This is a genomic window from Arthrobacter rhombi, assembly GCF_039526245.1.
Classification (GTDB): Bacteria; Actinomycetota; Actinomycetes; order Actinomycetales; family Micrococcaceae; genus Arthrobacter_H; species Arthrobacter_H rhombi.
In genome coordinates, this window is sequence record NZ_BAAAIV010000016.1 from 17848 (window position 1) to 60560 (window position 42713).

General features: G+C 67.3%; 37 protein-coding genes and 1 tRNA gene. 10 read left to right on the forward strand and 28 right to left on the reverse strand.

Going from position 1 to position 42713, the window contains the following annotated elements; genetic code table 11:
* Window positions 1-357: 357 nt before the first annotated feature.
* Window positions 358-1338 (reverse strand): ROK family glucokinase, encoded by a 981-nt coding sequence (locus ABD088_RS13940; RefSeq protein ID WP_372711301.1) that lies wholly within the window; start codon window positions 1336-1338, stop codon window positions 358-360.
* A 140-nt stretch (window positions 1339-1478) separates the two neighbouring features.
* On the opposite strand from ABD088_RS13940, the gene ABD088_RS13945 reads away from it, so the two are divergent.
* Window positions 1479-3290: an AMP-dependent synthetase/ligase gene (locus ABD088_RS13945; protein WP_343902562.1), complete on the forward strand. Its 1812-nt coding sequence runs from the start codon at window positions 1479-1481 to the stop codon at window positions 3288-3290.
* Window positions 3291-3345: 55 nt separating this feature from the next.
* Window positions 3346-3708 carry a cupin domain-containing protein gene (locus ABD088_RS13950; RefSeq protein ID WP_343902563.1) on the forward strand — a complete coding sequence of 121 codons (363 nt, stop codon included), beginning with the start codon at window positions 3346-3348 and terminating at the stop codon, window positions 3706-3708.
* Window positions 3709-3729: 21 nt separating this feature from the next.
* On the opposite strand, the gene ABD088_RS13955 is transcribed toward ABD088_RS13950, so the two are convergent.
* The 3 genes from ABD088_RS13955 to ABD088_RS13965 form a co-directional block, all read right to left on the reverse strand.
* A complete protein-coding gene (locus ABD088_RS13955) occupies window positions 3730-5151 on the reverse strand; it encodes a mycothione reductase (protein ID WP_343902564.1) in 1422 nt (473 codons plus the stop codon).
* A gap of 4 nt (window positions 5152-5155) precedes the next feature.
* Window positions 5156-6415 (reverse strand): MinD/ParA family ATP-binding protein, encoded by a 1260-nt coding sequence (locus ABD088_RS13960; protein ID WP_343902565.1) that lies wholly within the window; start codon window positions 6413-6415, stop codon window positions 5156-5158.
* A 117-nt stretch (window positions 6416-6532) separates the two neighbouring features.
* Window positions 6533-9979: a pyruvate carboxylase gene (locus ABD088_RS13965; RefSeq protein WP_343902566.1), complete on the reverse strand. Its 3447-nt coding sequence runs from the start codon at window positions 9977-9979 to the stop codon at window positions 6533-6535.
* Window positions 9980-10248: 269 nt separating this feature from the next.
* Here ABD088_RS13965 and ABD088_RS13970 point away from each other — a divergent pair, with 269 nt between their 5' ends.
* Window positions 10249-11064, forward strand: coding sequence for a ParA family protein (locus tag ABD088_RS13970; RefSeq protein ID WP_372711298.1), 816 nt, complete (start codon window positions 10249-10251; stop codon window positions 11062-11064).
* A gap of 96 nt (window positions 11065-11160) precedes the next feature.
* Here ABD088_RS13970 and ABD088_RS13975 read toward each other — a convergent pair whose 3' ends face one another.
* The 13 genes from ABD088_RS13975 to ABD088_RS14035 all read right to left on the reverse strand — a co-directional run bounded on the left by ABD088_RS13975 (window position 11161) and on the right by ABD088_RS14035 (window position 22497).
* The gene (locus ABD088_RS13975) at window positions 11161-11760 is read right to left on the reverse strand and encodes a MerR family transcriptional regulator (RefSeq protein WP_343902567.1); all 600 of its coding nucleotides are present in this window, start codon (window positions 11758-11760) and stop codon (window positions 11161-11163) included.
* A 188-nt stretch (window positions 11761-11948) separates the two neighbouring features.
* On the reverse strand, window positions 11949-12431 hold the full coding sequence (locus ABD088_RS13980; RefSeq protein ID WP_343902568.1) for a bifunctional nuclease family protein: 483 nt from the start codon (window positions 12429-12431) through the stop codon (window positions 11949-11951).
* Between the two features lie 16 nt (window positions 12432-12447).
* Entirely contained in the window at window positions 12448-13134 is a 687-nt protein-coding gene (gene ftsR / locus ABD088_RS13985) for a transcriptional regulator FtsR (RefSeq protein WP_343902569.1), read from the reverse strand.
* A 74-nt stretch (window positions 13135-13208) separates the two neighbouring features.
* Complete coding sequence (locus ABD088_RS13990; protein WP_343902570.1) at window positions 13209-13685, reverse strand: FHA domain-containing protein; 477 nt, start codon at window positions 13683-13685, stop codon at window positions 13209-13211.
* A 223-nt stretch (window positions 13686-13908) separates the two neighbouring features.
* Window positions 13909-13982, reverse strand: a tRNA-Pro gene (locus ABD088_RS13995).
* An 83-nt stretch (window positions 13983-14065) separates the two neighbouring features.
* Window positions 14066-15604, reverse strand: coding sequence for a ribosome biogenesis GTPase Der (gene der, locus ABD088_RS14000; RefSeq protein ID WP_343902571.1), 1539 nt, complete (start codon window positions 15602-15604; stop codon window positions 14066-14068).
* A gap of 80 nt (window positions 15605-15684) precedes the next feature.
* Window positions 15685-16356: a (d)CMP kinase gene (cmk, locus tag ABD088_RS14005; RefSeq protein ID WP_343902572.1), complete on the reverse strand. Its 672-nt coding sequence runs from the start codon at window positions 16354-16356 to the stop codon at window positions 15685-15687.
* Window positions 16357-17460: a prephenate dehydrogenase gene (locus ABD088_RS14010; protein ID WP_343902573.1), complete on the reverse strand. Its 1104-nt coding sequence runs from the start codon at window positions 17458-17460 to the stop codon at window positions 16357-16359.
* Between the two features lie 3 nt (window positions 17461-17463).
* Complete coding sequence (locus tag ABD088_RS14015; protein WP_343902574.1) at window positions 17464-18495, reverse strand: pseudouridine synthase; 1032 nt, start codon at window positions 18493-18495, stop codon at window positions 17464-17466.
* Between the two features lie 33 nt (window positions 18496-18528).
* Window positions 18529-19116 (reverse strand): SMC-Scp complex subunit ScpB, encoded by a 588-nt coding sequence (gene scpB / locus ABD088_RS14020; protein ID WP_343902575.1) that lies wholly within the window; start codon window positions 19114-19116, stop codon window positions 18529-18531.
* Window positions 19113-20015, reverse strand: a complete 903-nt coding sequence (locus tag ABD088_RS14025) for a segregation and condensation protein A (protein WP_343902576.1) — start codon at window positions 20013-20015, stop codon at window positions 19113-19115. The genes scpB and ABD088_RS14025 overlap by 4 nt, the downstream gene beginning before the upstream one ends.
* Window positions 20015-20911, reverse strand: a complete 897-nt coding sequence (locus tag ABD088_RS14030; protein WP_343902577.1) for a ParA family protein — start codon at window positions 20909-20911, stop codon at window positions 20015-20017. The genes ABD088_RS14025 and ABD088_RS14030 overlap by 1 nt, the downstream gene beginning before the upstream one ends.
* 221 nt (window positions 20912-21132) lie before the next feature.
* Window positions 21133-22497: a cation:dicarboxylate symporter family transporter gene (locus tag ABD088_RS14035; protein WP_343902578.1), complete on the reverse strand. Its 1365-nt coding sequence runs from the start codon at window positions 22495-22497 to the stop codon at window positions 21133-21135.
* 138 nt (window positions 22498-22635) lie between these two features.
* On the opposite strand from ABD088_RS14035, the gene ABD088_RS14040 reads away from it, so the two are divergent.
* Both ABD088_RS14040 and ABD088_RS14045 read left to right on the forward strand, forming a co-directional pair.
* Complete coding sequence (locus ABD088_RS14040; protein ID WP_343902579.1) at window positions 22636-24369, forward strand: ATP-binding protein; 1734 nt, start codon at window positions 22636-22638, stop codon at window positions 24367-24369.
* Window positions 24359-25060: a response regulator gene (locus ABD088_RS14045; protein WP_343902580.1), complete on the forward strand. Its 702-nt coding sequence runs from the start codon at window positions 24359-24361 to the stop codon at window positions 25058-25060. The genes ABD088_RS14040 and ABD088_RS14045 overlap by 11 nt, the downstream gene beginning before the upstream one ends.
* A 12-nt stretch (window positions 25061-25072) precedes the next feature.
* Here ABD088_RS14045 and ABD088_RS14050 read toward each other — a convergent pair whose 3' ends face one another.
* Entirely contained in the window at window positions 25073-26971 is a 1899-nt protein-coding gene (locus ABD088_RS14050) for an AMP-binding protein (RefSeq protein WP_343902581.1), read from the reverse strand.
* Window positions 26972-27130: 159 nt separating this feature from the next.
* Here ABD088_RS14050 and ABD088_RS14055 point away from each other — a divergent pair, with 159 nt between their 5' ends.
* From ABD088_RS14055 to ABD088_RS14070, 4 genes are read left to right on the forward strand one after another with little or no spacing between them, the layout of a single operon-like run.
* Window positions 27131-27781 carry a GntR family transcriptional regulator gene (locus tag ABD088_RS14055; protein WP_343902582.1) on the forward strand — a complete coding sequence of 217 codons (651 nt, stop codon included), beginning with the start codon at window positions 27131-27133 and terminating at the stop codon, window positions 27779-27781.
* The gene (locus ABD088_RS14060) at window positions 27778-29295 is read left to right on the forward strand and encodes an MmgE/PrpD family protein (protein WP_343902583.1); all 1518 of its coding nucleotides are present in this window, start codon (window positions 27778-27780) and stop codon (window positions 29293-29295) included. The genes ABD088_RS14055 and ABD088_RS14060 overlap by 4 nt, the downstream gene beginning before the upstream one ends.
* Window positions 29296-30252 carry a methylisocitrate lyase gene (gene prpB / locus ABD088_RS14065; RefSeq protein ID WP_343902584.1) on the forward strand — a complete coding sequence of 319 codons (957 nt, stop codon included), beginning with the start codon at window positions 29296-29298 and terminating at the stop codon, window positions 30250-30252. It begins immediately after the preceding gene.
* Window positions 30249-31391, forward strand: a complete 1143-nt coding sequence (locus tag ABD088_RS14070; RefSeq protein ID WP_343902585.1) for a bifunctional 2-methylcitrate synthase/citrate synthase — start codon at window positions 30249-30251, stop codon at window positions 31389-31391. The genes prpB and ABD088_RS14070 overlap by 4 nt, the downstream gene beginning before the upstream one ends.
* Before the next feature lie 70 nt (window positions 31392-31461).
* Here ABD088_RS14070 and ABD088_RS14075 read toward each other — a convergent pair whose 3' ends face one another.
* The 10 genes from ABD088_RS14075 to ABD088_RS14120 form a co-directional block, all read right to left on the reverse strand.
* A complete protein-coding gene (locus tag ABD088_RS14075) occupies window positions 31462-31971 on the reverse strand; it encodes an NUDIX domain-containing protein (RefSeq protein ID WP_343902586.1) in 510 nt (169 codons plus the stop codon).
* Window positions 31964-32953 (reverse strand): site-specific tyrosine recombinase XerD, encoded by a 990-nt coding sequence (gene xerD, locus ABD088_RS14080; protein ID WP_343902587.1) that lies wholly within the window; start codon window positions 32951-32953, stop codon window positions 31964-31966. Before xerD ends, ABD088_RS14075 begins: the two co-directional genes overlap by 8 nt.
* 15 nt (window positions 32954-32968) lie before the next feature.
* Window positions 32969-33634 carry an NUDIX domain-containing protein gene (locus tag ABD088_RS14085; RefSeq protein ID WP_343902588.1) on the reverse strand — a complete coding sequence of 222 codons (666 nt, stop codon included), beginning with the start codon at window positions 33632-33634 and terminating at the stop codon, window positions 32969-32971.
* Window positions 33635-33637: 3 nt separating this feature from the next.
* On the reverse strand, window positions 33638-35326 hold the full coding sequence (gene pyrG / locus ABD088_RS14090; RefSeq protein ID WP_343902589.1) for a CTP synthase: 1689 nt from the start codon (window positions 35324-35326) through the stop codon (window positions 33638-33640).
* Window positions 35327-35413: 87 nt separating this feature from the next.
* Window positions 35414-37153, reverse strand: a complete 1740-nt coding sequence (gene recN / locus ABD088_RS14095) for a DNA repair protein RecN (RefSeq protein WP_343902590.1) — start codon at window positions 37151-37153, stop codon at window positions 35414-35416.
* On the reverse strand, window positions 37150-38160 hold the full coding sequence (locus ABD088_RS14100; protein WP_343902591.1) for an NAD kinase: 1011 nt from the start codon (window positions 38158-38160) through the stop codon (window positions 37150-37152). The genes recN and ABD088_RS14100 overlap by 4 nt, the downstream gene beginning before the upstream one ends.
* A 93-nt stretch (window positions 38161-38253) precedes the next feature.
* Complete coding sequence (locus tag ABD088_RS14105) at window positions 38254-39051, reverse strand: TlyA family RNA methyltransferase (protein ID WP_343902592.1); 798 nt, start codon at window positions 39049-39051, stop codon at window positions 38254-38256.
* Entirely contained in the window at window positions 39048-39224 is a 177-nt protein-coding gene (locus tag ABD088_RS14110) for a hypothetical protein (RefSeq protein WP_343902593.1), read from the reverse strand. The genes ABD088_RS14105 and ABD088_RS14110 overlap by 4 nt, the downstream gene beginning before the upstream one ends.
* Before the next feature lie 48 nt (window positions 39225-39272).
* On the reverse strand, window positions 39273-40247 hold the full coding sequence (locus tag ABD088_RS14115) for an HAD-IIA family hydrolase (protein ID WP_343902594.1): 975 nt from the start codon (window positions 40245-40247) through the stop codon (window positions 39273-39275).
* Window positions 40248-40262: 15 nt separating this feature from the next.
* A complete protein-coding gene (locus ABD088_RS14120; RefSeq protein WP_343902595.1) occupies window positions 40263-41165 on the reverse strand; it encodes a tetratricopeptide repeat protein in 903 nt (300 codons plus the stop codon).
* On the opposite strand from ABD088_RS14120, the gene ABD088_RS14125 reads away from it, so the two are divergent.
* Window positions 41118-42611 carry a hypothetical protein gene (locus ABD088_RS14125; RefSeq protein WP_343902596.1) on the forward strand — a complete coding sequence of 498 codons (1494 nt, stop codon included), beginning with the start codon at window positions 41118-41120 and terminating at the stop codon, window positions 42609-42611. The genes ABD088_RS14120 and ABD088_RS14125 overlap by 48 nt on opposite strands.
* The last annotated feature ends 102 nt before the right edge of the window (window positions 42612-42713 follow it).

A 42713-nucleotide genomic window follows, 5' to 3' on the forward strand; every position in this document is an offset into this window, starting at 1 on the left:
GCCGCACCACCCGATGGGCCTGCGCCCGACCCAGCCCCCCTGATGCCTGCCGGCGGGCCCAGGGACTACTCGATCATCGAGGAGCCCGAGGAGGACTGGGCGCCGGAGGATCCACCGGCCTTGGGGTCCGGCAATCCGGTCACGGTGCTCGCCTGGGCCTGTGCCGCCGGGGCACCTGTGGTCCTGTTGCTCGTGGCGATCCTCTGGCGCTCGGCACCGATGACGGTGTGGGTCGGGTTGTGCGTGGTCTTTGTTGCCGCCGCTGGATATCTGGCCTTCCGCCTGCCCCGGCATCGGACCGACGGCGACGACGGTGCCCGGGTCTGAACCCCCGGGTTCCCCTGCCGCCCGAGACGGCTACGCCGGCGTGCCCGCTGCTGCGCGGCGGGCCAGATCTGCGGCGCCGATCAACCCGGCGTCGGCTCCGAGCCCCGCCCGGCTGATCCGCGCAAAGGGCCGGTATCCGCGGCCCGTGAGGTGGCGCCGGTACGACGCCTCCGCTTCCACCAACAGCTGGTCCGACGCCGAACCCAGCCCCCCGCCGATGACAAAGGTCCCCGGGTCCAACGCCGCCGCCAGATTGGCCAGACCGAGCCCCAGCCAGTAGCCGGCCTCGGCCACGATCTCCCGGCAGGCAGGATCTCCCGCCGCCGCCAGTTCGGTCACCAGGGCGCCATCGATCCCCTCGACGTCCCCCCGGGAAGCCTCGAGGAGGGTGTGGGCGACCGGGGAATTGGCACGGGCCACCTCCCGGCCCTCGCGCCCCAAGGCGTTGCCGGAGGCATATTGTTCCCAGCATCCGCGATTACCGCATTCGCACCGATGTCCGCCCGGAACAATGACCTGATGCCCGAATTCCCCGGCCAGGCCGAACCGGCCGCGCCGCAGTTGGCCGTCGGCAACCAACGCTCCGCCGATGCCGGTGCCCAGGGTCAGGCACACCAGGTTCGCCTCTCCCCGGCCCGCGCCGAAACGGTATTCGGCCCAACCGGCCGCGTCGGCATCGTTCACCACGCCCACCGGCTGCCCGAGCACCGCAACCAGGCGGTCGCGCAAGGGTTCGTTCCGCCAGGCCAGATGCGGGCTGAACAGCACGGTTCCGGTCTCGGGATCCATCCAGCCTGCGGCTCCAACGCCCACGGGTGCCCCAGGAGCCCACCGGCGCAGGCCCTGCACCAGGTCAGCAACCGTCCGCTCGACCAGTTCCGGGCTGGAACCGGGCGTTGCGGCCTGCGCACGGTGCAGGATCCTGCCGGCGGAATCGACCAGTCCCGCGGCAATCTTCGTGCCACCGATGTCCAGTCCCACGGCCCATCCATCGTTCGCAGACATGGCCATGGCAGCTGCCTTTCGTCGATTCCATTTGGACCCTAAGTTACTAGCGAGTAAGTTAGTGATGTAACCCACTATGCTGGAAGGAGCGATCCCGATCGCCAGCCATCCACAGGTGAATATTTAGTGAAGCAGAGGAGCACACCGTGCGAGAGTTCAGCGTACCCCCGCTCGTGGTCAGCCCGGAGACGTCAAATACGACGGATTTCGTCCTCGAGCAGGCAGCCGGGGCCAACCCCATGCTGTTCTCCCGGCCGAATGGGAACGGCGGTTGGATCGACGTCTCGGCGCGCGAGTTCGCCGCCGATGTCTCGTCCCTGGCCAAGGGCCTGATCGCCTCCGGCTTGGAGGCCGGTTCCCGGATCGGCATCATGTCCCGCACCCGCTACGAATGGGCACTGGTCGACTTTGCCGTCTGGTTCGCCGGATGCATCTCCGTTCCCGTCTACGAGACCTCCTCCCCCAGCCAGGTTGCCTGGATCCTGGGTGATTCCGGGGCCGTCGCCGTCATCGTCGAGTCGCCGGAGCACGAGAACGTCGTCCGCCAGGCGGCCATCCAGGAGGGTCTGGACGAGGTCCGCTCGGTGTGGCAGATGGATGGCGAGGGCCTCGATGCGCTGCGCGAAGCCGGCGCAGGCATCAGTGACGAACAGCTCGAGGAGCGCCGCGCGTCGCTGCATCTGGACAGTGTCGCCACCATCATTTACACCTCCGGCACCACCGGCCGTCCGAAGGGCTGCGAACTGACGCACCTGAACTTCGTGGAGCTCAGCCGCAACGCCCAGGCCGCCCTGCCCGAGTGCGTCCACGAGGGCGCCGCCACGATCATGTTCCTCCCCCTGGCCCACGTCTTTGCCCGTTTCATCTCGGTGCTCTGCGTCGCCGGTGGTGCCAAGGTTGCCCACACCCCGGACATCAAGAACCTGTTGGGTGACCTGCAGGGCTTCAAGCCCACGTTCATCCTGGCCGTGCCGCGGGTCTTCGAAAAGGTCTACAACTCCTCGATGCTCAAGGCCGAGGACGGCGGCAACCTCAAGGCCAAGATCTTCCACGCTGCAGCGCGCACTGCCGTGGCCTGGTCCCGTGCGGAGCAGGCCGGCAGCGTCCCGCTGTCCCTGAAGCTGCGCTACAACCTGTTCGAGAAGCTCGTCTACGGCAAGATCCGCGAGGCCATGGGCGGGCGGATCAAGTACGCCGTCTCCGGTGGCGGCCCCCTGGGTGAACGCCTGGGCCACTTCTTCCACGGTGCGGGACTGACGATTCTCGAGGGCTACGGCCTGACCGAGACCACGGCGCCGATCACGGTCAACACCCCGAAGCGGATCAAAATCGGTTCGGTGGGCACCCCCCTGCCGGGCAACGCGGTCAAGATCGCCGACGACGGCGAAATCCTCACCCAGGGTGTCTGCGTGATGCGCGGATACCACAATCGTCCCGAGCTGCGCGATGAGGCCTTCGACGGGGACTGGTTCCGCACCGGCGACATCGGTGAACTCGATGCTGATGGGTTCCTGCGGATCACGGGACGCAAGAAGGAAATCATCGTCACGGCCGGCGGCAAGAACGTGGTCCCGGGCCTGCTCGAGGACCAGATCCGTGCCGACGTGCTGGTGTCGCAATGCCTGGTCATCGGCGACAACCGCCCATTCATTGCCGCACTGGTGACCCTCGATGCCGAGGCGCTGCCCGGCTGGTTGGAGCGCAAGCACCTGGGCTCCCTGTCCGCCGAAGAGGCCGCCGCACACCCGCAGGTCCGCAACGCCATCCAGGCGGTCATCGACAAGGCCAACCAGTCGGTATCCCACGCCGAATCGATCAAGGCGTTCCGCATCGTCCCCACGGACTTCTCCGAGTCCTCGGGCCACCTCACACCGTCCCTGAAGGTCAAGCGCGGCCAGGTCCTGAAGGACTTCGAAGCAGTCGTCGAGGAAATCTACTCGGCCAAGAAACCCGCCTGATCCCCGGTACACGAATCGTCTGGTTTCCCCACAGGTCCCGGCGTATCCTCGGTGCATGGTCACCGAGGATCCGGTCGAGAGCAACCCCGGGCACTACCGGGTCCTGTGGGAGAACGAGTTCGTCCGTGTCCTGGAGTACACCGACCTGCCCGGGGCCAGCACCACGCCACACGGGCACCCCAATAGCGTCATGGTCACGCTCTCGGGGTTCCGCCGGCGCCTGACCGTGGGAGAGCGTTCCTTCGAGACCGAACTTGCAGCGGGCCAGGCCCTGTGGCTGGCCGCGCAGCGGCATGCCGGAGAGAACATCGGCGACACCCCGACCCACACCCTTTTCATCGAGTTGAAGGGTGCAGCCGCGGGGTTCCCGGACGGTTCCGCCCTCGGGCCCCAGGGGCCGGGATCCGCCAACCGCTGAGCTCCAGCGCCCAGGCACTGCCTACAGCGGGGCGTCCTCGCCCGCTGGCAGGTCCAGGCCCAACAAGGCGTTCTCCACGACCTCGGTCAGTGCCGGGTGGATCCAGTACTGCCCCCGGGCCATCTCGACGACCCCGAGCCCGGTGGCCATCGCCTGGATCAGCGGCTGGATCAGCATCGACGCCTCATGCCCCATGATGTGTGCACCGAGCAACCTGCCGGTGGAGCGCGAGGCAACGAGTTTCACCACGCCCTCGCCGTCCTCCATCGCCCACCCATAGGCGGTCGAGCCGAAGTCCTGCACCACGGCGACGACATCGTCGGGATCCGATGCCTGCTCCCGGGCTTCGGCCTCGGTGAGTCCGACGGCGGCGATCTGCGGGTCCGAGAACACTGCAGCGGGAACCGCCGAACGGTCGGTGGCCCGCAGCGCCCCGGGGTGTTCCAGGTTGTGCGCCACGACGCGCGCCTCCCGGTTCGCCACATGCTTGAGCTGGTACTCGTTGGAGGCATCCCCCAGCGCGTAGCAGCCCTCGAGGGGAACACCGGAGGAGAGGACGCGCTGGTACTCGTCCACCGCCAGCCGGCCGTCCTCCTCCAGGTCGAGCCCGGCGGCCGCCGCTTCGAGCCGATCCGAATTCGGTTCCCGTCCAGTGGCCATGAGCACGACGTCGGCGCGCACCTCGAGTGCCTCGCCTTCCTGCTCGAAGTGGCCGGTGACGGTCCCGTCGTCGTTCTGCGTGATGGAGGTCAACGCATGGTCCAGGACCACCGTCCAGCGCCGGCTGGCCGCTGCCGTGAACCGGCGGGAGATCTCCTCGTCGTGGTGGCGCAGCAAGGCCCCCGAACGGTTGACCTGCGTGACCTGGGAACCCAACCCGTGGAAGACATGGGCAAATTCCGCGGCGATGAAGCCCCCACCGACGATGAGCACCCGCTCCGGCAAGGATTCCAGCCGCATGATCGTGTCCGAGGTGTGCACCTGCGGCGCATCGACGCCGGGCACGTCGGGCAGCACGGCGCGCGAACCGGAGGCCAGGACGATCCGGTCGGCGGTGATGACCTGGCCGGAGGCGGTGATGAGCGTCCGCGGATCCCGCAGCGTCACCGTTTCCTGGTAGACGTCCACGTGGTCCAGCTCCTGGTCGCGGTAGCGCAGGCCGCTGGCCGAAATGTCATCGATGCGCCCGAAGACCCGGTCGCGGATCCCCGCCCAATCGGTGCCCTTCAGCTCCAGGTCGACGCCGAGACGGCCGGCCTGACCGGTCGAAGCGGCCAGGGTGGCCGGATAGACGAACATCTTGGTGGGGATGCAGCCCACGTTCAGGCAGGTCCCCCCGAAGGTGCCGGAGTCGATCAGCGCGACCTTCTTGTCGTCCCAGTAGGGCGTGATCAGCGAGTTGCCGGAACCGGAGCCGACGATGGCCAGATCATAGTGGGTCATGTGTTCAGCCCTTCAGCTCATCGACGACCAGCGCGGCCAGCTCCCTGACAGCGTCCCGCGTGGCCGGCTTGAGGCGGTCCAGCTCCACGCGGGATCCCTCGGCCAGATGCGGGTCATGCGGCAAACGCACGACGGTGGCCACCCGGGACTGGAAGTGAGCTTCGATTTCCTCCACGTTCACGCCACGCCCCTGTCCGGAGGACTGGTTGATGACCACGATCGCGCGGGAAGCCAGATCGGATCGCCCATGGGCCTCGAGCCACGAGAGCGTTTCCGAGGCCAGACGTGCCTCGTCGACGCTGGCCCCGGAAACCAGGACAACGGCGTCGGCTTTTTCGAGGGTGCCCTTCATGACGCTGTGGACCATGCCGGTCCCGGAGTCGGTCAGCACGATCGAGTAGTACTTCGAGAGCAGGTCGGTCACCGCACGGTAGTCGGCGTCGTCGAAGGCCTCGGCCACCCGGGGGTCGGTATCCGAGGCGAGGACGTGCAGGCGCGAGCCTTCGCGTGCTGCATAGCTGGAGAGCTTGGAGAAGGTGTCGACCATGAAACGGTTCTGCACCAGGTGCCGGGCGGTGAAGGCCGATGTGCCGGGGGAACGGTCGCTCAAGGTCCCGCGGTCCGGATTGGCGTCCAGGGCAATGATGCGGTCCTCACGCAATTGGGCCAGCGACATGCCCAGCAACGTCGTGACGGTCGTCTTGCCGACCCCGCCCTTGCGTGAGAGCACGGGGACGTAGCGGGTGGATCCGTCCAACGGGGCCGCAATGCGCCGCTCGGTCTGCCGGCGGATGCGTTCGGTATCCGAATCTCCAACATTCACCCGGCCGAAGGTGGCCCGGAACAGCAACCGGCGCCAGCCACTGGCCGGCTCGCGATCGTGCGGCTCCAGCAGGCGGTCGGCGGTGAGCTGCGCGGCGCTTTCGGGCACGACCGGTTCCGGACGGGGGTTTTGGGCCTCCTGCGCCGGGGCAGGGGCAACCGGATGCGCCGGGTGGGCCGTCGGGGCAGGAATGACCTGCCCATCGCCCACCGGGCGTGGAGCGGTCTCCTGGACGGCTTCCTCGTTGCCTGCTGGCTGCCAGTCCGACAGTGGGGGGACGTCCGCAGCTCCCAGTCCGGCAGTTCCCCGGACCGGATCGCCGTCGTGCTCTCCGGCGGGGGTACCCGTTTCGGGCCCCACCGGCTCAGCAGCCTCATCCGGGCCAGCCTCCGGCCGCGTCCCTGCGGTCTCGTCGTCGTGGTTCTGGTGGGGCTGCGTCATGGATTCCTCTGCGCACAAGTGCTGTCGTCCGGCTGGTCAGCAATCACCCTAGCGCACGGAGGGGACGGTCACATGCTGGATGTGACCGCCCCCTCGATGGCCTGGGGCCTGCTGGTGTCAGGCCTCGAGAACGACCAGCAGGTCGCCGCCCTGGACCTGGGTCGTACCGTCGATGGCCAGGCGGGCCACTTTTCCGCCAGAGGGCGAGGTGATGGCCGCCTCCATCTTCATGGCCTCAATGGTGGCCACCGTTCCCCCGGGCTCCACGGTGTCCCCGACCTCCACGACGGCGGTCACCGCACCGGCAAAGGGCGCAGCGACGTGGCCGGAGTTCGCGGTGTCTGCCTTTTCGGCTGACTTGACGGTCGACTCCACGTTGCGGTCCCTCACGATGATCTGGCGCATCTGGCCATTGAGCGTGCACATCAGCGTGCGCATGCCCTTGTCATCGGGGTCAGAGACGGCCTGCAAGGTCACCAGCAGGCGCACTCCCTTGCCCAGGGAAATGACGTGCTCGGCATGCTGGACCAACCCGTAGAGGTAGTCGCGGGTGTGCAGGACGGACACATCGCCGTATTCGGCGCGCGATGCGGCGAAATCACGGGTCGGGCCGGGGAACAACAGCCGGTTCAGGGTCTCCCGGCGGGTGGCAGAGTCACCCTTCAGCGCCTGGGAGTCCTCGGAGGCAAGTTCCTCAACGCGGACCTTGATGGTGCGTCCCTCCAGCGCCTTGGAGCGGAACGGCTCGGGCCAGCCTCCCGGCGGGTCCCCGAGTTCGCCGGAGAGGAAGCCGATGACCGATTCGGGGATGTCGAAAGCCTGGGGGTTGGCTTCGAATTCCTTCGGGTCCACGTTCATCCCGACCAGTTGCAGGGCCAGATCCCCCACCACCTTCGACGACGGGGTGACCTTGACCAGACGGCCCAGGATCGCGTTGGCCGCCGTGTACATGTCCTCGACGTCCTCGAACCGTTCGGCCAGGCCCAGGGCCTTGGCCTGCTGGCGCAGGTTGGACAGCTGGCCACCGGGGATCTCATGGCGGTAGACGCGGCCCGTCGGCCCCGGAAGCCCGGACTCGAACGGCGCGTACATCGATCGCACGGCTTCCCAGTACGGTTCCAGCGAGGCCGCCGCCTCCAGCGCGATGCCGGTATCGCGTTCGGTGTTCGCCAGCGCGGCGATCAGTGCCGACTCCGAGGGCTGCGAGGTGGTCCCTGACATGGAGGCCACAGCGACGTCCACGGCATCCACGCCGGCGTCGGCGGCTGCCATCAGCGTGGCCAACTGCCCGCCGGCGGTGTCGTGGGTGTGCAGGTGCACGGGCAGGTCGAACCGCTCCCGCAGTGCGGTGACCAGCTTCGCCGCAGCTGCCGGGCGCAGCAGCCCTGCCATGTCCTTGATCGCCAGGATGTGTGCTCCAGCATCAACAATCTGCTGGGCCAGCTCCAGGTAGTAGTCCAGCGTGTAGAGATCTTCGGCCGGATCCAACAAGTTGCCGGTGTAGCACAGGGCCACTTCGGCGACGGCCGTCCCCGTCGCCCGGACCGCTTGGATGGCCGGAGCCATCTGCGAGACGTCGTTGAGCGCATCGAAGATCCGGAAGATATCGATGCCCGCCGAGGCGGCCTCCTGGACGAACGCGTCGGTGACCTCTGTCGGGTACGGGGTGTAGCCGACGGTGTTGCGCCCGCGCAGCAGCATCTGCAAGGGGATGTTCGGCATCTCGGCGCGCAGCAGCTCCAGTCGCTGCCAGGGGTCTTCGCCCAGGAAGCGCAGGGAGACGTCGTAGGTGGCCCCGCCCCAGACCTCCATGGAGAACAACTGCGGAAGCGTATGTGCGTAGGCAGGTGCAGCTGCGAGCAGGTCACGGGTGCGGACCCGGGTGGCCAACAGCGACTGGTGGGCATCACGGAAGGTCGTATCGGTCACCGCCAGCTCGGTCCGGGAACGCAGCTCTGCAGCAAAGCCCTCCGGCCCGCGATCGAGCAGGACCTGCCGCCACCCGGCAGCCGGTTCGTGCTCCGAGGGCCCATCGAAGGGGCTGCGCATCGGCTGGTCGGTCTTGTCCCCGGGGTAGTACGGGAGCTTCTGTCGCGGGTCGATCCCCTCCACGCGCGGACCGTTGGGCTGGTTGACGGTCACGTCGGCCAGGTAGGTCAGGGCCTTCGTACCGCGATCCTGGCTCCGGTTTCCTTCCAAGAGGTCCGGGCGGGAATCGATGAAGTCGGTGGCCACGTCCCCGGCAATGAACTGTGGATCGTCCAGCACGTTCATCAGGAACGGGATGTTCGTGGCCACGCCGCGAACACGGAATTCCGCCAAGGCGCGGCGGGCCCGGCGGACGGCCGCCTCGTAGTCGCGACCCCGGCAGGTCAGCTTGACCAACATCGAGTCGAAGTGTGGGGAGACTTCTGCACCTGCATAGATGGTTCCGCCGTCGAGACGCACACCGGAACCACCGGCAGAACGGTAGACAGTGATGGTTCCGACGTCTGGCCGGAAACCATTGGACGGGTCCTCCGTGGTGATGCGGCACTGCAGAGCCGCCCCGCGGATGCGCAACTGGTCCTGGTGGATGTCCAGATCGTCCAGGGTCTCCCCCGCAGCGATGCGCATCTGTGCCGAGACCAGGTCGATGTCGGTGATTTCCTCGGTGACCGTGTGCTCGACCTGGATGCGCGGGTTCATTTCAATGAAGACATGTTCACCGGCCCGCTCACCCACGGTGTCGACCAGGAACTCAACGGTTCCGGCATTCTGGTACTTCAGCGCCTTGGCGAACTTCACCGCATCGGCATACAGGGCCTGGCGGATGTTCTCGTCGAGGTTCGGTGCCGGGGCGATCTCCACCACCTTCTGGTGGCGACGCTGCAGCGAGCAGTCCCGCTCGAAGAGGTGGACGACATTGCCCTCGCCATCGGCAAGGATCTGGACCTCGATGTGCCGGGGCCGCAGCACAGCCATCTCCAGGAAGACCGTCGGGTCGCCAAAGGCGGTGCCGGCCTCGCGCATTGCTGCGTTCAATGACTCCGGCAGGTCCTCGCGCTTGTCAACGCGGCGCATGCCGCGTCCACCGCCACCGGCGACGGCCTTGACGAAGATCGGGAACCCGATCTTGTCTGCTTCGGAAATCAGCCATTCGGGGTCATCGCTGGGCTCCGAGGAGGCCAACGTGGGAATGCCCGCTGCCTTGGCGGCCTTCAGGGCCTGGACCTTGTTGCCAGCGAGTTCGAGCACGTCGGCCGGCGGGCCGATGAAGGTGATGCCAGCCTCCTGCGCGGCCCGGGCCAGGTCCGGATTCTCGGAGAGGAAACCGTACCCGGGGTAGATGGCATCCGCGCCGGCGTCCTTGGCAACACGGATGACTTCCTCAACGTCGAGGTAGGCGCGGACCGGGTGTCCCTCTTCGCCGATCTGGTAGGCCTCGTCGGCCTTCTGGCGGTGGATGGAGCCACGGTCCTCGTAGGGGAAGACGGCAACCGTCTTGGCTCCCAATTCGTAGCCTGCGCGGAATGCGCGGATGGCGATCTCGCCTCGGTTGGCTACCAAAACCTTTGAAAACATGGTGCTCCTGCAGGGTGTCTGTTGGTCAGGACGAACGCGACGGTCAGCCCGGGATTCGAGCAGTGCTGCTTCCGTGCGCCAGGCGCGATGTGAAGATCCAAGCCTGCCGATACCCTACAGTGGCGCACCACACACACGTAACTCTATGTCGTCATGACCTGCGCCACACGGCGGGCACTGGAGTGGCGGGGTGCGCCGCCGCCTTATGATGGGTAGGAGCCGAAACAGCGAAACAACACAGTAAGGTCGTGGTCCGTTCCGTGCAGGTCGTGAGCATCAGCAGTCTCAAGGGTGGGGTCGGGAAGACTTCCGTTACCCTCGGTTTGGCGTCAGCGGCGTTGGCCGCTGGCATCCCTACCCTGGTGGTGGATCTGGATCCGCATGCCGATGCCAGCACCGGTCTGGGCGTTGAGCCCAATGGGGAGAACGACATCGGCCACCTGCTCAAGAACGCGCGGAGGGCAGATATCATCGCGGCCGCGGTTCCAAGCCCCTGGACGACGCGCGCTACCCAGAGCAGGAGAAGCAAGCAGGCCCCCGTGCTCGACGTCGCGGTGGGCGGCGCCTTCAGCGGCATCTACGACCGGCCTGACCTGAGGCTACGGACTTTGCGTCGCCTGCAGAACATCCTGTCGCGCCAGGACAAATACGAGCTCGTCCTCATTGATTGCCCCCCGTCGTTGAACGGGCTGACGCGCATGGCGTGGACAGCAAGCCAACGAGTCCTGTTGGTGGCCGAACCCAGCCTGTTCTCCGTGGCCGGAACCGAACGGACGCTCCGTGCGCTGGAGCTTTTCCGCAAGGAGTTCGTCCCAGGGCTGCAAACCGCCGGTGTGGTAGCCAACCGGTTCCGGGATTCCTCGGCGGAACAGCGCTTCCGCTTGGATGAGATGCGCACGATGTTCGGCGACTCGCTGCTCTCGCCAGTCCTGCCGGATCAGCCGAACTGGCAGCAGATCCAGGGTGCGGCATACGCGGTGCACCAGTGGCCCGGCGAGGCGGCGCGCCATTCGGCGGCACGGTTCGACGACCTGCTCCAGGGTCTTTCCCCGTCGCGTGCCGAGGGAACCCCGACGCCCCGCTAACTGCGTCCAAACCAAGAGCGCGTGTCCCCCGCTGGGGGCACGCGCTCTTGGTCTCTACAGGGGCCGTGTTTCTCAGTGGCCCGTGGCACTAGGTGGTTAGCTGGCCGACTTCTTGGCAGCTCGTCGGCGGCCCAGTTCGTCACCGGGGAAAATGGCTTCTTCTTCGACGGCATGTTCGCTCGGCAACTCAGCCAAGCTTCCCTCGACCTCGCGCCAGACGCGGCCCACGGCAATGCCGAAGACTCCCTGGCCACCCTGCACGAGGTCAATGACCTCATCGGCGGAGGTGCATTCGTAGACGGATGCACCATCGCTCATCAGGGTGATCTGTGCCAGGTCTTCGACGCCACGCTCGCGCAGATGGACCACGGCGGTCCGAATCTGCTGCAGGGAAACACCGGTGTCCAGCAGTCGTTTGACGACCTTGAGCACGAGGATGTCCCGGAAGCTGTACAGGCGTTGGCTTCCGGACCCGGCAGCTCCGCGGACGGCAGGTTCGACCAAGCCGGTGCGGGCCCAGTAATCGAGCTGGCGGTAGGTAATCCCCGCTGCCTTGCAGACGACGGTACCGCGGTAGCCCGCCCCCTCGTCGAGGACGGGCAGGTCCTCGGTGAAGAGCAGTCCCTGCGCATTCGCAGCGGTGCCCGTGCGGCCAGCGCCGGACGACGCCCCGCTATGCTCACCTATCGGACTCACGTGGACCCTCCTAGTCAAAAAACTCCCCCCACAGGGAGTTTGCCGGCTGCCGGGAACCGTGGAGGCATCGTATGCCGTCCACTGTGCCGAGTGATGGGACAGCGAAGCAATGGGATTCTTATGCTTTGACGGTACGGCCGAACGGGTCCCACGTCAAAGACCTTCAAGCTTAACTTGAGGGCGTGTCGCTATTCGCCAAAGTCCTCGGGTTCGACATCGGCAAGGAACTCGCGGAATTGGCGTACCTGGTCCTCGGCCCCGTCGGCCGTGTTGCCATCTTCGCTGACCAACACACCGGCTTCCGCGAGCACTTCCTCGGCGCAGGTGATCGGGCACCCAGCGCGCAGGGCAAAGGCGATGGCGTCGGATGCCCGGGAGTCAACGCTGGCCCCGCCGTCGAACTCCAGTTCCGCATAGAAGACCGTTTCCTTCACGGCAACCAATCTCGCCTCCACGAGGGGGTGCCCCAAGGCAGAGACGACGGACTCCAACAGGTCGTGGGTCATGGGCCGTGGCGTGGACATGCCCTGCTGGCTCATGGCGATGGCGGATGCTTCGGGAGCGCCGATCCAGATGGGCAGATGACGGGGACCGTCAATCTCCTTGAGCAGGACCAGGGGTTGGTTGGACGGCAGCTCAATGCGGACTCCAACGACCATGAGCTCTCGCATGGCTTCCTCCTGCTGTTTAGTGATCCATCCGGGCGATGGACCCGTTGACCATCGCACTGTGCAGCGCCAGGCAGGCGTCGCTGATCTCCCGTGCCGTCTCGGCGGCGCGGGCGCGCGAGGAAACGTCGCGGCGGCTGGACAACGGCGCCACGGCGCGCTCGACCAGCCCCAGTTCGCGGTCCGCGGCAGCACGGAAGCCGCGCAGATGCCGTGGCTCGATGCCGTGCGCCGCGAGTTTGGCACTGGCCGTGGTGATGCGCACCGCATGCTCATCGAACCTCTGGTCTTCTTCGGCGATGATGCCGTAGGCCAGCAACTCGGCCACCAGCTCGTCCGATGCGCCGGTGGCTCCCTGGAGCTCTGCGCGGGTCAGCGGACGGGTGTGGCCGGCGATTTCCTGCGCCAGTTGGTCGGTGACGCTACGCGGGGCCAGCGTCAAACCCCCAGCCAGTTGTTCGGGGCGTTCACCGCGGTCAACGGCATCCAGGTAGTCCTTGATGACTTTCAAGGGCAGGTACTGGTCGCGTTGGAGCGACAAGATGAAGCGCAACCGGTCGATGTCCCCGGGAGTGTATTTCCGGTATCCGGCGGCCGTGCGCTGCGGGGTGATCAGCCCCTTTTCCTCGAGGAACCTGATCTTCGAAGCGGTCGTCTGCGGAAAGTCTTCCGAGAGTTCGGTGAGGACCTCTCCAATATTGAGCACGCTCGCCCGGGGGACGTCGGCGCCCACCCCGACGCCGCGTCGGGAATGCGCGGATGAAACCACAGGAATTACCGTCAGTCCTGCCGTGAGGCGGTCGTGGGAACGGTGCCGGCGTAGAAGGTCAACCGGAACTTGCCGATGCGCACTTCAGACCCGGAACGCAGGCGTACCGCGTCCACGCGATCGCCGTTGACGTATGTTCCGTTGAGGCTGCCGGAGTCAACGATCTGGAATCCGTTGCCTTCGCGGCGGAATTCGGCGTGCTTGCGCGAGACCGTCACATCGTCGAGGAAGATGTCTGCCTCGGGATGACGCCCTGCGGTGGACACCTCACCATCGAGCAGGAAACGGGCTCCACGGTTGGGGCCGGAGTGGGCAATGAGCAGCGCCGATCCCTCGGGCAATGCATTGACCGAGGAGCGTTCCTCGGCCGACAGCGATGCCTCGGGGACGATATCTTCATGGGCCGGAGGCAGGCTGATGTTGGTGGTCTCCCCTGCGGTTTGCTGACGCTCCGCAGTGTCGTCCTCCCAACGATGATCGCCACTCATATGCTTCCTCCCTGGAATGGTGCATGGCCGGTACCGGCGGCCTGGACTCTCGTCTAAATGGCACGCCGACTTTGTGTTTTATCCAGCCTAGCCTACCGGTTATCCCTGCATGCAAGCCGGTCCTCCAACTCCCCCGCAACCGGTACCCAGATGACGGCCCGGAGCATGGAGAAGGGGCCCTGCCTGAACGGTATTCCGTTCTGGCAGGACCCCTTGTCGCCGGTCGGGCTAGCGGGATTCGAACCCACGGCCTCCTGACCCCCAGTCAGGCGCGCTACCAAGCTGCGCCATAGCCCGGCGGTTCCGCAGACGTTATCCCCTCCGTGAGGAAGGGTGCCGTCTGCGAAAAGCTCCTCAGCTACTCTACCGCATTTTTGGAGCTACCTTGACCGCCCACGCTTCTCACGGACGCGCATGCTGACCTCGAGGGGCGTCCCGGTGAAGCTGAAGGTCTCCCGCAGGCGTCGGGTGATGAAACGGCGGTATCCGGGGTCCAGGAAACCCGTGGTGAAGAGCACGAAACGCGGAGGACGCGAAGACGCCTGGGTGCCGAACAGGATGCGCGGCTGCTTACCACCACGGACCGGGTGCGGGTGGGCCGCGACCAGCTCGCCCAGGAAGGCGTTGAGCTTGCCCGTGGGGATGCGCCGGTCCCAGGATTCCAGGGCCAGGTCCAGTGCGGGTACCAGCTTCTCCTTGTGCCAACCGGTGGCCGCCGACATGTTCACGCGCGGCGCCCACGCCACGTGGGCCAGGTCCTGGTCGATTTCACGTTCCAGGTAGCGACGGCGTTCGTCGTCGAGCAGATCCCACTTGTTGAAGGCCAGCACGAGTGCCCGGCCCGAGTCGATGCTCGTCTGCAGGATGCGCACATCCTGTTCGCTGAGCACCTCGTCCACCGCCAGGAGCACGACGGCGACCTCTGCCTTTTCGAGAGCGGACTGCGTGCGCAGGGAGGCGTAGTAGTCGGACCCCTGCGCCATGTGCTGACGACGGCGAATGCCTGCGGTGTCGACGAAACGCCAAGTACGGCCGCCGAGCTCCACGAGCTCGTCCACGGGATCGCGGGTTGTGCCGGCGGTGTTGTCCACGACAACTCGTTCACTACCGGCCAACTTGTTCAACAGGGAGGACTTTCCGACGTTCGGACGACCGATGAGGGCGACGCGACGCGGACCGCCACGGGGAATCAGCCCGCCGAAAGCCGAGTAGGCCGGCAGTTTATCCAACAGGTCATCCAGCAGGTCGGCGGTGCCGCGGCCGTGGAGTGCGGAAACCGGGTACGGCTGCCCGAACCCCAGGCTCCACAGGGAGGCAGCGTCAGCTTCCTGGGCTTCGCCGTCGACCTTGTTGGCCACGAGGAATACCGGTTTCTTCTGCCGGCGGAGCATCTTCACGACGAGCTCGTCGGTGGCCGTGGCCCCGACAGCCGAATCGACGACGAAGATGACGGCGTCAGCCAGGTCAGCGGCAATTTCGGCCTGCTCGGCCACACGTGCGTGGATGCCCTTGGCGTCGTGTTCCCAGCCACCGGTATCCACGAGCGTGAAGTCGCGCCCGCTCCACTCGGCGCTGTAGGTCACGCGGTCCCGGGTAACCCCGGGGACGTCCTCGACGACGGCCTCGCGGCGGCCGATGATGCGGTTCACCAAGGTCGACTTGCCGACATTGGGCCGTCCGATGATGGCGACGACGGGCGGGACCCGGTCATCTTCGTCCTCGAAATCGTCATCGTCGACATGCGAGAGGAGCCGGGTGTCCTCATCGTCGAGTTCGTATTCGGCCAGGCCCTCGCGCAGGGAAGCCGCGCGTTGGTCGGCCTCCTCATCGGTGATCTGGCTCAGTCTTTCGGCGACGTGGTCCTCTCCCGAGGGGACGTATTCGTCTCCGTCGCCGGGGACGGCGGCGTGATCGGTCATGTTCAGGGATTCCTTTGTTCGCCGCTCCCGCCGTACGCGGGAGCACTTACCATTTTTGCATGCCGTCGAACGGCTGGCTCTCAGGCCGGTTTTCCGGCGGCCTCCACCACGGAGAGAACGGCCTGGACCGTCTGCTCGAAGTCCAGGTCCGAGGAATCAACGGTGACCACGCCGTCCGCGGCAGTCGTGAAGCTGGTGACCGTCGAGTCCTTGGCATCCCGGGCGACGACCTGGCGCTGCAGGTCCTCGCTCGTCTGGGTTCCCCCAAGCTGCAGACCACGGCGGGCCATGCGGACCTCCTCACGGGCCGTGAGCAGAATCCGTGCCGGGGCCTCCGGGGCGACGACGGTGGTGATGTCGCGGCCCTCGGCGACGATGCCCGCCGGGTGGTCGGCGATGATCTCCTGTTGACGACGGATCAGTTCGGCGCGCACGTCGAGGATGACCGCCACCGCGGACACTGCCTCGGAGACGGAGGGCTTGCGGATCTCCGCGGTGACGTCGGCGCCGTTGACCATGACCTTTTCGTGGTCGGGGTCGGTGCCGATCTCCACGCGGGCTTCCTTCACGGCGGCCGTCACGGCCGCCGTGTCGGTGAGATCGAGCTGCGCGTCAACGCAGGCAAAGGTCAGCGCCCGGTACATGGCACCGGTGTCGAGATAGGCGACGCCGAGTCGGCGGGCTACTTCCTTCGATACCGAGGACTTGCCGCTACCGGACGGGCCGTCGATGGCCACCACAAGATTCTCCACTTACTGCACTACCTTCCATGAGCGTTCTGTCAGGGCTTCCATCAATTCCTGGCTGCGCCCCGGCAATACTGACAATTCGACCATCCCGACCTTGTGGCCCGATGAATGTTCCATCCGCAGGTCCTCGAGGTTCACCCCGGCAGTCGCGACGTCCACGAGCAGCTGGGCAATCTGTCCGGGCTTGTCGTCCACGATGACCGTGACCACGGCGAAGGCCTGCGGCGGGGCACCGTGCTTTCCCGGAATGCGCGCCTGCCCTGCATTTCCCTCGCCCATGAGTTCGGCGAGGTCCAACAGGGCCCCGGGGCCGGAGGGATTCTCCAACGTGGCGATCAACCGGTTCAGGTCCTCGCGCAGACCGTGCAGGATGCCCACCAGTTCGGGGGCATTGTGACTGAGGATCTGGATCCAGAGCCGGGGGTCCGAGGCGGCGATGCGTGTGGTGTCCCGGAGGCCATTACCCGCCAGGCCCAGGGCGTGGGCGGGCGCATTGAGCAACCGCGAGGCCAGCAACGACGAGGCGATCTGGGGGAAGTGCGACACGAGGGCGACCGCGGCGTCGTGCTCGCCGGCGTCCAACCGGTGCACCGTGGCTCCGAGGTCGATGGCCAGCGACCCGGCAAGACGCACGCTGTCCTCGGCGGAACCGGGGTGGGCGCAGATGACCCAGGGCATGGCGGTGAACAGTTCCCCGCGGGCTGCCGCCGGCCCGGATTTCTCGCGTCCGGCCATCGGGTGAGTGCCCACGTAGCGGGACAGTTCGGCAGGTCCCAGTTCGGGGTCGGCCTGCAGGCCCCGCAGGATCGAGGTCTTCACGCTGGCGATGTCCACGACAGTTGCCAAGGGGTGGTCGCGCAGGGCGCGCGACACCACTGCGGCGGTGACATCCGGCGGCGAGGCGACCACGACGAGGGCCGGTTCCGGTGAGGTCCCCTCCGCGTAGATGGTGCCGGCGCCGATGTCCTGGGCGACCTGTTGCGCTGTCGGCGAGGTGTCGGACAACCACACCGGCAGTCCGAGCCGGCTCAGGCCCAATCCGACGCTGGCGCCGAGCAGCCCGGTGCCGATGACCAGCACCGGGCCGGTGAGATGAGTGGCTGCCACCGGCTACATGCCCACGTTGGACAGCAGGTGGCCGATCTCGTGGTGGCCCAGCTGGCGGATGGTGCCCTGCTTCTGGTCGCCGAGCTTGATGGGGCCCATCTGCACGCGGACGAGTCGCTTGACCGGGTGGCCCACGGCGTCGAAGAGCCGGCGGACGATGCGATTGCGGCCGGAGTGCAGGATGACCTCGACCAGGACCTTGCCGGGGGTCGAATCGACGAGCTTGAACGAGTCGACCTTGGCCATGCCGTCCTCGAGGGCGATGCCCTCTTTCATCTGGGCGCCGACGCCATGTGCCATCGGCCCGGGGACCTGGACCAGGTAGGTCTTGGGGACCTCATAGGAGGGGTGGGTCAAGCGGTTGGCCAGTTCACCGTCATTGGTGAGCAGCAGCAGGCCCTCGGTGTTCACGTCGAGTCGCCCGACGTGGAAGAGGCGTTCGTTCTTCTTGCGCAGGTAATCCGAAATGCACGGACGGCCCTCGGGGTCCTCCATGGTGGAGACCACACCGCGGGGCTTGTTGAAGACGTAGTAGCGCATCGTCTCGTTGAGCTGGATGCGCATGCCGTCCACGTGGATGCTCGAGGTGGCCGGGTCCACGCGGATGCCGAGTTCGGTGACGATCTCGCCGTTGACCTCGACACGGCCAGCGGTGATCATCTCCTCGCTGACGCGACGGGAGGCCACACCGGCATTGGCGAGCACCTTCTGCAGGCGCACCCCGTCCTGGTCCTGGTCGGCATCGGGACGCGGCGCAGGTCGCTTCGAGGCGGTCGGACGGTTCTTCTTCACCGGCCCGAGGTTGCGGCCAAAGCGCTCCCCGCCGAAGGCCTGCGGTCCGCGCGGTGCGCCGCCCTGCTGGGCGTTCTTGCCCGAGCCCTGCTTCTTGGCACCGAAGCTGCCCCCCGACTTGCCACCTTGCTGGCGGCCACCGGTACCGGGTTTGCCCCCGGCGGCGCCGCGTCCGGCACCCTGGCCGGGCGTTGACCGGCGCTGGTTGCCGCGGCCTGCGCCTGAATTGGATCCCTGGGTCATGTCGATTCCTTCGTTACTGCTGGGTGTGGTGGCCTAGAACGGGACGTCGTCGTATTGGTCGAGGTCGTCCAGCCCGGGCAGGTGGGGAGCGAGCTGCGGAAGGTCCGCCACGCTGTCTATCCCCAATCTTTCCAGAAAATATGGGGTGGTCCGATACAGCATCGCCCCCGACTGCGGATCCGTGCCCTCTTCGGCGACGAGCCCGCGCATTGTCAAGGTGCGCACCACGGAGTCTACGTTGACCCCGCGGATCGCCGCGATCCGGGCGCGGGAGACGGGTTGGCGGTAGGCAATGACGGCCAGGGTCTCCAGTGCCGCCTGGGACAGCCGGGCCGTCGCGCCGTCCAGGACAAAGCGGGAGACAACGGGAGCAAAGTCACGTTTGGAGTAGACCCGCCAGCCTCCGGCCAGCTCCCGCAGCTCGAAACCGTGGTTCGTCGCGTAGTCCCCTTGCAGGTCCTCCAACAGTTCGCGGACCACCACCGGATCGAGTTCGAGGACCTCGGCCAAGCGGCCGATGGTGACGGGTTCATCCGCGACCATCAGCACCGCTTCGATGGCTGCCCGGGGGCCACCGGGCCATTCGTCCTGCCCGGCGGTGGCATCGTCGTCGTGGCTCATGCGCTCTCCTCCTGGCGTTCGATTCCGTCGGCAGCCGGTTCGATGGATCCGGTGTATTCCCCGGCAACCTGTCCACTCTGCCAGGGGCCGGCGTCGTCGTTCCATGCCACCAGCAGCTCGCCGAGCGGCCCGTCCTGCTCGAATCCAATGTATTTGTCCCGGAACATCTCCAGCAAGGCCAGGAACCGGGCGATCACGACCATTGTCTGGCCCGCGTCGGCGACGAGCTCGGAAAAGGTGATGGGCCCCTCGGTGACGAGGCGTTCGGCCATGACGTCGGCCTGCTCCCGCACGCTGACGGCCGGGGCATGCAGGTGCGCGACACCGACCTCGGTGGGTTCGGCCGGTCGCGGTTCCATGGCCTTGCGGGCCAGGGCCGCCAATTGCCCGGGCGTCGTGGTGAACACCAGCTCGGGCAGCAGCGCCGCGAATCCAGGTTCCAGCGCAACCTGCCGCGGGTGGCTGTCCGCTTCCTCGGCCAGCCGCTCGGAGAGCTGACCGGCCATGGCCTTGAACGCCCGGTACTGCAGCAGCCGGGCGAAGAGCAGGTCCCGCGCCTCCAGCAAGGCGATGTCCTCGTCGGATTCGACTTCTCCGGTGGGCAGCAGCCGTGCCGCTTTCAGGTCCAGGAGGGTGGAGGCCACCACCAGGAACGACGTCGTCTCCTCCAGGGCGCGCTCGCCACCCCGCTCACGCAACCCCCGCAGGTAGGCGATGAACTCGTCGGTCACGCGGGCCAGCGCGACCTCGGTGATGTCCAGCTGGTGCTTGCCGATGAGGTTCAGCAGCACGTCGAACGGCCCGGAGAAGTTCTCCAGGGCCACGGCGAACCCCGGTGCCGTCTCCGCTTCCGGTGCGGCGGACGGCGACACGGTGTCCGCCCGGCCCGCCGCTGTCATTACGGGGCGCCGCCGCGGCTGATGAGTTCGCGGGCCAGCATCCTGTAGGACTCGGCTCCCGGGTGGTTGCTCGCATAGCTGGTGATCGGCTCGGCGGCCACGTTCGCGTCGGCGAACTTGATGGTGCGCTTGATGACGGTTTCGAAGACCTGGTCCCCGAACGCCTCGATGAGCCGTCCGATGACCTCGCGGGAGTGCAGGGTGCGGGCGTCGTACATGGTGGCCAGCACGCCGTCGACCTGCAGGGAGGGGTTCAGGCGGTCCTGGACCTTGTCGATGGTCTCCACCAGCAGGGCCACGGCCCGCAGCGCGAAGAACTCGGCGGTCAGCGGGATGATGACGCCGTGGGCGGCAGTCAGCGCGTTGACGGTCAGCAGCCCCAGGGACGGCTGGCAGTCGATGAGAATGACGTCGTAGTCGTCGGAGACCTTGCGCAGGGCCCGCTCGAGCACCTGTTCGCGGGCCACCTCGTTGACCAGCTGCACCTCGGCAGCGGACAGGTCGATGTTGGCCGGCAGCAGGTCGATGTTCTCGATCTCGGTCTGCAGGATCGCATCGTGGATGCTCGTCTTGCGTTCCATCAGCACGTTGTAGACGGTGATGTCCAGTTCATGCGGGTTGGTTCCGAAACCGGCGCTCAGAGCACCCTGCGGATCGAAATCGACCAGCAGGACCTTGCGGCCGTATTCGGCGAGCGCCGCGGCCAGGTTGATGGTGGAGGTGGTCTTGCCCACCCCGCCCTTCTGGTTCACCATGGCGATGACGCGCGCCGGACCGTGGCCTTCCAAGGCCGGCGGCTCGGGGAAGACCGTCAGGGGTCGACCGGTCGGCCCGAGGGCCGGTGGCTCTTTCAGCAATCCGGCCGTACGAGTCCTCGAACCCTTTTCCTCGCTCACGGTATGAACCACGCTTCCGTTCGTTGCTTGTATCTCACTGCCTGGCTTCAAGGCTATCGCCGCCGGGGCCCCTCATGTCGGAGGTCCGTCGGCTGGCGGCGAGCCTTTACCTTGAAGCTGAACTCGAGGGTTGGCGGGTCGCCACCCTCCGGGGTCCCCGGGAACGACGTCGGCCACCTCCCCGGGCGGGGAAGGTGGCCGAGGTCTGGGGCCCGGTGGTGCTAGTGGACCTGTGCCGGGGCGGACGGGGCCTCGGGGGCCACCGGCGCAGCGTGCGCATCCGGTTCCAGCGAGAGCTCGTCGAACGGGCGCTGGCCGGAGAGCACGGCCCGGGTCTGTTCCATGTCGATCTCGTGGGTCCACTTGCCGATCAGCAAGGTGGCGACGGCGTTGCCCGTGAAGTTGGTCAGCGCACGGGCCTCGGACATGAACTTGTCGATGCCCACGATCACTCCCATGCCATCGAGCAGTTCGGGACGGTGGGACTGCAGGCCCGCGGCCAGGGTCGCCAGACCGGCGCCGGTGACGCCGGCGGCGCCCTTGGAGGCGATGATCATGAAGACCAGCAGCGAGATCTGCTCGCCGAGGTTCATCGGCATGCCCATGGCGGTGGAGACGAACAGCGACGCCATGGTCAGGTAGATGGCGGTGCCATCGAGGTTGAAGGAGTAGCCGGTCGGCACCGTGATGCCGACGACGGGCTTGGAGACCCCGGCGTGCTCCATCTTGGCGATCAGGCGCGGCAGCGCCGATTCGGAGGACGACGTCGAGAAGATCAACAGGTACTCGCGGGCCAGGTACTTCAGCAGCGAGAAGATGTTCAGGCCGGTGACCGCCTTGAGGATGCCGCCCAGGATGATCACGATGAACAGTGCGCAGGTCAGGTAGAAGGCACCCATGAGGATGGCCATGGATCCGATGGCGGCCCAACCGGTGGCGCCCACGACTGCTGCGATGGCGCCGAAGGCACCGATGGGGGCGGCCCACATGATCATCATCATCAACTTGAAGACCACTGCCTGGATGTTCTGGATCCCGTGCAGGACCGGCTCGCCGGCCTTGCCCATGGACTGCAGCGCGAACCCGACCAGCAACGCCAGGACCAGGGTGGGCAGCACCGGGATGTCACCGGGGATCAGGCTCATCAGGAACTCGACCATGCTGCCGTCACTGCCGCCTGCTGCCGCCTTGTAGGGCTGCAGGTGCAGGCCCGCACCGGGGTGGATCAGGTTGCCCACGGCCAGGCCGATGGCCAGCGCGAAGGTGGACATCGTGATGAAGTACGCCAGCGCCAGGCCGCCGACCTTGCCGACGGTCGCTGCACGGGCCACGGAGCCGACGCCCAGGACGATGGTGCAGAAGATCACCGGGGCGATGATCATCTTGATCAAGGCGACGAACGCCGTTCCCAGCGGTTTGAGCGATTTGCCGACCTCGGGGAAGATCAGGCCGATCGCCGCGCCGAGCACGACGGCGACGATGACCATGATGTACAACCAGTGGGTCTTGTCCTTCTTGCGCTGCGGCGGGGTTGCCGCCGTCGTACCGCCCAATGCGGGTTCGTGTTCTCCAGGCCTCGTTGCCATGCCGACTCCTTGTGGTGTTCAGGTTCTGCTTCCACCCCATGGTGGACCCGGACGTGACCACGCTCACGCTTGCGTTCATATTGTTCACACCGGGCCCCGGCGTGGGAAACTGGACGTTGGAATCCGAGGAGGACCTGCATGGCAGCGACGGCACATCCGGCGACGGCGCCGCGGGGCACGTATTCGCTGGCGACCCGGCTGTTCCTCGTCCAGCTCCTGCTCGTTGCCCTGGTCACCGCAGCGTTGAGCGCGACCAGCTACGCCACCTCACAGGCCAGGGCCCATGAGGCCACGGCGGACCGGGTGCTCAGCATCGCCGAGACCCTGGCCAATGATCCCTTTGTCGCCTCCGCCGTCTCCTCCCCCGACCCGGCCAGCCGGCTACAGCCCTACGCACTGAAGGTCAATGCCATGGCCCACGTGGACTTCGTGACCATCATGGCCCCGGACCGGACCCGCTTCACCCACCCCAACGCCGAACAGCTCGGCAAGCCCTACATCGGCAGCATCGACCAGGCCCTGCACGGGCAGAGCCAGATCGAGGAGTACATCGGCACGTTGGGCCCCTCGGTGCGGGCCATCACGCCGGTGTTCGACGGCGATGGCCGGGTCATCGCCATGGTCGCCGTCGGCGTCACCCTCCAGACCCTGTCCCTGACCCAGGCAGCAGCCCTGCCGGCGATCCTCTGGGTCGCGCTGGCCGCCGTCGCCCTCGGGGGCATCGGGGCCTGGTTGCTCAGCCGCTACCTGCGCCGGGTCACGCTCGGCTACGGTCCGGAGGAACTGCGCAGCCTCTTCGCCTACTACGATTCGGCGTTGCACTCACTGCGTGAAGGCCTGGTGCTGGTCGATGACAAGGGCCGCTTGGTGCTCTACAACGACCAGGCAGCGGACCTGTTGGGGCTCCCGCCGGCCGGCGCCCTGAAGCCCGCACCGGTCACCTCCCTGGGCCTGCCGGAGAGCGTCGCCGACCTCTTCGCCTCCGGCCGCAGGGCAGCCGATGAGATCCACCTGACCCGGGACCGCATCCTGGTGATCAGCCAACAGCGGGCTGCCCAACCGGACACCGGGCCCACCGCCCGTTTCCCGTTCCGCTGGGCACCGTCATTGCGTCGCGGCGCGGGGTCGGCCCGCGCCACGGCTCGTTCCCTGGGGTCGGTGGCGACCCTGCGCGACCACACCGAATTGCAGGCGTTGACCGGGGAACTGGAGTCCATGAAGACGCTCTCCGAGGCCCTGCGCGCCCAGACGCACGAGCACGCCAACCGGCTGCACACCGTGGCCACGATGATCGAACTCGGTCGGGAACGCGAGGCACTGGACTTCGCGGTCCAGGACCGCCAGGAATCGCAACGGCTCACCGATGAGTTCGTGCAGTCCATCGACGAGCCGTTTTTGACGGCGCTGATGATCGGCAAGGCAGCCCAGGCGCACGAACGGGGGATCCGGCTGACGATGACGGCCAATGGCGAGTTGCCGCCCGGTTCGCTGGATGCCCGGGACCTGGTCACGGTGACCGGGAACCTGCTGGACAACGCGTTCGACGCCGCCGCGAGTTCCGAGCTGCGCAGTGTGTGGGCGGATTTCTCCGCGGCGGATGGCCAGCTGATCATCTCCGTCGCCGATTCGGGTCCCGGGGTGGACACCGAACACCTGGAGGAGATCTTCCGGCTCGGGGGTTCCTCCAAGGCCTCCGGATCCTCCCCGGGTGGGAGGGGACTCGGCCTGGCCCTGGTGCGGCAGGCCGTGGCCCGGTTGAACGGTACGCTCGACGTTGAATCAGACGGCGGGGCGATCTTCACCGTCACCTTGCCCCTGCTGCCCCAGCCGCCGGGCAGCCGTGAACCCGGAGGAGCCCTCGATGGCCGCTGAGCGCGACCTGCGTGTGCTGATCGTCGACGACGAGCCCCTCACCGCCGCGGCCCACGCTGATTACGTGCGCCGCGTCCCCGGCTACGTGGTCGACTCCGTGGTGCTCACCGGCCATGAGGCCCTCGCCCGGCTCGAGGAGGCCGCGGGCGGTGACGCCCCGGTGGACCTGGTGCTGCTGGACATGAACCTGACCGATCTGCACGGCCTGGACGTCGCCCGGCGGATCCGCGGCCGCGGCCACCCCGTGGACATCATGGCCATCACCGCGGTCCGGGACCTGTATGTGGTCAAGACCGCGCTGTCCGCCGGGGTCACCCAATACCTGATCAAGCCGTTCACGTTCGCCGTCTTCCGCGAGAAGCTGGAGAACCACCGCAGGTTCCGGCTGAACCTCTCCGACGACGGCGGGACGGCGACGCAGGCATCGATCGACAGCGCACTGGCAGCCCTGCGGACCGTGGGGCCGACCCGGCTGCCCAAGGGCCTCCTCGAGGAGACACTGGCGGCCATCTCCCACGAGCTGCAGTCCACCGACGGGGCGCTGTCCGCGACCGAGGTCGCCGAGCGGCTGGAGCTCTCCCGGGTGACGGCCCGTCGCTACCTGGAGTACCTCGCCGGTCTGGACCAGGCGCTCAAGACGCCCCGGCACGGAACGCCGGGGCGGCCGGAGTACGAATACCGCTGGAGGTAGCCCCGCCGGGGTTCAGGAGACGCGCAGGAACGGCAGCAGCGCGTCGATGACTGCCGGGTCCTCGATGGTCGAGGGCACGGAATAGGCCTTGCCGTCGGCGATCTGGCGCATGGTCTTGCGCAGGATCTTGCCCGAGCGGGTCTTCGGCAGGGCCTCCACGACGCGGACCTGGCGGAAATCGGCCACCGGGCCGATACGCTCACGGACCAGCGCCACCAGCTCCGCGGCCAGCTGTTCCTCGCTGGTGTCCACCCCGGATTTCAACACCACGAAGCCGCACGCCCGCTGCCCCTTGAGTTCATCGGCCACCCCGATCACCGCACATTCGGCCACCGCTGCATGGGATCCCAGCACCTGTTCGATGGCCCCGGTGGAGAGCCGGTGTCCGGCCACGTTGATCACGTCATCGGTGCGGCCCATGACGAAGAGGTAGCCCTCCTCGTCCAGGTAGCCGGAGTCCCCGGTCGCGTAGAAGCCCGGGAACTGCTCGAGGTAGGCGGTGCGGTAGCGTTCGTCGTTGCCCCACAGGGTGCGCAGCGCACCGGGCGGCAGCGGAAGCTCCAGCACGATGTTGCCCTCCTCCCCCGCACCCACCGGCTCGCCGAGGGCATCGAGGATCCTCGTGTGGTAGCCCGGCACCGGGACCGTCGGGGACCCCGCCTTGATCGGCAGGGCCTCCAGTCCCAGTGGATTGGCCGCGATCGGCCACCCGGTCTCGGTCTGCCACCAGTTGTCCACCACCGGCACCCCGAGCACCCGGCCGGCCCAGTCGAAGGTATCGGGGTCCAACCGCTCCCCGGCCACGAAGAGTGCCCGCAACGCAGAGGTGTCATGGTCCGCGAGCAATCCGGCCTCGGGGTCGGCCTTGCGGATGGCGCGCAAAGCCGTCGGGGCGGTGAACATGACATCGACGTCGTGCTCGGCCAGGACGCGCCAGAACGCACCGGCGTCGGGGGTGCCCACCGGTTTGCCCTCGTAGAGCACGGTGGTGGCTCCGGCGATCAGCGGTCCGTAGACGATGTAGGAATGCCCCACGACCCACCCGACATCGGAGGCGGTGAACATGGTGTCCCCGGCCTCGATCCCATAGATGTTGCGCATCGACCAGGCCATGGCCACCGTGTAGCCCCCGGTGTCGCGGACCACACCCTTCGGCGCACCGGTCGTCCCGGAGGTGTAGAGCACGTACAGCGGGTCCCCCGCGGCCAGGTCGACGGCATCGGCCGGTTCGGCCCCGGCAGCCAGTTCGTCCCAGTCGTGCCATCCTGCGGGCGTCCCGCCGAACTCCGCACGATCATGTTGGAAACCCTCGCGATGATGCACGACGACGGTGTCCACTCGGTGCGCGGCGGTCGCCACCGCTTCGGCTACTGCCGGAAGGTACTCCACGCGCCGCGCCGGCTCGATGCCGCCGGTGGACGTGATGATCGCCTGCGGACGGCAGTCGTTGATGCGTGCCGCCAGCTCCTTGGCGGCGAACCCACCGAAGACCACCGAGTGCACCGCCCCGATCCTGGCGCACGCCAGCATGGCGATGACTGCCTGCGGGATCATCGGCAGGTACAGGATGACCCGGTCCCCCGTCTCGATCCCGAGGCCACGCAGGACGCCGGCGAAGCGGGAGACCTCATCCAGCAGTTCGGCATAGCTGTAGCTGCGCGTGGTACCGAGCACCGCCGAATCGTAGATGAGTGCCGCCTGGTCCCCGCGCCCGGCGGCGACGTGGCGGTCCAGGGCGTTGACCGTGAGATTGAGCCGCCCATCGGGATACCAGCCGTAGAGCGGGGCCCGGGAGTCGTCGATTCCGTGGGTCGGTGCCGTATTCCAGTCCACCAGGCGGGCGGCTTCGAGCCAGAATGCCGCGGGGTCCTCGGTGCTGGCAGCATAGGTTTCTCGGTAATCCATGGTCATGGCAACTCCCACATCGTCGGGCAAGTACAGGCCCACTCTATGGTCTACCTCACAGCCCCTCAAGCCCTTTGTATACACAAATCTGACTTCTGGCAGCAAAACCCCGAAGTCGAGGCGGACATCTGGCCTCTTTCCCGTTCGCGTGTATACACTGACCGTATGAAGGCAAGCGATAAGGCCTATGCGGCACTGCGGCGGGACATCGTCGCGTGGGCGCTGCCGCCGGGGACCGTGCTGGGCGAGGTGGAACAGGCCGAACGCCTGGGCGTTTCCCGTACCCCACTGCGCGAGGCACTCTCCCGCCTGACCGCCGACGGCCTGGCCGTCGCCCAACGGGGCCGGGGCGTCGTCGTTTCCGATGTCTCGCTTGACCACGTGGACGACCTCTTCGCCCTCCGCCGCGCCTTGGAAACCGAGGCGGCGCGCGGCGCGGCCCTCGCCGGGCGCCCCGGCCCCTTCCAGGAACTGGCACAGCGGTTCGACGATGCTTCCCAGGCCCTGGCGTCGGCCATCGAACGCACCGACTACTACCAGTTGGCCGGTGAATTGGACCAGGCCATCGATGACAGCGCCGCCAACCCGTATCTGTGCCAGGCCCTCACCGGACTGCGCGTGCACCTCGCGCGGCTGCGCCGCCTCTCCCACGATGACCCGCAACGCCTGCGCGCCTCGGCCCGCGAACACGCCCAGCTGGCCCGGGCCATCGCCTCAGGGGACCCGACACTCGCCGCCGCGGCGACAGTACTCCACCTGCACAACAGCCTTGACCACATCAGATCCCATGCCCTACCGAAAGAGGCCATCGCATGATCAACCACCACGTCCGCGTCTACCGTTCCGAGGAAAACCTGCCCCGCGAGGAGCAGCTGGCCCACAAGATCGCCACTGTTGCCGCCGACCCGGTGGCGGTGTCCGCCGAGGTCACCGACATGGTGATCAACCGCGTGATCGACAACGCCTCGGTGGCCATCGCCTCGCTGAACCGCGGCCCCATCGTCGCCGCACGCTCCCAGGCCCTCGCCCACGCCCCGAGCTCCGGTGGTGCCGGGGCCTCGGTGTTCGGCATCACCGAGAAGGTCTCCCCCGAGTGGGCCGCCTGGGCCAACGGGGTGGCCGTCCGCGAGCTGGATTACCACGACACCTTCCTGGCCGCCGAGTACTCCCACCCGGGTGACAACATCCCCCCGATCCTTGCCGTCGCCCAGCACACCGGGGCCTCCGGCGCCGACCTGGTGCGCGCCATCGCCACCGGCTACGAGATCCAGGTGGACCTGGTGAAGGCCATCTGCCTGCACGCTCACAAGATCGACCACGTCGCCCACCTGGGCCCCTCGGCCGCCGCCGGCATCGGCACCCTGCTCGGACTCGATGTGGAGACCATCTTCCAGTCCGTCGGCCAGGGACTGCACACCACGACGGCGACCCGCCAGTCGCGCAAGGGCGAGATCTCCACCTGGAAGGCCCATGCCCCCGCTTTTGCCGGCAAGATGGCCGTCGAGGCAGCCGACCGCGCCATGCGCGGGCAGACCTCCCCCGTGCCGATCTACGAGGGCGAAGACGGGGTCATCGCCTGGATGCTCGACGGTCCCGATGCCTCCTACGAGGTCCCGCTTCCGGAGGCCGGCGAAGCCAAGCGCGCCATCCTGGACACCTATACGAAGGAACACTCCGCCGAGTACCAGGCCCAGGCGTGGATCGACCTGGCCCGCAAGCTGCACGGCGAGCACCCCGAGGCAACTGACCCGGCCAATGTGGAAAGCGTGCGCATCAAGACCAGCCACCACACCCACTTCGTCATCGGCTCCGGGGCCAACGACCCGCAGAAGTACGATCCCACCGCCTCCCGCGAGACGCTGGACCACTCGATCCCGTACATCTTCACGGTGGCCCTGCAGGATGGCGCCTGGCACCACGTGGATTCCTACTCCCCCGAGCGGGCCGGCCGCGCCGACACCGTCGGGTTGTGGCACAAGGTCACCACGGAGGAGGACGCCGAATGGACCCGGCGCTACCACTCGCTGGACATCGCAGAGAAGGCCTTCGGCGGGTCCGTGGAGATCACCCTGAAGGACGGAACGGTCATCACCGATGAGATCGCCGTCGCCGACGCGCACCCGCTCGGCGCCCGCCCCTTCGCCCGGGAGCAGTACATCAACAAATTCCGCACCCTGGCCCAGGACCTCGTGGCCCCGGAGGAGATCGAGCGTTTCATCGCAGCCGCCGAGCGCCTGCCCGAGCTGGCCGGCGGCGAGCTGGACCAGCTGAACATCGTCGCGGCCCCCGGGATCATCGACGCCGCTTCCGCACCGAAGGGACTGTTCTAGATGTTGTATTCAACCGCCACCCCCGAGGCCAAGCGGCGCACCCTGCGCGAGCTGCTGGTTCCGGGAACCGCACGCCAGTTTCCCGGTGCCTTCAACCCGCTCTCGGCACGTCTCATCGGCGAAAAGGGGTTCGACGGCGTCTACATCTCCGGCGCGGTGCTCGCCAATGACCTCGGGTTGCCCGATGTCGGGCTGACGACCTTGACCGAGGTCGCCAGCCGGGCCGGGCAGATCGCCCGGATGACCGATCTGCCGGCCATCGTCGACGCGGATACGGGATTCGGCGAGCCGATGAACGTGGCCCGCACCATCCAGGAACTGGAGAACGCCGGTTTGGCGGGCTGCCACATCGAGGACCAGTTCAACCCCAAACGGTGCGGGCACCTCGACGGGAAGAACGTCGTGGAGCTGGACACCATGGTCAAGCGCATCGCCGCAGCCGCAGATGCCCGCCGGGATCCGAATTTCCTGATCATGGCACGCACCGATGTCCGGGCGGTCGACGGGCTCGACGCCGCCATCGACCGGGCCAAGGCCCTGGTGGATGCAGGTGCCGACGCCATCTTCCCCGAGGCCATGCGTGATGTCTCGGAGTTCGAGGCCGTGTGCAGCGCAGTGGACGTACCGGTGCTGGCCAACATGACCGAGTTCGGCAAATCCGAGCTCTTCACCCGCACGGACCTGGCCGACGCCGGCGTCGCCCTGGTGATCTATCCGGTGACCCTGCTGCGCAGCGCCATGGGCGCCGCCGAACGCGTGCTCGATGCCATCGGGGCCGACGGCACCCAGGAAAGCCAGGTCCCCCAGATGCTGACGCGGGCCCGGTTGTATGATCTGGTGGACTACGAGGCCTACAACCGCTTCGATACCGGGATCTTCAATTTCCAGGTTCCCGGGCTCGACATCGACGGCAATAACGCACACCTGACATCGGGTTCAAAGGAGCACCAATCATGAGCGAAAACGAAACCGACATCAAGAAGGGCCTGGCCGGCGTCGTCGTCGACTACACGGCAGTCTCCAAGGTCAATCCCGACACGAACTCACTGCTCTACCGCGGGTACCCGGTCCAGGACCTGGCAGCGTCCAAGAGCTTCGAGGAAGTGGCGCTGCTGTTGTGGACCGGTGAGCTGCCCAGCGACGACGAGCTGAAGGAGTTCGTCGCCTACGAGCGGGCGAACCGTGCCCTGGAAGACAACGTGAAGGCAGCCATCGACCTGCTGCCGGTGGACTGCCACCCCATGGACGTGGCCCGCACCGCGGTGTCGGTGCTCGGCGCCAACCACCCGCTGGCCGAGGACTCCTCCCCGGAGGCGGAGCTGGAGAAGGCCAAGTCGCTGTTGGCCCGCTTCCCGGCAGTCGTCGCCTACGACCAGCGCCGCCGCCGGAAGCAGGAGCTGGTCGAACCGCGCGAGGATCTGGACTACTCGCAGAACTTCTTGTGGATGACCAACGGCGAGGAGGCAGCGCCCGAGGTCGTGGACGCGTTCCGGGTCTCGATGGTCCTCTACGCCGAGCACTCGTTCAACGCCTCCACGTTCACCGCACGCGTCATCACCTCGACGCTCTCGGACCTGCACTCGGCCATCGTCGGGGCCATCGGTGCCTTGAAGGGACCGCTGCATGGCGGGGCCAACGAGGCGGTCATGCACACTTTCGAGGAGATCGGCATCCGCACGGACGAATCCCGCGAGGATGCCGCGGCCCGCGCCAAGAAGTGGATGGAGGAAGCCCTGGCAGCGAAGAAGAAGGTCATGGGCTTCGGCCACCGCGTGTACAAGAACGGTGACTCCCGCGTGCCCACCATGAAGGCAGCGTTGGATGCGATGATCGCGTACTTCGGCCGTGACGAGATCCTGGGCCTCTACGATGGCCTCGAGTCGGCCATGGCCGAGGCGAAGAACATCAAGCCCAACCTGGACTACCCGGCCGGGCCGACGTACCACCTGATGGGCTTCGACACCCAGATGTTCACCCCGTTGTTCATCGCCTCGCGGATTTCCGGCTGGACAGCACACATCATGGAGCAGCGTGCCAACAATGCGCTGATCCGCCCGCTCTCGGCCTACAACGGTCCGGAGCAGCGCTCGTTCTAGGGGCGTCCACCACCCCACCGGCACCACAGCGCACGGCGCCCGCGGCATCCCGCCGCGGGCGTCTTCGCGTTCAGCGGCGCGGGATGGCGCGGTAGCTGGCCACGGAGAGGTTGTCCTCGGCGAGCACCACCTCGGCGTCCAGTTCCCTGCCGTGCAGCAACGGCGTGAGCCAGCGCGGGGAGTCCTCCCACATCTGGGCCAGCGGCAGCCGGTCCACCGGATGCCAGGACGGCGAGAGTTCCGCGGTCCGCCGGGCCGTCCCGGTGGCAACGGGGGCCCGGAACACCGTGCAATACATGTCGGACGCCGGGCTGGCCGGGAAGATGAAGCGGATGGTCGCGATCCCCCGCAGGCTGGACGGGTCCACGTGGAGCCCCGTTTCCTCGGCCAGCTCGCGGGCTGCCGCCTCGGCCGGCCCCTCCCCCGGTTCGATCTTCCCGCCGGGCAGCACGAACTTCCCGTGTCCGAATCCGCGCAGCTTATGTCCGAGCAGGACCTCCCGGCGATCGGCCGGCCCGCGTTGGAGCAGGCACAGGACGACGGCGGTGCCCAGCTGGCCGGCTTCGGCGGACTCAGGCACGGGCCCGCGGATGCGCCGAGGCATAGACCTCGCGCAAGGTCTGGGCGTTGAGCATGGTGTAGACCTGCGTGGTGGTCACCGACGCGTGGCCCAGCAGTTCCTGCACCACGCGGACGTCGGCACCGCCTTCCAGCAGGTGGGTGGCGAAGGAGTGGCGCAGGGTGTGGGGGGACACGTCCTTGCCGATGCCCGAACGCCCAGCTGCCGCCTTGAGGACGGACCAGGCCGACTGCCGGCTCAGGCGTCCTCCCCTCAGATTCAGGAACAGGGCAGGTGTCCCCTGGCCCTTGACGGCCATTCCCGGGCGTCCCCGCACCAGATAGGCCTCCAGGGCGGCTGCCGCGTAGGATCCCAGCGGCACGATGCGCTCCTTGGACCCCTTGCCGAAGAGCCGCACCACGGCTGGACCATCGGCGGGACGCTCCAGGTGCAGGTCATCGACGTCGAGTCCGACCGCTTCGCTGATACGTGCCCCGGTGGAGTAGAGGAACTCCAGCAGTGCCCGGTCACGCAGTCCCGCCTCGGTGTCGGTGGGAACCGACTCGAGGATGGCGGCGACCTCGGCGACGCTGATGGCCTTGGGCAGGCGCTGTCCGGCAGCCGGAGGGTGCAGGTCGGCAGCCGGGTTGTCAGTGGTCAGCCCCTCCAGGGCCCAGAAACGGTGAAGTCCGCGCACGGCAACGATGCAACGCGCGGCGGACCGGGCACTGAGTTCAGCACCGCCGTCGGACCCGTCGCGCAGGGATTGCGCGAAGGCGGTGAGGTGGTGGCGGGTGATGGCTGTCGCCGAGCCGACCTCCTGCGTGGCCAGGAACTGCGCGTAACGCTGCAGGTCACGGCGGTAGGCGGAGACCGTGTTGGCAGCCATCCCCCGTTCGACGGCTACATGCTGGAGGTAGGCGGCCACTTCGCGGGCCAACGGTCCGGGAACCTCGACCGGTCCCTCCGCGGAGGAGGGTTCCGGTGTCACGGCCGTGGACATCTGCTCACCGGCCCTCTACCCGTCCGCGGAACGGTGGCGGGGATGCGCGGTCCAGGCGGAATCGGCGGGGCGCAGGTCGGCATACCCGTTGGCCCGGGCAGCAGCGACGGCCAGCACCCCGGCCACGGCCGAGGGGTTGTGGATCCGGCCTCCCAGGACGGCCTGCACGGCCTCCTCCAGCGGCACCCACGCCCACTGCATTTCCGCCTCTTCCTCCGTGCGCTCGAAGCGCTCGTGCTCGGGGACGTCGTGCGGCTCCCGGGCGAGGTAGATGCGCAGCGCCTCGCTGGAGGAACCGGGGGAATTGAAGATCTCGGTCAGCACGTCCCAGCGCCCGGCCGTCAGGTCCGCTTCCTCGGCCAGTTCGCGGGCTGCGGCGTCCCGCGGATCCTCCCCGGCCACGTCAAGCAGGCCGGCCGGGATCTCCCACAGCATCATGCCCACCGGGTGGCGGTATTGGCGCACCAGCAGGACCCGGTCCTGCGCGTCGAGGACCAGGATGGCCACGGCGCCGGGATGGTTGATGTAGTCGCGGACCAGCGGCTGAGCCCCGGCGGACAGCTCGAAGGTGTCCTGCACGACGTCCCAGATGCGCCCGTCGTACACCGATTCGGAGTGGAGCACGCGGCGCGGGCTGGGTTCGTCGCCCAGCCCGGCGCCGTGTGGACCGTGGAGGGTCATGACCTACCGTCCGGCCTTCTGGTGCTCCAGCCCTGCCTTGATCAGCCCGATGAAGAGCGGATGCGGGCGGGTCGGGCGCGAGCTGAGCTCCGGGTGCGCCTGCGTCGAGACGTAGTACGGGTGCTGCGAGGCCGGAAGTTCGACGAATTCGACGAGCTTGCCGTCCGGTGAGGTCCCGGAGAAGACCAGCCCGGCTTCCTCGAGCTGCGCCCGGTAGGCGTTGTTGACCTCGTAACGGTGGCGGTGGCGCTCGGCCACCTGGGTGGTCCCGTAGGTCCCGGCCACGACGGTGCCTTCGCCCAGGGTGGCGTCATAGAGGCCCAACCGCATCGTGCCGCCCAGGTCTCCCTTGCCGGCGACGATGTCCTCCTGCTCGGCCATCGTGGCGATGACCGGGTTCTGGGAGTCCGGCTCGAATTCGGTGGAGGAGGCATCATCCAGACCGGCGACATTGCGGGCGTATTCGATGACCATCGACTGCAGGCCCAGGCACAGGCCCAACGTCGGCAGGCCGGTTTCCCGGGCGAACTTCAGGGCGCCCAGCTTGCCGTCGAGGCCGCGGATGCCGAACCCACCGGGTACGCAGATCGCGTCGACGCCGCGCAGGGCCTTCTTCGCCCCGGCTTCGGTGGCGCACTCGTCCGAGGGGACCCAGCGGATGTTGACCCGGGTCTCGTTGGCGAATCCGCCGGCACGCAGGGCCTCGGTGACCGAGAGGTAGGCGTCCGGCAGGTCGATGTACTTGCCGACCAGGGCCACCTCGAGCTCGTGGTCCGGGTGGTGCACGGCGTGCAGCAGACGGGTCCACTGGGTCCAGTCGACGTCCTTGAACTTCAGGCCCAGGGACTGCACGATATGGGCGTCAAGTCCCTGGTCGTGGATGATCACCGGGATGTCGTAGATGCTCGGGGCATCCGCACAGTTGATGACCGCTTCGGGGTCGACGTCGCAGGTGCGTCCGAGCTTTTCCCGCATTTCATCGGGGATCTCGCGGTCGGAGCGAATCACCAGGGCATCCGGCTGGATGCCGATGGACCGCAGGGCTGCCACGGAGTGCTGGGTCGGCTTGGTCTTGAGCTCATGTGAGGGGCCGATGTAGGGAACCAGCGACACGTGGACGAAGAACACGTTGCCGCGACCGACATCCTGGCGTACCTGGCGGGCCGATTCGAGGAACGGCTGGGATTCGATGTCGCCGACGGTGCCACCGATCTCGGTGATGATCACATCGGGGGCGTTCTCCGCCTCGGACGGCAACCGCATCCGGCGCTTGATCTCGTCGGTGATATGCGGGATGACCTGGACGGTATCGCCGAGGTAGTCACCACGGCGTTCCTTCTCGATGACCCGGGAGTAGACCTGTCCGGTGGTCACGTTGGCCGACCCGTCGAGGTTCTCGTCGAGGAAGCGCTCGTAATGGCCGATATCGAGGTCGGTTTCCGAGCCGTCGTCGGTCACGAAGACCTCACCGTGCTGGAAGGGGTTCATCGTGCCGGGATCCACGTTGAGATAGGGATCCAGTTTTTGCATCGTCACCGTGAGGCCACGTGCTCGCAGAAGGTGACCGAGGCTGGAGGCCGTCAGTCCCTTCCCGAGGGACGAAGCCACACCACCGGTGACAAAAATCTGCTTGGTAGTTTCGGACCGGGACTTGGAAATTGTTCGCTGCACCACGGAATTCGAGCCTATCATCTATTCGCCGGACGGGTTGTGGCCACTCTACTGCCCGGACCGGGCTCCCTGGTCCTCGGGGACTGGGACACCACGGCCCGCTGGGCCCTATGTTGCCAGTTCCGACATGGCCTGGCGCGCCGTTTCGAGGAGTTCCTCGGCATGGGCTTGGGCCGTGTCGGAGTGCTCCTGGCCGGCCAGCATGCGAGCCAACTCACGTACGCGGTCGGCGTCGTCGAGTCTGAGCACATCACTGGCGGTGAAGCCCGCGCCATCCTGCGCGTGGGCATCGGAGTTCTTGATCACCCGGATATGGCGTTGGGCGTAGGCGGCCACCTGGGGCAGGTGGGTCACCACGATCACCTGGACGTGCCGGGCAAGCATGGCCAGCCGTTTGCCGATCTCCACCGCTGCCTTGCCGCCCACGCCCGAGTCGACCTCGTCGAAGACGAACGTCGGCACCGGGTCGGTTTCGGCGAGGACCACCTCGATGGCCAGCATCACGCGGGACAGCTCGCCACCGGAGGCACCCTTTCCCAGGGGTCGCGGGGCGCTTCCCGCGTGGGGCTGGAGCAGCATGGCGATGGAGTCGGCTCCGTGGCGGGCCGGCTCCTCAAGGGGCCCGACCTCCACGACGAACCGGGCGTCGGGCATGGCCAGCGCAGCCAGTTCGTCGCTGACGCGTTCCGAGAGCCGGGCCGCCGCTGCGGTCCGCAGTGTGGTCAACGTCGTCGCCTGTTGGCGCAGACGCTCCTCCAGGCCCTCCAGCTGGGCGCTGAGGGCCTCGACGCGGCCCGAGTCGTCCTGCAGGTCCATATGGCGTCGGCGGGCCGTCTCGGTCCAGCTGATGACCTCGTCGATGGTGGGCGCGTATTTGCGGATGAGCTGGTTCAACGCAGCACGGCGTTCCTCGACCTCGGCCAGCCGGCCGGGCCCGTCACCGTCCAGGCGGGCCAGGTAGCTGCCCAGCTCCATGGTCACGTCGGCCACGAGGATGCCGATCTCGTTGACCCGGGCCCCCAGGGCCTGCAATTCCGGATCGTCGTCGGCGACCATCTCGAGGGATCGTTTCGCGGTTTCAACCAAGCCGACGGCGTTGGGGTCCTCGCTGAACTCATCCCCCGTGAGCGCCCCATGGGCCGTCACCGCCGCCGAGCGCAGGCCCTCGACGTTCGAGAGCTTCTGCGCTTCGGCCTTGAGTTCATCGTCCTCGCCGGGCCGGGGGTCGACGGCGTCGATCTCCTCGAGGGCCAGCTGCAGCGATTCCGCTTCCCTGACCCGTTCGCGTGCCGCCGAGGTGATCTCCTCGAGTTCGGCGGCCACCGCCTTCCAGCTGTCGTAGGTCTTCTGGTAGGCGGTCCGTGCCGTGGCCAGCTCGGGACCGCCGAACTTGTCGAGGGACCCCCGTTGGGCGATGGCGCTGCGCAGGCGCAACTGGTCGCTCTGGCCATGCACGGCCACCAGATGCGAGCCGAGCTCGGAGAGCAATCCCACCGGGGCCGACGTTCCGCCGACCGCAGCCCGGCTGCGCCCTTCCGCGCTGAGGATGCGTGCGAGGATCAACTCGGCGGCGCCGTCGTTCTCCTCCACGATGGCTCCGCTTTCCTCGGCGCGTGCCAAGGCGGGGCTGCCGGACGGCAGCCGCAGGGTGGCTTCGGCGACCGCCTGTTTGGCTCCATGACGGACGGCGCCGGCGTCGGCACGGTTGCCCAGGAGCAGCCCCAACGCGGTGACGACCATGGTCTTGCCGGCACCGGTCTCGCCGGTCACGACGGTGAATCCCGGATCCAGCTCCAAGGTGGCCCGGGTGATGACGCCGAGGTCCGATATCCGGATCTCCTCGATCATGGGTGCTGCTCCGTCTCCGGGCGCGGCTGGAAGTGGCGGGGCTCGACGACCTGCAGTGGTGGATCGATGATCGGCAACGCGGAGGTCTCGGCGTCGCGGTGGACCTCGGAAACGGGGCCGCGCCAGCCGCTGGTGGGCAACTCGAACTTTCGCACCAGCCGTTCGCTGAAGGGGGTGCGGTTCACCCGGGCCAGGCGCACGGGCTTCGAGGAACGGGTGACCTCGACGCGGGCACCGGGCGGCAGTTCCAGCGTGCGCCGTCCATCGCACCACAGCACGCCGGAGGCGTCGGTGCGGGAGAGCAGCTCGATGGCCATGGTGGAGGTCGGGGCCACCACCAGCGGCTTGGCGAAGAGGGCGTGGGCCGAGATGGGCACCATGATCAGCGCCTCCACCCCGGGCCAGACCACCGGTCCCCCGGCGGAGAACGCGTAGGCCGTCGACCCGGTCGGGGTGGCCATGACGATCCCGTCGCAGCCGAAGGTGCTGATGGGCCGGCCGTCGACTTCCATGACGACCTCGATCATGCGTTCGCGGTTGGCCTTCTCCACGGCGGCCTCGTTCAGCGCCCAGGTGTGGGAGATGCGCCGGTTGCCGAGCCAGACCTGCACGTCGATGGCCATGCGCTCCTCGACGACGTAGTGCCGGTTCACGACCCAGTCGACGGTCTGGCGCAGGTCGGCCCGCTCGCTCTCGGCCAGGAAGCCGACGTGGCCGAGGTTGACGCCGAGCAGGGGTACTGCGGAGTCCCGGACCATTTCCGCGGCCCGCAGCACCGTTCCATCCCCACCCAGGACCATGCCCAGGTCGATGTCGCTGAGTTCGACGTCCTCGCCCAGGATCTGCACCTCGAGGCTCTTGCCGTCGGGGGCGTTGCGCAGGTTGCGCACCTCATCGCGACGCATGACGGGAACAAGCCCGGAGTCACGCAGCCGAAGACAGGTGTCCAACGCGGCACGGAGCGCATCATCCCGCCCGGTGTGCGCCAGGACCAGTATTCGTCTCATGCGTTCCTTCCCTTGTGGACCTACTTCACCGTAGACGAAAGTATGTTCGAACCGCGCCCCGGACACGGGACTTCCGCGAGAACGGGACCTGTTTCAAGAATAGTCAATATCGGCCAGTCGGGCGGCGTCGGTTTCGGATTGTGGGTAATCGGCGGATCCAGCGGCCTCCAACCGAAGGAAGAACTCCACGTTGCCGTCCTGGCCGGGCAAGGGACTCCGGGCCAATCCGGCCAGCCGCAAACCCGCTTCGGCTGCGGAGCGCACGACACCGGTGACGGCGGACCGCCGCAGCTCGGCACTGCCCACGACGCCGGTGCGCCCCAGATTGTCCCGGCCCACCTCGAATTGGGGCTTGACCATCAGGACCAGGTCACCGGTGGGCCGGGTCACCGCTGCCAGTGCACCGACGACGAGGCGCAGGGAGATGAAGGACAGGTCCGCGACCACGAGGTCGACGTCACCGCCGACCATCGCCGGCGTCAGGTGACGCACGTTCATCCCCTCGTGGACCACGACGCGGGGGTCATTGCGGATCGTTTCGACCAGTTGGCCGTGTCCGACGTCGACGGCGAGGACTGCCGCGGCTCCGCGTCGCAGCAACACCTCGGTGAAGCCACCGGTGGACGCGCCGGCGTCCAGGCATCGCCGTCCGGCGACCTCGATGTCGCTGAACACGTCGAGCGCTCCGGCCAGCTTGTGGCCGGCCCGGCTGACATATTCCTCATCGGTGCTCTCCTGGACCGCAAGGCGCTGGTCCTCCCCCACCTGCTTGGCGGCACGACTCACCGTCAGGCCATCGAGGCTGATACGTCCGGCCGCGATGAGCTTCGCGGCGTGGGTGCGTGAACGCGCCAACCCGCGGGAGACAAGTTCCTGGTCGAGCCGGCTCATGCGTCCGCGGGATCCTCGTCGAGGACCCGACGGAGTCCGTCGTGGAGGGCCGCGTAGACGGCCTGGTGTTCCCCGGGGGGCAACGAGCCCAGGGCATCCAGGGCCTCGAGTTGCGCGTCGACGGCTGCGTCGCCGGTGGGGCCGGGACCGGAGAGGTCCTGCTGGTCATCCACGATGTTCCTCCTCGCTACGGGCCGGTGGTGATGGCACCGGATGGTGACCTAGGAGCTGAAGTTGAGCTCCGGCGTCGTGCTTCCGGATTCCTGCGGGTGGGCGTACCACCAGGCGCAGCAGGCAGCGCGCCAGGCGTCCAGATCCGCTCGCGAACCGGTCACCGTGATCGTGTTGCCCTCGACGCCGGCGCGTGCTTCGCCACAGACAATCTGCTTGCCGGTGGCCCTGACGACAGGATAGTCGCCGAAGAGTTCCGCCAGCGTTCCCAGGATGTACCGCGGCCGCTGGTCCGATGGTGCCCCCAGCACGGCAGTCGCATCGTCGACACCGGTGAACACGACGGCGGTGGCGAATCCTGCGCGGTTTCCCCCGAGGATGTCAGTGTCCAGCCGGTCCCCGACCACCAGCGGCCGGGACGCCTCGAGCTGTTCCGCTGCGACGTGGAAGAGCAAGGGCTCCGGTTTGCCGGCCACGATCGGGCGGCTCCCGGTGGCCGTGGCGACCGCCGCGACCAGGGAGCCATTGCCGGGGGCGATGCCCCGGGCCCGCGGAATGGTCATGTCGGTGTTCGTTGCCACCCAGGTCGCCCCGCCGTTGATGGCGTGGGCAGCCTCGGCGAGGTCCCTCCAGTTCACGTCGGGGTCGAACCCCTGGATGACAGCTGCGGGTGCTTCCTCCGCCGACTCGGCCAGCGTCAGCCCACGGGCGACGACGCAGTCACGCAGATAGGCGCTCCCCACCACCAGGACCTTGCTCCTGGCAGGGATCCGCTCGGCGAGCAGATCCGCGCCGGCGTCGGCGGAACCGAAGACGTTTCCCGCATCTGCCGGGGCGCCGAGCTGGCGGATGTGCCGGGCGACAACTTCAGGGGAACGGGAGGCATTGTTGGTGATGTACGCCAATTCGACGCCGACGCCGGCCAGGCGCCCCAGGGCCTCGGGGGCCCCGGGGATGGCGTCCGGGCCGGCGTAGACGACTCCATCCAGATCGGAGAGGAGGGCGTCGAAGGCGGAGATCAGCATGGTGGAAGCTGACCCCTACTTATCCGTCTCGAACGGGTTCGAAAGCCCGTCCGGAGCGGTCGTGGGGGCCGAATCCTCGCTGTCGACGTCGGTGACAGCCTCCGTCGGCAGTTCCGAAGGCACATCGGTGCCGTCAGCGACCGGCGCCTCGTCTGACGTTTCGACGTCGGCATCTACGTCGGCATCTGCATCTGCATCGGCATCAGCATCGGCATCGGCATCGGCATCGGCATCGGCATCGACGTCATCATCGGCAGAAGCCTCGGACTCATCCGACGCGTCCTCCCCTGCTGCCTCAGAGTCCGCGTCGTTGACGAGGTCACGTGCCCGCGGCCTGCCGCTGGGTGCTTCCTCATCGTCTTCGTCCTCACCGAGGTCCATGATGTCCGGATCAGAGAATTCACCGACGCCCAGGGCACGCTCGGCCAAGGAGATCTGGCGCCGCCAGAGCTCGGCCTCGCCGTTCTTGCCCAGTGCGTCGAGGGCGATCGCGTACGCCTCGAACAACCGAGGGCTGAAGGAGAAGGCCCGGTTGATGTCCAGCTGCGGGATCTGCAATTCCGCGAGTGCGGCTTCCCGATTGCCCAGATCCGCCTGCGCGCCGGAGGCAACAATGGCCATCTCCACACGCCCTGGGGTATCGAGGGTCTCCGCTTCTTCACTGTGCGCGGTCTCGAGGGCCTTTTCCGGCTTGCCCAAACCGCGCTCGCAATCCGCCATCACGGGCAAGTGGATGTTTGAACCACTAATGCGACGGAAGGTGCGGAATTCACGGAGCGCCTCGGCATAGTTACCTGCCGTGTAGGCGGTCAGGCCCACTGCTTCACGCACCACGGCGACGCGGCCTCCACGACGGCTTGCTGCCATGGCATGTTCGTAGGCGACCTCGGGATCGATGTCGATCAGTCGGCCGGCCATCACCAGGTGCTTCGCTACCCAGTCAAAGTTCTTCTCGTCCAGGTACCGCAGCTCAGCGCGCGTGATCCGGTCCAGTTCCTTGCCCGTGACATCCGGGTCAATCTCCGGCGAACGCGGACGATCAGCGCGGTTGGAAACGCGCAGGTCAGCAGGATTGTGCGCGGGACGTTCGCCTTCCTCCAAGCCGGGGAAGTTGCGACGTGTGTCATCACCCGTGTTCAGATCGTGCGAACGCCGATCCTCGGTCCGGCCGCGATAGGGGCCATCATTGCGCTGGGGCTTGCCACGGAAGCCACCCTCGGAACGCTCCGGCTTGCCACGGAAGCCGCCTTCACGACGATCGTTTCCACCACGGAAACCGCCCTCGGAACGCTCCGGCTTGCCACGGAAGCCACCCTCATTGCGGTCGTTGTTCCCGCGGTAGCCGCCTTCACGACGGTCATTTCCACCACGGAAACCGCCCTCGGAACGCTCCGGCTTGCCACGGAAGCCACCCTCGTTACGGTCGCTGTTCCCGCGGTAGCCACCTTCACGACGGTCATTTCCACCACGGAAACCGCCCTCGGAACGCTCCGGCTTGCCACGGAAGCCACCCTCATTGCGGTCGTTGTTCCCGCGGTAGCCGCCTTCACGACGGTCGCTTCCACCACGGAAACCACCCTCGGAACGCTCCGGCTTGCCACGGAAGCCACCCTCATTGCGGTCGCTGTTCCCGCGGTAGCCACCTTCACGACGGTCGCTTCCACCACGGAAACCACCCTCGGAACGCTCCGGCTTGCCACGGAAGCCACCTTCACGACGGTCATTTCCACCACGGAAACCACCCTCGGAACGCTCCGCCTTGCCACGGAAACCACCCTCGGAACGCTCCGGCTTGCCACGGAAGCCACCCTCGTTACGGTCGCTGTTCCCGCGGTAGCCGCCTTCACGACGGTCGTTTCCACCACGGAAACCACCCTCGGAACGCTCCGGCTTGCCACGGAAGCCACCCTCATTGCGGTCGTTGTTCCCGCGGTAGCCGCCTTCACGACGGTCGTTTCCACCACGGAAACCACCCTCGGAACGCTCCGGCTTGCCACGGAAGCCACCCTCGTTACGGTCATTGTTCCCGCGGTAGCCGCCTTCACGACGGTCGTTTCCACCACGGAAACCACCTTCGTTACGGTCATTGCCACCACGGAAACCGCCCTCGCGACGGTCTCGGTCGTTGGATCCGGTGCGCTTGGACTTGTCGTCCCGCGGCCCTCGGAAATTATTGCGTTCGTCAGCCACGGTGGCCGTTCCTCTCTGAGATCCGGCCGGGCCGCATCTGGGTTACATCTTGGGTGCCCCGGGAATTGTCCCAGGGGCTTCTTAAGCTCATTCAATCTTAGACGAGTCACCACAATCGCACGTGCCGCGGATCTACCACGGCTGCCAGAGCGGGTTCGCCTGTTAACGAGTTGAGGCCCTCAACCAGGGGCTGAGGGCCTCAACTTCTAAAAATGGTCCGGCGGCGTCCTACTCTCCCACACCCTCCCGAGTGCAGTACCATCGGCGCTGTGGGTC

Excerpts from the sequence above, each read along its gene's own strand:
- prpB (WP_343902584.1), top strand. The coding sequence starts at position 29,296 with ATGTTGTATTCAACCGCCACCCCCGAGGCCAAGCGGCGCACCCTGCGC.
- ABD088_RS13940 (WP_372711301.1), bottom strand. The coding sequence starts at position 1,338 with ATGGCCATGTCTGCGAACGATGGATGGGCCGTGGGACTGGACATCGGT.
- ABD088_RS14055 (WP_343902582.1), top strand. The coding sequence starts at position 27,131 with ATGAAGGCAAGCGATAAGGCCTATGCGGCACTGCGGCGGGACATCGTC.
- ABD088_RS13955 (WP_343902564.1), bottom strand. The coding sequence starts at position 5,151 with ATGACCCACTATGATCTGGCCATCGTCGGCTCCGGTTCCGGCAACTCG.
- ABD088_RS14085 (WP_343902588.1), bottom strand. The coding sequence starts at position 33,634 with ATGACCCTCCACGGTCCACACGGCGCCGGGCTGGGCGACGAACCCAGC.
- ABD088_RS14045 (WP_343902580.1), top strand. The coding sequence starts at position 24,359 with ATGGCCGCTGAGCGCGACCTGCGTGTGCTGATCGTCGACGACGAGCCC.
- ABD088_RS14040 (WP_343902579.1), top strand. The coding sequence starts at position 22,636 with ATGGCAGCGACGGCACATCCGGCGACGGCGCCGCGGGGCACGTATTCG.
- ABD088_RS13980 (WP_343902568.1), bottom strand. The coding sequence starts at position 12,431 with ATGCGAGAGCTCATGGTCGTTGGAGTCCGCATTGAGCTGCCGTCCAAC.
- pyrG (WP_343902589.1), bottom strand. The coding sequence starts at position 35,326 with ATGATAGGCTCGAATTCCGTGGTGCAGCGAACAATTTCCAAGTCCCGG.
- ABD088_RS14105 (WP_343902592.1), bottom strand. The coding sequence starts at position 39,051 with ATGAGCCGGCTCGACCAGGAACTTGTCTCCCGCGGGTTGGCGCGTTCA.
- ABD088_RS13965 (WP_343902566.1), bottom strand. The coding sequence starts at position 9,979 with ATGTTTTCAAAGGTTTTGGTAGCCAACCGAGGCGAGATCGCCATCCGC.
- ABD088_RS14060 (WP_343902583.1), top strand. The coding sequence starts at position 27,778 with ATGATCAACCACCACGTCCGCGTCTACCGTTCCGAGGAAAACCTGCCC.
- ABD088_RS14125 (WP_343902596.1), top strand. The coding sequence starts at position 41,118 with ATGTTCGTAGGCGACCTCGGGATCGATGTCGATCAGTCGGCCGGCCAT.
- ABD088_RS14120 (WP_343902595.1), bottom strand. The coding sequence starts at position 41,165 with ATGGCCGGCCGACTGATCGACATCGATCCCGAGGTCGCCTACGAACAT.
- xerD (WP_343902587.1), bottom strand. The coding sequence starts at position 32,953 with ATGTCCACGGCCGTGACACCGGAACCCTCCTCCGCGGAGGGACCGGTC.
- ABD088_RS14070 (WP_343902585.1), top strand. The coding sequence starts at position 30,249 with ATGAGCGAAAACGAAACCGACATCAAGAAGGGCCTGGCCGGCGTCGTC.
- der (WP_343902571.1), bottom strand. The coding sequence starts at position 15,604 with ATGACCGATCACGCCGCCGTCCCCGGCGACGGAGACGAATACGTCCCC.
- ABD088_RS14115 (WP_343902594.1), bottom strand. The coding sequence starts at position 40,247 with ATGCTGATCTCCGCCTTCGACGCCCTCCTCTCCGATCTGGATGGAGTC.
- scpB (WP_343902575.1), bottom strand. The coding sequence starts at position 19,116 with ATGAGCCACGACGACGATGCCACCGCCGGGCAGGACGAATGGCCCGGT.
- recN (WP_343902590.1), bottom strand. The coding sequence starts at position 37,153 with ATGATCGAGGAGATCCGGATATCGGACCTCGGCGTCATCACCCGGGCC.
- ABD088_RS14015 (WP_343902574.1), bottom strand. The coding sequence starts at position 18,495 with ATGACCCAGGGATCCAATTCAGGCGCAGGCCGCGGCAACCAGCGCCGG.
- ABD088_RS13960 (WP_343902565.1), bottom strand. The coding sequence starts at position 6,415 with ATGACGCAGCCCCACCAGAACCACGACGACGAGACCGCAGGGACGCGG.
- ABD088_RS14100 (WP_343902591.1), bottom strand. The coding sequence starts at position 38,160 with ATGAGACGAATACTGGTCCTGGCGCACACCGGGCGGGATGATGCGCTC.
- ABD088_RS14035 (WP_343902578.1), bottom strand. The coding sequence starts at position 22,497 with ATGGCAACGAGGCCTGGAGAACACGAACCCGCATTGGGCGGTACGACG.
- ABD088_RS14025 (WP_343902576.1), bottom strand. The coding sequence starts at position 20,015 with ATGACAGCGGCGGGCCGGGCGGACACCGTGTCGCCGTCCGCCGCACCG.
- ABD088_RS14050 (WP_343902581.1), bottom strand. The coding sequence starts at position 26,971 with ATGACCATGGATTACCGAGAAACCTATGCTGCCAGCACCGAGGACCCC.
- ABD088_RS13950 (WP_343902563.1), top strand. The coding sequence starts at position 3,346 with ATGGTCACCGAGGATCCGGTCGAGAGCAACCCCGGGCACTACCGGGTC.
- ABD088_RS13990 (WP_343902570.1), bottom strand. The coding sequence starts at position 13,685 with ATGAGTGGCGATCATCGTTGGGAGGACGACACTGCGGAGCGTCAGCAA.